This window comes from Streptomyces sp. NPDC056296, assembly GCF_042268605.1.
In the GTDB taxonomy this organism is placed as follows: domain Bacteria; phylum Actinomycetota; class Actinomycetes; order Streptomycetales; family Streptomycetaceae; genus Streptomyces.
This window is the reverse complement of the sequence record NZ_JBHJRX010000010.1, coordinates 56,595-112,703: the sequence shown is the minus strand read 5'-3', so window position 1 is coordinate 112,703 and position 56,109 is coordinate 56,595. Positions and strand designations below refer to the sequence as shown.

The window sequence follows — 56,109 nt, the reverse complement described above, 5'->3', positions numbered from 1 at the left end:
GGCAGATTGCAGATGACGCCTTCGCCGGCCTTGATCAGGACACCGCCGATCTCGGTGTCCTCCAGGCAGACACGTCGCGGCTCGGTCTGCACCATGCTCCAGTAGCGCATCATCTCCTCCGTTGCGGTGCCGGCGTACTTCCCCGGATCCGAGAGCAGGATGTCGCGCTGCTCCGGTTCACGCAGGAGAGCGAGGATGCCGAGGCCGATCATGTTGGCGGTCGTCTCGTGCCCCGCGCCGATGACAAGGGTGCCGAGGCCGACGGCTTCCTCGAAGGAGAGGACCCCCTTGTCGTCGACCCAGGTGTTGACCAGCCGAGAGAGCAGTCCGTCGTCGGGCTCGGTACGCTTCTTGGCCATGTGGCGGCTGAGGTTCCCGTGCAGCGCCTGGTGCGCGGCGACCTTCTCCTCCTTCGGGTGGCTCAACTGCACCATGATCTTTGACGATTCGTGCACGGCGTGGCGTTCCTCGTAGGGGACGCCGAGAATTTCGCAGATGACGACGGTGGGCAGCGCGAGGGCGTATTCCTCGACGAGGTCGAGCGGCTTGCCCTTGGCGGGCAGCTCGTCCAGAAGCCTCTCGGTCAGCTCGGCGACGCGCGGGCGCAGCGCCTCGGAACGCTTGGCCGTGAAGTCGGGGTTGAGGATGCGGCGGATCGGGAGGTGCTCGTCGCCGTCCTTGCGGAAGAAGACGTTGCCTTCGACGGCGGGCTGGGCGCTGGAGGTGTTGGGGAAACCGGGGTCGGTGACGTCGGCACCGAACCGGCCGCTGGGGCCCAGGACTTGTTGCACCTGGTCGTGCCGGGTGATCAGCCACGGACGGCTGCCGTCCCAGATCGTCACCCGGCGGGGTACCCCGGCCTCCCGGAAGGCGGTGGCGGTCTCCGGCGGGGAAAAGGGGCAGCCGCGTGTCAGGGGGACGGGGGGCGCTTCGGTAGTGCTGTCGGGGGACATGGAACCTCCTGGAAGCTGTCGGACGGTGAGGGGGAGGCTCTAGTGAGCCTGGTCCGCAGGGGTGCGGCTCCCCGGATGTGCGGGGTCGCGTGGGGCGCCAGGGGACCGCGACGGCGCAGCGGGCGGTTCATGCCGGCGCCCGGCGCGGCGGGGACACGTCGTGGAGGACGTACCGGGAGGTGAACTTCCGCTACCGCCCCGTCGCACCGTGGCGCAGTCTCTCGACCGCAGCCGTACCTCCCGGGGAGCCACGGACACGGTGATGGCACTGGGCACGGTCACCCGTGGATGCGGATGGCGGCGGCCGGACAGACGGCCGCGGCCTCGCGAGCAGCATCGTGCTGCTCGGACGGCGGCTCGGTATCCAGCAGGACCACGACGCCATCCTCGTCCCGCTGATCGAAGACCTCCGGGGCGACCAGCGTGCACTGGCCGGCGCCGCAGCATTTGTCCTCGTCGATCGCGATGCGCATGCAATTCCCATCGTGGGCAGGGGGTGAGCACCTCGGCAGGGCTCGCCACAATGAATAAACGTATGTATATTTACACTCGTTTATTCGACTGGTCAAGGGCCCAGACCCGGTCGGCGGGCGCCGCCCAGCACGTTGGACGAGGCGCTGTGCAAGGCTTGAGTCATGCCAGACGACGCCCGAACCCCCACGTCACCCGAGGGCTCAGCCGCCGGGCGCAGACCCCGCAACGCCCGAGGCGAGGGAGACAAGCTTCGCGAGGAGATCCTGCAGGCGACGCTGCGGCTCATCGCCGACGAAACCCGCATGAGCATCGTGCCGCTGTCCCTGCGGGAGGTGGCCCGCGAAGCCGGAGTCACGGCACCGGCCATCTACCGGCACTTCGCGGACAAGGAAGAGCTCTCGTGCACAGCGGTACGGGTGCTCTTCGGCCAGCTGCTGGATGAGATGGACCGGGCGGATCGGACCTCTGACGGCTTGCCCCCCGCCCGGCGACTGGCCGAACTCGCCCACGCGTACTGCCGGTTCGCCGAGAGAAACCCGGCCAGCTTTCACGTGATGTTCGCCGACCGCGACCGGCACCGCAACGAGACGGCGCGCCTGGCGGAGCGTTGGCGCGGCGCCGTGGCACGACTGGCGGAAACGGGCATGCGCACGATCCAGACCCCGGAAGCGGGTGCCGTGGCGGTGTGGTCAGCCGTCCACGGACGCCTCCTCCTGGACGGCGGCGCCGGGCAGATGTGGAGCCTCGGCGGCATCCACGACTTCGTCGAGGAACTCACCCGGTCCCTCGCCACGGTGGATGGCGCGCGTTGAGCCCCGTCCGCGTCGATGCGCTGCGGGCGTTCACCCCCGGCTTCGACCTGTCGCAGCCGACGATCTCCCACCGGACGTCTGCACAGCCGCGACGGTGAGCTTACGGACGCGATCGCCGGAGTCGCAGAGTCGGCAAGCTGCGCGTGCGGCAGCTCAACCCCCGGCCCGGCTCTGCGCTGCCTCGATGAGCCGGCCGTGATACGGAGGACCCGAACGCCTTCAGGCCGGGGCCGTGGCATGTTCGATGGCTCGGTGTGCCTTCGCGGCCTGTCCAGGTGCCGTGGCGAAGGCAGACGTAGGTATGGTGCGGCAGGACACGGTCCGTCCGGCCGCCGGGGTGCCGGGCATCGCAGGGGTGGCAGCCGGTTTGCGGCTGGTGCCGGGACTTCGACCGGTCGGGCGCCGGGTCGCGGAGTTCCGCCGCGCGGACGGTGGGTCGCGCAGCGCGGCGAGCCATACGGGGACTACGACGCGGCGAGCGGCACCGGGCGGTTTCGGCGCGGTGCCCTGCGGCCACACGCCGTTGGTGTCAGGCCGTGGAGGGTGGCCAGGCGGCTGATGCAGGTCGGGGAGATGTCCTGCCGGGCGGGCGGGGCCGGATCAGGGAGCGTGCGCGGGAGCATCAGGTCGCACGCCTGCGGCGTCCGGGCGCCTTGGCGGGGGCGGTGAGCTGTTCGGACTGCTCGGCGGCGAAGTCGATGGGCCCTAGTGGGCAACGGACCGAAGACAACCAAGACGTGCGCGCCCCACGCCATAGCCGCCTCAAAGCGCCGGGAGCGGCGCTGACCGCTCCTGGTCGGCGTACCGTGCGAGGCGGTCAGCGGGTGACCATGAGCTTGCGGACGCCGTAGTTGGTGCCGGTGAAGTCCATGGGGACTTCCTCCAACGGCGTGGCGAGCCGGAGGTTGGGGAAGCGCTGGAAGAGCTTGGGCAGGACGGTTTTGAGTTCGGCGCGAGCGACGTTCTGGCCGAGGCAGGCGTGGACGCCGTAGCCGAAGCCCATGTGGCGGGCCATCTTGCGGTCGATGTCGAGGGTGTCGGGGTCGGTGAAGGCGCGGGGGTCGCGGTTGGCGGCGTTCATCGCGACGACGACCAGGTCGCCCTGCTTGATCTGGGCCCCGGCGATATCGAGGTCTTCCTTGGCGACACGGCCCAGGCCGAACTGGACGATGGTGAGGTAGCGCATCAGCTCCTCGACCGTGGTGCCGATCTTCTCGGGGTGGGCCAGCAGTTGGTCGCGCTGCTCGTGATGGGTGAGCAGGGTGAGGGCGGACAGGCCCATCATCGCTGCTGTGGTGTCGTGTCCGGCGAAGAGCAGTAGCACGCCGAGACCGATGAGCTGCTTCTCGGTCAGGGCTGAGTCCTCGCCGTCGGCCGTGTTGATGAGTTCGGCGAGGATTCCGTCGGTGGCGTCGGTGCGGCGCTTGTCCGCGACGAGCTTGGTGATGTGGTCGATGAGCCAGTGGGCGCCCTTGTCGCGTTCCTCGCGGCTCTTGGCCATGTCCATCAGGTCGACGGTGGCCTCGTGGAAGCCATCGCGGTCCTCGTAGGGGACGCCGAGCAGTTCGCAGATCACCAGACACGGGATGGGCAGGGCCATGGCCTGGACGAAGTCGAAGGTCTCGGGACCCACGGCGATGGCATCCAAGTGCTCATCGACGATGCGGTCGAGGTAGGGCTGGAGCTTGTTCTGTACGGCCTTGGGGGTGAAGCGGGCGGTGAGCAGGCGGCGATGGGCACCGTGCTCGGGCTCGTCCATCATCACGAAGCCGGCGTCGAAGGGGGCATCCTCGCCGGCCTCGGAGATCTCACCCTCGGGGGTGTCGTGGCGTGGGCGCCTGGCGCTGAGCCGCGGGTCGGTGAAGACCTGACTGCCTTCCTCGAAGCGGGTGACGAGCCAGCCGGCGGAGCCGTTGGGGAAGCGGACCTTGACGATGGGCTGGTCCTCGCGGAGCCGGCTGTACTCGGCCGGAGGATCGAGAGGGGCGTCCGCCTCGCGGGCGACGGGCTGGTTCATGAGGGGCTCGGTCATTTCTGCTCCTGCGCGGTGGGGGGCTGGGCGGCGGTGTGCGCGTCGATCGCGGCGGTGACGCCGGTGTGGATGGCGGCGGCCTTGCACCAGCCGGTGTAGACGGCCAGGTGCAGGACGGCCTCACGGAGCTGATCGGCACTCAGGTCGTTGTTGACCAGTGCGCCGTTCGCGATGATCTGGACGATGTCGGGCTGGCCGACGGTGGCGGCGACGCCGAGGGTGAGCAGCCGGCGGTCGCGGACGGACAGGCCCTCGCGGCCCCAGACCCGGGCGAAGAGGTAGTCGACGGTATCGGCACTGTAGGGGTCACTGCTGTCCTGGACCACAGCGCTGAAGCCGGGGCCGTAAGCCCGGTCCATCATGTGCAGGCCGTAGGCGTGCACATCGTCCTTCGCCGGAGCCGGAGCCGGAGCCGGAGCCGGGGCCGGGGCCGGTTCGGCGTCCAGCTGGAGGGTGCGGCGAGCCTGAGTACGTACCGCCTCGACGAGGGGGGCCTGGACGCCGAGGGCGGCGGCGAGGTCCCGAGCGGCATCGAGGTCCTTGGTCATCAGCGGCTCGATCCGCCCGCCGACGGCCTCGGGCAGCACGCCGTCGGCGTCCTGCATGCGCAGCAGTTGCAGCAGGGTACGGCCATCAGGGTCGGCTGCGTCGATGACCTCGGCGAGCCGGGCGCTGTCCACGCCGGCCGTGCGCGCCATTGCGGCGGCCTCGGCGACCGTGCGCCAACTGCCGTAAGTGACGACATTGCGTGCGATCTTGGTGGCCATACCGGCGCCGGACGGGCCGCAGTGCACCACCTTCTTCGCCCAGTCTTCAAGGACGGGCAGAGCCATGTCCACGGTCTGCTGCTCTCCGCCGAGGATGGCTATCATGCCGTTCTCGGCGGCCTTGTCGCCCGGGGTCACTCCGCAGTCGAGGAAGCCCACGCCGTGCTCGGCGCACAGCGCGGCCAGCTCGTTCACGACCGGCAGGGCGACGGTGGCGAGCAGCACGACGGTCAGGCCCGGCCGGGCTGCCCGCAGCAGGCCGTCCTCGCCGCCGATGACGTCGCGTGCCTGGTCGGCGTTGACCACCGCGACCATCACGACGTCGCAGACCCCGGCCACCTCAGCGGGCGACCCGAGCGGGTCGGGCACACCGGTCAGGTCCGCGGCAGCGCCAGGGCGGACGTCGTAGACCATGGGAACCCGTCCACTGCGGGCCAGGCTGACGGCCACACCGCCGCCGATCATTCCCAGGCCGATCACACCGGCCCGGAGGGTGTCGCTCATGCCGCACTCCCGGTGAGAAGGGGGGCCGCCGCGGCGACCTGTGCCCGGTAGCCGCGCAGGGCCCGGACCATGTTGATGCCGACCGCCGCACAGGTCCGGCCGTCTTTGCCGTACAGGGCGACCAGCCTGCGTTCGGCCGTGCTGCCCTCGACGACGCGTATCTCGTCGGCGCCCCGAGTCCGGCCGTAGATCTGGATTTTCAGGTCGTACTGGTCGGACCACACGTAGGGCACCGAGTCGAAAGGCGTGGCACGCTCCGGCCCGGCCAGGATGTTGCGGGCAACGGCCAGGCCCTGCTCGGCTGCGTTCGTACGGTGCTCGATACGCCAGAGCTCACCGGTGCGGGCATGCATCCAGCAGGCGACATCGCCCGCCGCCCACACTCCGGAGCCGGCGTACAGCGTGGCGTTGCATTCCACCCCGTTGCCCAGCGGAACGCCGCTGCCGGTGAGCCACTCGGTGTTGGGCTGCGCGCCGATACCGACCAGGACGGCGTCCGCGGCCAGGGTGCGGCCGTCAGGAAGGCCCACCCCGCTCGCCCGCCCACCGTCGGTGAGGATTCGGTCGACGAGAACCCCGGTCTCGATCCGCACGCCGTGCTCGTGATGGACGGTGCGCAGCAGGGCGCCCAGCTCGTCGCCGAGAGCGTCGCCCATGGGCTGAGCGGTGTCGGTGACGAGGGTGACCTGGCAGCCCAGGCCGCTTGCCACGGCGGCGGCCTCGGCGCCGACGAAGCCGCCGCCGACCACGACCAGACGCGGGCTGGCGGCGAGGTCCTCGCGCAGCGCGATCGCGTCCTCCAGGGTTCGCAGTACGTGCACCCCGCGCACCGATTCGGTGCCCGGCAGCCGCCGGGCCCGGGTACCGGTGGATACCACCAGGGCGTCGTAACCGACGAGGCTTCCGTCGGCCAGGACGACCTCCCTGTTCCGGATGTCCAGTGCGACGGCCGACGTGCCCAGTCGTAGGTCCAGGCCGAGCGCCGCGATGTCGTCCACGCCGCGCAGGTGGAGTCGCTCGGTGCCCCACTCGCCGGACAGCAGCTGCTTCGACAGCGGCGGCCGGTCGTAGGGAAGGTGCTTCTCCTCGCCGATCAGCGTGAGCGATCCGGTGTAGCCCTCGCGCCGCAGTCCTTCCACGACGCTCAGTCCGGCCGCGGAAGCGCCGACCACGGTGATCCGCGATGGAGCGGCACTCATACCCGCACCCGAATCACGCCGGCCGGGCACACCGCCGCAGCCTGGATCACGTTCTCGGCCTGCTCGGCCGGCGGCCTGTCGTCGAGCAGGACCACGACGCCGTCCTCGTCCCGCTGGTCGAAGACCTCCGGCGCCGCCAGCACGCACTGGCCGGCACCGCAGCATTTGTCGAAGTCGATGGAGATGTCCATGGGGGGATCCACTTCCGTCCTGCCCTCAGAAAAGGGGCGACGCGGGCCAGGTGCCATATCGTTGCCCTGAGCACCTAACTTAGTTCAGCGGCGACTGTACTCCTGGGCATACCGGGCGGCAACCGGCTTCCTGGGAGGGGGTATTGGGGGCGTGAACGACATGCGGGAGCGAAGCGCCCGTCCGCTGCTCGGCACGCTTCCCCCGCCGCGGGGTGACTGTTCCGGCTACGGCTGCAGGCCGTCGGGCTCCCTGCGGCTCCTGATTTCCCGGATCCTGCGCGACGCATCGGTCTCGGCTGTGCTTCCGGTGAGGAAGGGGACACCGGGAGCGCCGGCGACGAGCGAGTCGACCAGTCCGTCGGCGAGCTGCAGGACCAGCTCTTCCGAGGACTCGTCCCGGTAGAGACTGTGGTGCAGCGAGACCATGCCGTGCAGTCCGGCCCACAGAGTCTGCGCGGCCTGCTCCACCGGCAGGGACAGGCCGAGCCCGCTCTCCGCGCAGCTGTGCAGGCCGGCGCGCAGGCCCGCGGAGATGAGGCGGGCGGGGTGACCGCTGATCCTGCTCGGGTCCGCCGCCGGCTGGTGCATCTCGAACATGAGCCGGTACTGGCCAGGACTGCTCATGGCGAACCGGCAGTACGCGTGCGCCTGCGCCCGGACCCGGCCTCGCGGATCCACGTCGTCACCGGCCTGGGCGGCGGCGGCCATCTGGGCGGCCAGCTCGCCGTAGCGTTCCTCCAGCGCCGCCCACACCAGCTCGGTCTTGTCGTTGAAATGGAGGTAGATGCTCGGGGCCGAGATACCCACCTCCTTGGCGACCGCGCGCATGGTCAGCCGGTCGGAACTGCCCCATTCGCCGAGCAGTCGCTGGACCGCGGTCACGATCTCCCGGCGCCGCTGCGAGCCCGGCCCTTCCTGCTGACCGCCGGCGGCCGGCCATGTCTCCATCGTGTGCACCGCCCTTCCGGCTACAGGTTAAGCAGTGCCCGGGAGCCGGCCGCGATACGGCTTCCGTACCCAGCAGAGTGCCGATCACCGACCGGCAGAACATCAAGAACGCTGTACGGTCGGCCGTAAGGGAAGCTGTTCCATTCGGACTCCGGTGCGGAGCAAGGCGCCGTCCGCCTCACTGTTTGCGTACCCCAGTCGATGTCAGCCGGTCACGACGCGAGTACGAGTGTCGTCCACATTCGCAACGCCGCCGAGGGTGACACCATCGAACTGCTCAGCTGCTTCGCCATCGACCCCGGTGGACCGCCCCGAATCCAATGCCGAGTCTGCCGGTTGCATCGAGATCGGGCCGCACCGGGCGCCTGGCCGGCTCAACCGTCAGCCACCGCCCACGAAAGGATCAAGAACCGACCAGCAGGCCCGCCATGACGAAGCCGAGCAGACCGTCCAGTTCCGAGTCCATCAGTGGCCGTCCTTCGAGGGCGGCGACGAGTAGTGGATCCATCAACGCGGACGAAGCGGCCATCAGGTCGACATCTGGGCGCGCTGTGCCCTGCTGTACCGCGTTGTTGAGGCGTCCGATCACAGCCTGCCGCGCAGGACCCTGGAACCGCTCGGCCAGAAGTGTCCCGGTCGCACCGTCGGCCATCGACGCCGCCACGAGACCTCGAATCATCGCGGTCTCGCGTCGCATGTAGGCACCCAGGGAGTACATCCACGACCGAAGGTCCGCCGACAGGTCTTCGGTGTTCGGCACCAGTAGGACCTCGTCGAGATCGGAACTGCCGAGCATGGCGTCCGCGACGATCGCAGCCTTCGAGGGCCACCGACGGTAAATGGCCGGCTTGCTCACGCCCGACAGCTCGGCGATCCCATCAACGCTGGTGCGCTCATACCCGGCGGTTTGAAGCAAGTGCCGCACCGACTCCAGCACGGCCTGATCGAGTGAAGCGCTTCTGGGACGCCCTCGCCCTCGCTGCGGCATTGCCCGAGCGTACCAGCGGGGGTAGGTTTTATACGGAACGGCTCGTAACGAAAAACATCGATGGAGATGTGATGAGCGACATCCCGATTCCTGAGTTCCTCAGTGAGCAGGCGCGTGCCGTCCTGGCCACACCCAGGCCGCCGTCCGTGACCCCACCCGTCGAGGACACCGAGGCGTGGTCACGGCATGTTCAGGTCCACGACGCGGCCATCGCGAAGATGTACGCGCCCCTGGAGAGCCTGCCGGTCGAGAGCGAGCTTCGACGCCCGGCGGGCGTCGACACCCACGTACTGACGCCACCGGACGCGGACGAGCGCGGGGACTCGCCTCTGCTGCTCGATGTCCACGGCGGCGCGCTCACACAGTGCGCAGGCGACATCGGGCGTCTGATGTCCCTTCCGAACGCCATGCGAACCGGGCTGGTGCACTGGGTACCTGACTATCGGATGCCGCCGGCCCACCCGTTCCCGGCAGCGCTGGACGACGTACTCGCCGTGTACCGAGCCATGCTGGAAGTGCGAGCACCCGAGCGGATCATGGTCTGCGGGACATCGGCGGGCGGCAACATCGCTGCCGCACTGATGCTCCGCCTCAAGGACGAAGGCATTCCGCTACCCGAGTCGCTCATGCTTCTCTCGCCGGAGATCGACCTCACGGAGTCGGGCGACAGCTTCGGCACGCTCGCGGAAGCCAGCAACATGCTCGGCAGCCTCATGCCCAACAACCTGCTCTACGCCAACGGGCGCGACCTGACCGACCCCTACATCTCGCCCCTCTTCGGCGACGTCGCCGGGTGGCCTCCGACCCTTCTCCAAGCTGGTGGGCGCGACCTCTTCCTGTCGAACACCATTCGCATGCACCGGAAGCTCCGGGCCGCGGGTGTGCAAGCGGAACTGCACGTCTTCGAGGCAATGCCCCACACCGGGTTCTGGGGGGCGCCGGAAGATCTCGAGCTCGACGCCGAGATTCGTCGCTTCGTGAACGCACGGTTCGGCAGGACAGCTGCCGGGCAGATGCCCTGAGCTCGACTCTCTCGGTGATCTCGGCCGGCAAGGGCTGGCGACGCTTGTAGCGGCTGTTGTCGGCCCGGCCAGAGGCGTCCTCGGACGTCCTTCTGAGCGAGGACGAGACGGCTGGTGTGCTCCAGAGCCGCCGACAGGTGGATCGTGGATCTTGCGTCCGCCGACCTTGGTCGGGCTGCGCGGGGCCCTTACCGCCCACCGCGAGTCCGCGCACTTCGCCAGTCGTGATCATGCGGCGGTCGGCAAACCGGCGTCCCTAGGTTGCGCCCACCCCGTCACCGCACCCGGAACAGTGCACCTTCACCTGTCCGCGGCGGCGCAGATCAGGGAGCCTTGTTGACGGCCGCACCACGACCTGACCCCGGTACGCGCCCACGTAATCGTCCAGGCCTGCCTGACCGTGCACATCCTCGTCCTCGCGGACCGCGCCCACGAGGGCGCCGGTGCCACCTTCCGCACCCCGTACCACCACCACAGCGAACGCCCCGAGCACTACGTTGCGGTGTGAGTAGGTCATGCGGGGTGGGCCTAGACGCAATGCTACTGACTTTGTGGGCTTTCCGGGCGAGCCGCTCGGAGCATCGTCGCAGTTCAGCGACTTGCGAACCTCGTTAAGTCAGTGGCATTGGGGCTAGACGAGGTCCTTCTTTTCCCAGTATTCGTCACGGACGAGCCGCTTCAGCAGCTTCCCGGTTGTCCCGCGCGGCAATTCGTCGACGAAGTCGATACGTTTGGGAACTTCGAACTTGGCGAGGCGATCCCGGGCGAGGGTGACCAGTTCAGCGCGCAGCGCATCGTGATCGGTGACGTCGGCAGCGGGGACTACGACCGCACAGACGGCCTCTCCCCACCGTTCATCCGGGATACCGAAGACGCAGAGTTCGTGCACGGATCTGTGATCCGCCAGTACGTTCTCGACGACGATTGGGTACACGTTGTACGAGCCCGTGATGATCATGAAGTTCTTGCGGTCCACGATGCGCAGGTAGCCGTCGCTGTCGAGAATGCCGAGGTCACCGGTCATCAGCCAGCCATCACGTAGAACGGCGGCGGTCTCCTCGGGACGGTTGTGGTATCCGGCCATCAGCGTGGCGCTGCGGACACAGATATTGCCGGCCTGCCCTGGTTCCACCGGTTGCAGGTCGTCGTCGAGGATCCGCACCTCGCAGTGCAGGGTGGGGCGCCCGCTGGAGGACAGGATCTCCGGCTTCCCGTTCAGGGCCTCGCGATGATCTTCCCAGCTCAGGATCGCGTAACAGCCGAGTGTTCCTTCGGTGGAGCCGTACCACTGCTGCATCTGGCAACCCAGCGCCTGGCTGGCCTGGCGCACGAGGGCGGGAGTAGCCGGCGCCGTGCCATAAACCACCAGCCGCAGACTGGAAATGTCGCGTGGCCTGGCGGCCAACTCGCTCAGGATGTCGAGCATCATCGTGGGCACCCACCCCACCGAAGTGACCCTCTCTGCCTCGATGAGCTCCAACGCGCCCGCGGCGGAGAACTTGCGCTGGATGACGACCCGGGAACCGTTGACCACATTGTGCGTCAGCCAGCACACGGGCACACCGGCTGCAGGAAGGCAATGCAGGTACACGTCGTCGGGCTGAACTCCGGTCTGCATCCAGCTCTTGACCAACGACTCGATCACCCCGCCCTGTCGCCACAACGCACCCTTGGGCAACCCGGTGGTCCCCGTCGTGTAGGACAGGGCCAGGATGTCGTCGACGCCGAGTTCGGGAAGGACCGGATCGCCGATGGCCGAAGCCAAGACCTGTTCGTAGTCGTAGGTGCGTTGGTGCCGGCCAAAACCGATCACGGTCAGGTCGTCCGGACCGGCCTTGACCCGGTCGAAGGTCTGCTCACAGTCGCCACCTTCCACCAGCAGCACCCGTGCATTGCTGTCGGTGAGCAGGTGCTCCACCTCCGCTGGTGCGTATCGAGGGTTGATCCCCGCCCGGATGGCGCCGATCAGCGAGCAGGCGTACCAGAGCTCAACGACCTCGTGGGAGTCATACGACATGGACGCGACCACGTCACCCTTGCCGATGCCCAGGCCCTGCAGTGCAGCCGCGAGGCGGGAACTCCGGTCGGCCACCTCGCCCCAGCCAAGCCGAGCCGTCTCCGAGATGTAGGCGATGCGTTCAGGCCATATCTCCCTGTTCCGCATCAAGTAGTCACGCACCAGCATTCGCCGTCTCCTTTGCTTGCGCGCCGTTCATGACACGTGGTCGGTCAGCCGAACCGACCCGGCCTCGGTGAAGGTGGAATGGCCGGGTGGGCTTTGCCTCCTACGTAGACACCCGCTCCTACGCCTTGGTGAGCTCCGAGGGGTCGTCCGGGGTGAGCAGCGGTGGCTCCAGGGCGGTGGAGAGGCGACGCAACCGGTCTTCGTACTCCGCCACGTTCCGCAGCTTGACGTCTTCGTAGCCACGCACCACGTCCGGGCTCGCGAGCAGTTCTTCCAGAGCTGCCAGTTCCTCCGGGGTGGACGGTCCTCGCAGACGCTCTGCGACCGCCGTCACGAGACGTTCGTAGTCGGCTCCGATGCGACGCTCGACCCGCCGCACGGCAAACCTGCCGAAGGGGTCGAACGCGGTGCCCCGCAGGCCCCGGAGTGCTCTGAGCGCCCCGAAGACGGCAGGTGCGGTGTATTTGAGCTTGAGCTTGTTCCGCAGCAGCTTCGTGTCCTTGAGGATGGGGGGAGCCAGATGGTACGTGGGGCGCTTCCAGCGCCCTTCGGGCAGCCCCGCGCCCGGCCGGTCCTTCCCGGCTGCCATCAGGTGTAGGCGGGCGACCTCGTATTCGTCCTTGTAGGTCATGAGTTTGTGCAGGTACTTGCCGGCCGTGCGGGTCAGAGCGGCCGACGGGTCGTGCGAGCGCTCGGCCTGCCACAGAGCCGTGATCGCGGTCTGGTAGCGGGCAGCGTAAGCCCGGGACTGGTAGTCACTGAGATCGGTCATACGCATGGCGAGATCGTCCGCCACCCCTGCGGGAAGATCGAGTGCCGCGATGGCCTCGGTCGCCCACACGGCGACAGGCGGCTTTTCATCGGTGACGGAGGGCAGCTTCTCCGGCGCCGCGACGACTGCTCGGCCCCAGCCGAACGCAGCCAGGTTGAGGTCGACCGAAGCGCCGTTGAGCCGGATGGCGTCGCACAGGGCGTCCGCGGAGAGGGGGAGCAGGCCCGCCTGCGACGCGGCGCCGAGAGCCATGATGTTCGCCGGCATGTGGTCGCCGAAGAGCCGCTGGCTCAGCGCGATGAAGTCGGCGTAGACGCTCCCCTCGGGGCGGGTGACGGCGTCGATCTGGCGGCGCACTTCGTCGTCGGCCGGGTGGGCGGCACGACCCGCCAGCATCTGGCCGGTGTCGGTGCGGCCGAGGTTGACCACGGCCCGGGTGCGTTCCCGGGAGGCGCCGACGAGATGTGCGGCCGTCATGGCCACCAAGGGGTCGAGAGCCAGGTAGAGGTCGACACCGCCGGGTGAGGCCTTGCCGGTCCCATCGGGGTCGGCGGAGATGGTCACATCGCTCACCACTTGTCCGCCCTTCTGGGCGGCGCCCGTCTGGTCGAGGGAGGCGACGTGATAGCCCGACGCGATGGCCGCAGCCGCGAGCACCTGACTCGCGGTGACCACACCGGTCCCACCTACTCCTGGCATGCGCACGGTGTAGGGGCCGCCCATGGGGAGCTGTTGTGGAGAGGGAACCGCGGGCGCGGCGGGCGGCTGCCGCTTCTTCGGCGTGACCGAGGTGTCAAGGCTCACGGTCACGAACGACGGACAGTCACCGAGGAGACAGCTGTAGTCGGCATTGCAGGAAGCCTGGTGGACACGGGTCTTCTGACCGAACGGTGTGTCGATGGTCTGGAGCGAGAGACAGTTGCTCTTGCTCGCACAGTCCCCGCAGCCCTCACACACCCGCTCGTCAATGACGACACGTGTGGTGATGCCCGCGTGAGGCTCCTTCTTGCGTCGGCGCCGGCGCTCCGCCGCACACTCCTGATCGTGGATGAGGACGCTGACTCCCGGGGTGTCGAACAGCTCGCGCTGCACCTCGTCGAGCTTGTCACGGTGGTGCACGCGCACCTGCCTGGGCAGCCGGGCTCGCCGGTAACGCTTCGGATCCTCCGTCGTGATGGCCACCTTCGACGCGCCTTCGGCCAGGAGCTGGTCGACCAGCGCGTCGATGGGAGTAGCACCGGCGACCGGCTGGCCGCCGGTCATACCCACCGCGCTGTTGTACAGCAGTTTGAACGTGATGTTGGAGCCCGCACTGATCGCGGCGCGCAAGGCAAGATAGCCGGAGTGGAAGAACGTCCCGTCGCCGACGTTCTGTACCGGGTGAGGCAGGTCGGCGAACGGCTCCATGCCGATGAACTGGGCACCCTCGCCGCCCATTTGAGTGATTCCGGTGACTTCCCCGAACCGCTCGTCCATACCGACGGTGAACAGATGGCACCCCACGCCGGCCGACACGAGGGTTCCCTCGGGTACCTGTGTGGACCGGTTGTGCGGACAGCCCGAGCAGAAGTAGGCGGTGCGCGTGGGAACCAGGGTCAGCATCTCGCGGCGCCGTGCGCTCTGGTAGGCGTCGATCCTGTCGGTCGCACTCGTTGGCAGTACGACCTTCGTCTTCGCCTGGGAGGCGACCGCCAGGGCGATGTCGGGGACTTCGAGGGACAGCGCAGCTGAGAGCAGCGGCTTGCCCGAGTCGTCCGTCTTGCCCAGCACCACCGGGGCACCGGCGGTTCCGTACAGCGCCTCCTTGACCCTTGATTCGATGAAGGCACGCTTGTCCTCGACCACGAGGACGCGTTCCAGGCCCGCGGCGAACTCGCGTATCTGCTCCGTGGGAATGGGCCACACGGCTCCGAGGCGCCAGACCCTGATGCCCAGCGCCGACACCGCCGCGTCGTCCAACCCCATTTCGGCGAAGGCGCTCATGACGTCGGTGTGGTTGCGGCCGGACGCGACGATCCCGAGCCAGGCGTCGCGGGTGGGCACCGTGAGGGAGTTGACATCCGTGGAGAGCAGGTAGCGCTCGGCCGCGGGGAGCCGGCGGCGGAGGATGTCCTCCTCCATGGCGCTGCTGTACGGCGCCATGAGCCGGGCGTCCGGGGTGTGCCTGACCCAGTAGTCCGACTCGGCGGCACGCACCCGTGACGGATCGAGACTCACCGATCCCGCCGCATCGGCGACCGTGGTGACCATCCGCAGCGCTGTCCATAGGCCACTGGCTCGGGAGAGGTAGCTGGCATGCCGTATGAGGTCGAGTGCCTCTTGCGGGCTGCCCGGACTGAGTACGGGCACGTAGGCGTCGGACGCCTGGCCATGACTCGCACTCGGCAGCGCACTGGACTTGTTCGCCGGATCGTCACCGACGACGGCCACTGCGGAGCTGGCGGGACCGACCCCGATGTAGTTGGCGTGGCGCAGTGCGTCGGCGGCCCGGTCGAGCCCGGGCGATTTGCCGTACCAGACGCCGACGACGCCGTCGACGCGCGATCCGGGCATGGTGTGCACCATCTGTGAGCCGAAGACGGAGGTGAGTGCGAGCTCTTCGTTGACGGCTGGGCGGTGCTCGATGTCGAGGGCTGTCAGGCGCTTGACGTTGCGGTCCATCTCACGGTCGAAGCCGGCCAGCGGCGAGCCCGGGTAGCCGGAGACGAATCCGCCGGTGCGCCTGCCTTCACGGCCGTCGGTCCGGACCTGATCGATGATTCCGCGGATCGCCGCCTGGACCCCGGTGAGCAGTACGGTCCCGTGGTCCTCGTCGTAGCGCTGTTCATTGATGGGCCGGGCTTCCCGCGTCGTGGTCACTGCTCGCTCCCAATCCCGAGCCGGGCACCGACTCGCGTCCTGGCCAGCCGTTCGGCGGCCTCCACGGTGGTGACGGCCAAAGCGTGGGAGGCGCCGAATACATCCTGCAAGGTCTCGCGGATGGCCAGCGTTCTCGTCATGGCTTCGGCTTCGTCGTATCCGTCCAGCTCTCCCGCGACGCTGATCATGCCGCCGGCGTTGGCGATGAAATCCGGCACGTACAGAATGCCGCGGCGTCGCAGCAGCGCGGCAATCGTGGGATCGGCGAGCTGGTTGTTGGCCGAACCGGCGATGACGCGACACCGGAGGCCGGCGACGTTGTACCGGTTTACGACACCGCCGAGCGCGCACGGCGACAGGACATCGGTCTCGGCACCCAGCAGGTCCTCCGGGCCCAGCCAGGTCGCTCCGATCTCGTCGGCGATGGCCTTCTTCTGGAGGTCGACGTCGCTCACATACAGCTGAGCGCCCTCCTCGGCAGCGGTCCGCGCGACGTCGGCACCGACCTTTCCCAGGCCGAGGACTGCTATCCGACGTCCAGCGAGGCCGTCGCTGTCGAAGACCCGCTCGCATGCGGCGCGAATGGCGACGATCACGCCGGTGGCGGTCAGCGCGCTGGGGTCGCCCCAGCCCTTTTCGAGGTCGGGAATGCCGACGATGTGGCGGCTGCGCTCGCGCAGTACCCGTGCGTCGTCGGTGTCGGTCCCCGCGTCGGCGCCCGTCGCGAAACGGCCGTCGAACTCCTCGACCATGTCTCCAACCTCCAGCAGCGTGTCCCGGCGCACAGCGCCGGTGAGCGAGGGGGTCGGGGCAGCGATGACACACTTGCCGCCGCCGTGCTGGAGACCTGCCGCGGCAGCCTTGAACGTCATACCGCGAGACAGCCGGATGGCATCCTTCAACGCGTCGTCGGCGTTGCTCGAGGTGAGAAGCCGGCAGCCACCGAGGGCGACGCCGCTTCCTCCCCGACTGTGGATGGCGAACACGACGGGAAGACCGGTACGCGTTGTACGGACGTGCACCTCCTCGTGGTCCCAGGAACCGTCGCTGAGCAGTGACGTCATGTGCTTCTCCTTGCTCCCGGCATCCAACCGGCTTGTTGGGCCCGCCCCCTTTAGTGAGAAATTTTTCCCACTTATGAGAGGATGCGGTTCACTGATGGATACGTCAAGAGGGTTCTGGAGTGTCTCCGGGCCGAGCCGGACGGTCTGGCCCTCCCGGCTTGGCCTCACTGGCACATCGGCCCGGAAACGGGACATGATCAGCCCATGCCCAAGTCCGAGTCATCCCCGAAGCCCCGACGTCGGGACGCGCTGACCAACAGGCGCCTGCTGATCCGCACAGCTCTCGATCTGTTGATCGAATGCAAGGGCCCGCAGTTCACGCTGGTGGAACTCGGGCAGCGGGCCGGCCTCGGCACCGCAACCGTGTACCGGCACTTCAGCGACATGGACGAACTGCTCGCCGGGTTGAACGAGTTCGTACTGGGCGACCTGATTGAAGCGATCTCCGGCGGCATGCCGGACGGCACGGCGACGGAGCGGCTGCACCACGCCTGCGTCGCGTGGGTCGACCGCATCAATACCTGGGGCCGGGCATCCGCTCATGTGCGGGAATCCGAAGGAATTCTCAGCCGCCTGCATGCCGACGACCCATTCGCGGTGCGTCTTGCGAACGCGCTGCGGCCAGTAATCGAGGATCTGGCCGCAGCATCACTCATTCCCCGCCAGGACTTCGACATCGCGTTCCTGCTGTGGGTCACGACCTTCGACGAACGTGTCGTCAATGACCTACGGGACTGCTGCCATCTGCCGACGCACGAGGTGGCCGCGCTGCTCGAAGGCACGGTGCTGGCCTCGTGGCGCTCGGTAGGTGCCTCCGGCTGACCCTGCGACGGCCGGCGAGGTCGACGCTGTCCGGCGCGGACGCCACGACCGGCTACTTGCGGGCGACGAAAAGAGTGAAATCGCCGGTGAAAACTTCCTTGTCGTGCTGGTTCTTGGCGGTCATCTCGATGGTCACAGCTCCGTTGGTTTCACGCGGCCGGGTATTGCCGATACGGCCGAGCGGAGTCAGTGTGTCGCCGAAGTAGACGGGAGCGAAGAACCGGAAATTGTTCATCCCCACCACTGCCTCGACCTGTACGTCAAGGTGGGTAAGCCGCTGGGCCAACTGTCCGATGGTGAGGGCGAAGGTGAGCGGACCGTGCGCAACACGCTTGCCGAAGGGGCTCTTGGCCGCCGCCTCGGCGTCCATGTGCAGCTTGTAGAAGTCACCGACGAGACCGGCGTACGCGACGACGTGCGATTCAGTCACGGTGATCGATGACCCCTCCAGTTCGTAGCCGATGCTGAGGTCGTCGAAGTAGAGTGGGGTTGCGCCAATCATTGATCTTCTCCTGATGTTGTCGATGGCTGTTGTCGGCTTCAGTGGGTCTTGAAGTGATCGAAGGGCTCCTGGCAGCCGGCGCACACGTACTGCGCCTGGCAGGCTGTCGAGCCGAAGAACGAGCGCTCGAGAGTGTTCACCGAGCCGCACTGTGGACAGCGAACGCCCAGTTCCAGCAGGTCACTGTCGCGCGGCTGAGGTGGGGCAATGCCGTAGGCACGAAGCCGCTCGCGGGCATCCGCGCTCATCCAGTCGGTGGACCAGGGCGGGGAGAGCACGGTACGTACTTCCACGCTGGGAGGGTTGAGCACCCGCAACGCGTCCTGAATATCGGACTCGATGACCGACATGGCCGGGCAGCCCGAATATGTCGGCGTGATGGTGACGATGATGGCGCCGTCGGTGACCTGCACACCGCGGAGAATGCCGAGGTCGTCAATGGTCAGCACAGGGATTTCCGGGTCCTGAACTGCTGAGACCAGCTCTCGAGCCCGTGCTTCGGTCACCATGACGCCCCCGGGTGTGCCCGGTAAAGGCTCTGCATGTCGGCGAGCAGGTCCACCAGCGCCGGAGTGTGTCGCCCCTCGCGGCCCCCCGTCGGGCAGGGCTGCACATCCCCTGGGATCTTGAGAGTGGCGTCGTGCAGTACCTGTTCGACGTACGCCAGCCAGTTGTCCCGCAACGTGGCCGGGTCCACACCCACCGCCCGGTCGATCTCGTCACCGAGGAACATCTCGTGCGTGAAGGGCCAGAGGCTGGCCAACGCCTCAGCTGTCCGCTGGTGGCTCTCGGCAGTCCCGTCACCGAGTCGCAGGACCCACTGCGCGGCGTGATGGCGGTGGTAAGCGACCTCCTTGACCGCCTTGACCGCAACACCCGCGATCGTTTCGTCGCATTCTACGAGCGCCTGGTAGCGCGCGAGTTGGAAGGTGGAGAACAGCAGTTGCCGGACCATCGTGTGGGCGAAGTCTCGGTTGGGCTGCTCCACGAGCACCAGATTGCGAAAGCCGGTCGCATCACGCAGATAGGCGAGTTCGTCTTCGTCGCCGGCCCGGCGCAGCAGTGCGCGGGCCTGGCCCAGCAGGTCGAGCGCGATGTTGGTGAGTGCGAGTTCCTCCTCCAGCTCCGGCGCCCGCGTGATCCACAGGCCGAGCTGCTGGCTGAGGACGAGTGCGTCGTCGGCCAGCCTGAGGGCGTAGGTCTTCACAGCTGATTCGTCGGCGGTCCTCACAGTTGTCTCACCTCCTAGCCGGTTCGTCGGGTGAACGGGTCGCGCGGGAGAGTCCCAGGGTCGTCTGCGTGCCACGTGCATCAGGCAGCCTCCGTCCCGGCTCGCTTGACCGCGAAGGCCAGCGCCGCCTCACGGACCCAGGCACCCTCCTCATGCGCGGCGCGCCGATGGTCCATACGCCGACCGCCGCAGAGTCCGCCGTCGGTCATGACCGAGCGGAAGTCGTCCCAGTCGATCTCACCGAAGCGGTAGTGGCCGGTGCTCTCGTCCCAGACCAGCTCGGGGTCGGGCACTGTGAGACCGAAGTACTCCACCTGCGGAACCGCACGGTCGACGAAACGCTGTCGGAGTTCGTCGTTGCTGAAGCGCTTGATCTTCCACGCCATCGACTGCTTGCTGCGAGGGGACTTGTCGTCGGGCGGCCCGAACAGCATGAGGGAGGGCCACCACCACCGGTCCACAGCCCCCTGCACCATTTCGCGCTGCTCATCGGTGCCGTCCATCATGGCCCGGATCAAGTCGAAGCCCTGTCGCTGATGGAAGCTCTCCTCCTTGCAGATGCGCGTCATCGCTCGTGCGTAGGGACCGTAGGAGCAGCGGCTCAGCGGTACCTGATTGACGATCGCCGCGCCGTCTCCGAGCCAGCCCATGACCCCGACATCCGCCCAGGTCACCATGGGGTAGTTGAAGATGGTGGAGTACTTCTGCTTACCGGCCAGAAGCAGGTCCACCAGTTCGGCGCGCGTCACGCCGAGGGTCTCGGCAGCCGCGTACAGATAGGCGCCGTGACCGGCTTCGTCCTGGACCTTTGCCATCAGGATCGCCTTGCGGTGCAGCGACGGGGCGCGTGAGATCCACTCGCCCTCGGGCTGCATCCCGATGATCTCCGAGTGCGCGTGCTGGCCGATCTGCCGGACCAGCGTCTCCCGGTATCCCTCGGGCATCCAGTCCCGGGGCTCCACCGCCTCGTCTCGGTCGATCAGGGTTTCAAAGCGCGACAACCCGTCTTCCAATGTCGTCTGCTGCGACGCCTGGGCCATGCCATGCTCCCCACTGAACGTTCGGTTAGTCCATGTGTAAAGCTGGCCGCGGTTCTTGTCAAGGTCCGATCTGAGGGGTATCAGCCACGCTGAAGGGCCGTTGCGCCGCGCGATCAGCCGAGGAGAGACGGTCTCGCGCGGCGCCCCTTCATCACTGGTCCGCCCGCACCTGAGGGTTGAGCCCTTCGAAGACCATGCTCAGCATGGACCTGGCAATCGTGTCGGCGTCGAGCCGACCGTCGCGCCGCAGCCAGTCCGTCATGGACGTCTCCACGCCGAGGAGCAGCCTCGCGATGAGGTGGGCGTCAAGGTCCGGGCGAATCCCGCCCTCTTCCATGGCTGCCTCCACGATGCCGGTCAGCCGCCTGGTGAGCTCGCGCCGCCGTTCCAGCGCGGCGAGTTCCACCTCACTGTTCCCGCGCACCCGCAGGAGCAGGGCAACTTCTGGCAGCAGATCGAACTCGACCTCGATCGCCCGGCGCAGCACGTACCGCAGCCGGCCGGCCGCGGGCCCCTCCAGTGCTCCGGGCTCCTCGAACACCCCGGTCAGTGCGTCCAGGCCTCGGTTCAGTCCCCGACGCAACAACTCCCGCTTCCCTCCCGGGAAGTGATGGTAGAAGTTGGACTTGTGCGTACCCGCCGCCCGGGCGAGGTCCTCCATCGAGGTCTCGCTGTACCCTCGGTCGAGAAACACACTGAGCGCCAGATCGGTCAATGAGTCCGGATCCCATGTCTTCCTGGCGCCGGGGCCCTGAGCTGGGTCCTTCTTGGCTGCGGTCATGCGATGAACGCTAAGGCACGGACGGCCGGACCAGTGACCCAAGGGCGATGCGACCTGGGCGTGCGCGGAACCTGCCATTGACATCAGCCCTGTACGCGTGGAATATCTCGTCCCCGCGGCTGTCACGTCGGGATGATCCGAAAACCCGGCGTCAGGCCCCCCGGGGGGCGAGGGTCGGCACCGAACCTCTGTGTTGAGATCGCTCGCCGGGGGAGGGCAACCCCACCCACCCCGCCCGGAGGCCACATCTGTGTGCCTTCGCCATTTCGTCGCAAAGTCACCGCAGCGCACCCGGCGCCCTGGACGCCGTCGGCCGTGCCCTGGGGTCACGGAAGCCGAGGAGCTGTTGCGCATGTCCGAAACGTTTGTCCTCATCCATGGCGCCTGGCACGGCGGGTGGGCATGGAACGCGGTGGCCCCCGGCCTGCGGGCGAAAGGCCACCGTGTTCTCACCCCCACGATGCCGGGGCTGGGAATCGACGACGATCCGCGTGGCGTCGGTCTGAGCGACGCGGTCCAGTACCTCATCGACTACGTGGAGCGGCGTGACCTCAACAACATCACGCTGATCGCGCACAGTTGGGGCGGCTTCGTCGCCAGCGGCGCCGCGACCGCCCTTGCCCACCGCATCCGCCGGATGGTGTTCTGGAGTGCGTTCGTGCCCCACGACGGAGAGTCGATGCTGGACGCGTGCCCGCCCGAGTACCGGCAGGGATTCGTCGCTCAGGCCGAGAGGGCCGCCGACCGCACCGTCGTGTTGTCCCTCGACGTGTGGCGTGCCGCCTTCATGCAGGACGCCCCTGCCGCGACCCAGGGAGCGGTCTACAACATGCTGCGCCCACAGCCATTCGCGACACTCGATGACCCAGCTCGGCAAAACCGATTCTTCGCTCTGGAAATCCCGACCTGCTACATCCTGTCGACCGACGACAAGGCGCTGCCTCAGAACGACCGCTGGGGCTGGCAGAGATTCGCCGAGCGGCTCGCCGACCCCTTGGTCATCTCCCTTCCGGGCAGTCATGAGTCGTGCTTCACCCGGCCCGAGGAGCTGACCCGCGCGTTCCTCACGGCGTGTGAACGCCGATGAGGCACCTTGCCGGCGGGGCGCGCCTTGCCGGCGGGGCGGCTTCGGCCGCGAGGTGGGGGCGTCTCCTCGATCTGCGGAACCTTGGGGTTTGCCGTTATTTTAGGCCGTAACGGAAACGATGGCTTGCGCTATGGAGGCTCCCAGACCTACGGTCGACGCATAACGGAAACGTTTGTTTCTCTTTGGGAGGGTCATGCCGCTTCCGCGGCATCGAAGCGGTGTAGGTCTCCGAGCCGCCCCGGGCGATCGACTGCGACCACACTCCACCCCTCCAGACCCGGCCGGCCTGACAGGCGCCGGCCATGAGTGAAACGGAGCGCCCCCGCAATGGCTACGAACCGCCTCATGGCGATGCTGGACGAAAACACGGTGCCGGTGGGCATGCAGTGCTTCACCGGCGACCACACCCTGATCGAGGTCCTCGGCCGCACAGGGTTCGACTATGTCTGGCTGGACAGCGAACACTGCGCCACCAACCCCCGGGCCCTCGAGGACACCATCCGTACCGCCGAGGCCGCGGGTCTGACCTCTCTGGTGCGCATCCCCGAGCCCGGCGACGTCACCGCGGGACGACGGGCGCTGGAGGCCGGAGCTCACGGACTGATCGTGCCGATGGCCAGGTCGGCAGCCCAGATCCGGGAACTTCTGGACTTCATGCTCTACCCCCCGAACGGTAAGCGCGGCATCTGTCCCGCGTACCGGGCCGCCGGCTACTCGATCCGTTCCTTCGGTGAGCATGCTGCGGACAATGACGCGAACCTCTTCGTCATCCCGCTCATCGAAACACTGGACGCGCTGGAGGACATCGACGCGATCTGCGCCATCGAGCAGGTTCGCGTCCTCTGCTTCGCAGCCGGTGAGCTGGCCTTCGCCATGGGGGAAGGCGCCAACATGCACAGCAGCACCAAGGTGCGTGACGCCTACGCCAGGGTGAAGGAGGCCGCTGCCCGCCACGGTGTGGTGCTCATGGGCGGGCCCATCCTCAATCCGACACACGACACCTGTGCCAAGGCCCTCGAGGACGGCATCCGGGTGTTCTGCCTCGGCATCGACATCATGGCGTTCCGCGGAGTGTGCGAGAGCACCATCGCGGCACTCGACTCGGCCGTGGTCGGAACCGCCTACTCCAGGCCGCCCGCCCCCGTGAGTGGATTCCCCGACCACTACTGACGGGTCGGCCCATCAGGGAGCGACCGCACAGATCCCACGAAGTTGGAGAGGTAATCATGGCTGACATCAAGAGGCTCGTTGTGGGCCCCGACAACGAGGGGCGGTCCGCCGTCCTCGAAACAGAGCCGACCAACATCCAGACCAAGGACGGCTTCTTCTGGCGTTCCACTCTGTGGGCGACTCGGGAGGTTCCGGTCGACAACACCATCGAAGGCGACCGGTCTCAGATGGAGGGCCTGGGGGCACAGCGCGAGCCGCACCCGGGCGGCATGCTGATCCGCGCCCTGGAGCTGTGGCCGGACATGGAGCCGGAGGAGCACCGCAAACAGTTCGCGGCCGCCAACAAGTTGGTGGGGCAGAAGCATGAGCCCACCGAGGCGGACTCAAAGCGCCACGCCACGATGCACCGCACGGACACCATGGATTGCATCACGGTCGTCCGTGGGGAGATCTACCTGGTCACAGACACGGAGGACGTGCTGATGCGGCCGGGCGACACGGTGATCATCCGAGGCGTCAACCACGGATGGAGCAATCGCTCCGACAGTCCGTGCCTGCTGGTCGGCACCATGATCGATGCCACGCCGGCGGGTCCCTCCGCCTCCTGACAGCAGCCCCGCTCGGGGAGCCGACCAACATTGTGCTGGGCCGATGAGACACGACGTCGGCCCAGCCGCGTCCGTTTGGGACGTGGCCGGCCCACGTGGCCGGTGCAACGCAGAGTCAATTCTCCAAAGCTGTTCCGAGAGCCTTGAGGCCGCGCAGGAGTTCCTCCGCCTGGACGCCGACCGCCACGTGATGGCAGATGATGAGGCCGTGCATCAGTGCGGCGACCACCGGGGCGACACTCCTGGGGTCGGCATCGGGGGCGAGCTGGCCCTCGGCCTGCCAGCGGGTGGCCAATTCGGTGAGGCGCCCGCCGGACTCGTTGTACAAGGCGCGGGTGCGCTCGCTGAGCGCCGGGCGGCGGAGGCTCTCCGCCCAGGTCTGAAGTGCCAGCTTGGACAGGTCGTAGTCCGGGTGCTGGGTACGTTTTCCGAGTTCCTCGACGATGAGGGTAAGAGTCTGGGCCGGGCCGGGCGAGGGCTCGATGGTCAGTATGTAGTCGAAAATGTCGCGCACGAGCCCGATGCCCACCTCGGCGGTGGCGTCGATGAGATCGTCCTTGCTGCGGAAATACCGGTAGACCGCGGCGGCGGACATTCCGGTGGCGGAGATGACGTCGTCCATCGAGGTGGCATGAAAGCCGTTACGTGAGAAGCAGCTCCAGGCGCTGGTCAGGACGTGCTGGCGGCGCTTGGCTCGTGTCGCTTCGCTGAGGCGGGGCATACCTACATCATACGATAACGATTGATTGCGCTAAGGGCTCAAGGTGCCATAAGCTCGAGATTGTATACGAGAACGTTCGTTATCTATTGGAGCGTCCATGGTGTCACCTCCCTCCCTTTCCGGGCTCCACCACGTCACTCTGCCCGTGACCGATCTGGATGCCAGCACCGCCTGGTACACGCGAGTCCTCGCGGGTGAACGTGTGCCCGCGCTGGACCATCACGACGCGGAGACCGGTCGCTACTCCGTAGTCCTGGCCCTGCCAGGTGTCGCCATTCCGGTGCAGTTGCGGCTGGCGCCCGAGGCCGCAGGTACGGCCGCCGCGTACGACCCCCTCACCCTGTCCGTCACCGACCGCGCCGAGCTTGACCGATGGGCTGCCCATCTGGACACGTGCCAGGTGCCTCACGGCTCCGTGGTCGAGGCCCGTATGGGTCATGCACTGAGCTTCCACGACCCCGACGGCACGATGCTCCGCCTCTACACCGAACCGGTAGGCGGATTCGATGCCATCCTCAAAGGAAGGTGAGGCAATGGTCGCCTACACGCAGGCCCGCACCATCGTGGAGCACGCTCTCGCCCACGCCAGGGACCATGACTTCCCGCCCATGACGGTCGCCGTGCTGGATGCCGGCGGCTACCTGATCGCTTTCGCCCGCGAGGACCACTCTTCTCTCCTGCGTGAGCGGATCGCCGTGGGCAAGGCGCGAGGAGCGCTCAACATGGGGGTGGGCAGCCGGAGTCTCGCGGTACGGGCCGAGGCGCACCCTCACTTCATCAGCGCCCTGATGGAACTGGCGGGCGGCGACCTCGTACCCGTGCCGGGTGGCGTGCTCATTCGTGACGCCGGCGAGATCGTCGGTGCCGTCGGTGTCAGCGGTCACCTCCCCGACAAGGACGAGGAATGCGCGATCAAGGGGATCCAGGCCACTGGACACACGGCTGATCCCGGTAGCGACTGATCCGGACATCACAAAGGCCTCCGGGTTGACGGAGCGGTTCCTCGACGGATCCGCTCCCCAACCGGAGGCCCTTGTTCTTTGGCGGAGTACGGGAACTAGGAACGGAGGCGATGAATGATGCCGGTCAGTTCCTTGCCGACGAAGGGTGCGGCCTGGAGGGTGTCGCCGATGATCGTCATGCCCGAGGCGTCGGCTCCGTAGCGCGGCCAGACGGATCCGTCGGGCAGGGACGGCTTCCCGGTACGTGCGAAGGAGACCCACGCGCTCTGCACGTCCCGGGAGAGCGCGGCGTCTGTGGCGTCGTATTCCTCGTCGGGGCTCAGGTTGCCGAAGAGGTAGCGAATTTCCGCGGTGTGCTTGGCCAGGTGCCCAGACTTCAGGAACCCGGGTGATACCCGGCCGAAGTGGTAGTAGTACACGACCCTGTTGAGCGCCGCGAAGCGCTTCAGCGTCGCGAGAGCCGGCTCGGTGAAGACGGCTGTGGTGAACAGTTGGTCCAGCGCTTCGTACGTGGAGGCCCCAGAGGCGGCGAAGAGATCGAGAACTTCTTCGGCGTACCGGCCGGCCAGAGCCTTGGCCATGTTCTCCAGCACTTCTGGTGCGACAGGTGCCTTCGGCGGGAGGAAATACCTCGCCTCGTTGTCCACCACGCCCAGCATGACGGGCACCTCGGCCGGCCAGCCGACGAAGTTGTCTCCTTCGGCCACTTCACGGTCATCGGAGATCGGTGTCCATACCAGGTTGGCCGGCGTGTGAACCTGGCCCGCAGGGGGGCGGATGCCGGCGAGGGCCTCGGAGAGGGCCAGCACCTCGTCGGTGGATGCGTTGCGCGCGGCTTCGACGTCTCCGCCGAGTTTGGCGAACAGCTCCCTGGTGGCTGCCAGCGTGCGCTCGGGGCCGGGAGGCTTCGGCTGACTGGCCGCCGGTTCGAATCCGGCGCTCTGCAGGATCGCCCGGTGGAAGAGGCCCTTGGCACGGTAGGCCGACAGAAGGGCGCGAACCGAAGCCGCCCCGGCGGACTGACCGAACACCGTGACGTTGTCCGGGTCGCCACCGAAGGCTTCGATGTTCTCTGCCACCCACTTCAGGGCCGCGATCTGGTCGAGCACGGCGAAATTCGCGCCGATGTCCGGGTGGGCGGCGTAACCGAACGCGCCGAGCCGGTAGTTGAGGGTGACGACGGTGACGCCCTGTCCAGACAGCGACGTACCGTCGAGGCCGTCCTCGGATCCCGCTCCTCCGACGAATCCACCGCCGTGTATCCACACCATGACGGGCTGGCGCGCACCGCGGTCGAGGGTGCGGGTCCAGATGTTGAGGTGCAGGCAGTCCTCGCTCTGCTCGGACACCCGCAGGTCGAAGATGGCTCCACGAGTCTGCGGGCAGGCCGGGCCGAAGTAGCTCGCGTCGTAGACGCCTTCCCAGCTCTGCGGTGGCGACGGCGGCCGCCACCGAAGGTCACCGACCGGTGGCGCGGCGTAGGGCAGCCGCAGAAAGCGATGGGCCCCCTGGTCGTGGGTTCCCTCGACGACGCCTTGTGTGAGGCTGACCCGTGGACGCACAGCGCTCCACCTCTTCTCTCATGTTCAGTGCCGGTTCACCTGTACGACGATGCCGTTACGTCGCGATGCTCGGAGGCGCTGGCACGTCACGGAGAACGCGGTCGCCGTCTTGCCGGCTCGCGGGGTGAAGGATTCTTTCGAGAAAGCGAGCCCCGAGCGGGGTTCGTCGTTATGGACCTAGCCATGACGCTAGCCCGATCAGCCATATAGCGCAACTGATCGTTCTCGTTTTGGCCAGGGGGCGCGGCGCAGTCAGGCGATTACCCCTTGTTCAGCAAGGGTCGGTGGTGGCTCGGGTCTTGGGTGGTGCGGCCGGGGTTTCTGTTGTGGCCGTTCCGGCGACGACAAGGATGGCCGCGGCGGCCAGTCCCGCCAGGCAGGGGATGAGTAAACGGTGGGGCACGTGTCTCCCAGGGCGCTTGTGGGCGACGTCGGGTGATCGGGCGAGGCGCCGACCGGAAGTGAACATAAACGAGAACGATCCCTTGCGCTACCTACCGACCGGTCGTACGGTCGGCGCACAGGCGGGGCAGTGGAGGCTTCATCGGCCCTCCGGCGACGTACGGCCGGCTGCCTGCAGTCCGCGTGCGCACCCTCGTGTGGTCGGCGCTGATGCGGAAGCCCTCGCCGACAGGTCCCCTCCACCGAATCGAGTCGGGTCATGCCCTCACGTGAGAAACGAACCTTCGACGACCTGCTGGACGCGCAACCGCTGGGCCGGCTGCAGATCGGCGTCATTGTCATGTGCGCACTCGTCGCCGTGGTCGACGGCCTGGACACCCAGGCGATCGCGCTCGCCGCTCCGGACATCGCCTCCGACTGGGGTACCGGCAGTGCCGACTTCGGCCTTGTCTTCGGCATCGGGCTGTTCGGTGGTCTGGTCGGAGCCATCGTCTTCGGTCGTACCAGTGACCGGTTCGGTCGCCGCCCCAACCTCCTGATCGCCGTCGCGGTCTTCGCCTTGTTCTCCCTGGCGACCCCGCTGGTGGATTCCCTCACCGGGCTGGCGGTGCTCCGTTTCCTCACCGGGATCGGTCTCGGCGGGGCGCTCCCGGGCGTCATTTCGCTGACCTCGGAGTACACGCCCCGCCGGATGCGGGCGACCGTGGTGGGCCTGATGTTCTGTGGATTCCCGCTCGGTGCCGTGATCGGTGGCGCCGTCTCGGCGGCCATGATTCCCGCCCTCGGCTGGCAGAGCGTCTTCGTCCTCGGCGGCGTGGTGCCTCTGCTGTTCCTGCCGGTCTTCTGGGTGCTGCTGCCGGAGTCCGCGCGCTTCCTCACTCTGACAGGCGATCACCAGCGACTCGGCAAGATCCTTCGGCGTATGCGGTCTTCGGTGACGGCGGAGCAGATCATCCCCGAGCCGTCACCCACCCGCTCTCCGGTGGTCAGGCTGTTCACCGACGGCAGGGCCGCCGGGACACTGTTGCTCTGGGCGACGCTGTTCATGAGCCTGCTGCTGACGTACCTGCTGATCAACTGGATTCCGCTGGTCGCTCGTGACACCGGCATCGGGTCGTCCGGTGCCGCCCTGGCCGTCGCCGCGCTGAACCTCGGGGCCATCGTGGGGCAACTGGTGATCGGCCGTCTCGCGGACCGGAGCTCGCCCACCCGCGTCACCGGAACCGCTTTCGCGCTGGGTGCCGTTGCCATCGCGGCCATCGGTCTGTCCGGCCAGTCCGGCGCCGCACTTCTGGTGACGGCGTTCGTGGCGGGATTCCTCAGCATCGGAGCGCAGATGTGCACCGTGGCCCTGTGCGCGATCTTCTACGAGACGTCCTTGCGGGCCACCGGAGTCGGGTGGGCCATGGGCATCGGCCGCATCGGTGGCATCGTGGGCCCGGTCCTCGGGGGAGTCGCCGTCGCCGCCGGTGCGAGCGTGCCCACCCTGTTCCTGCTGACCGGCGCGGCGTCTCTGTGCGCCGGCGCGGCGGCCTTCGCGATGGCGCGGGCGACGTCCAGCGGGGAACGCGTACCGTCCAAGGCGGTTGTGGAGATGGCGCCGGCGGAGTGACGGCAACCCTCTGAACGTGTGTGGCACCCACTTGATCGAGGGTGCCACACGGGTTTGTGTGCCTGAGGGCTCACAGAGGCCGGCGCCGGCGCCGGAGCGGGTCTCGGCTCGTGGAGTCCGTTGTCCGCGCTGGGCGATGTCACTGCTGGCGCAGGTCCTTCACACGCTGGATCTTGCCGAGCGAGCGCCCCAGGGTCTCAGGTTCGACGATGAGCACTTCGATGTTCACGCCCACTCCGTCCTTGACGGCCGTGGCGATGCTTCGGGCGGCGGCCTCACGCGCTTCCCCGCCGGTCGTGGGGCGAGCCTCCACATGCAGCGTCATGTGGTCCATCCGGCCGCGCCGGGTCAACTCCACCTGGAAATGCGGGGCGACACCGGGGGTGCCGAGGACGATCTCCTCGATCTGGCTGGGGAACACGTTGACGCCGCGGAGAATGATCATGTCGTCGCAGCGGCCGGTCACCTTCTCCATCCGGCGGAAGGCCGGCCGGGCGGTTCCGGGCAGCAGCCTGGTGAGATCGCGGGTGCGGTAGCGGATGATCGGCAGCGCCTCCTTGGTCAGAGAGGTGAACACCAGCTCACCGTGTTCGCCGTTGGGCAGGACGTCGTCGGACAGCGGGTCGACGATCTCCGGGTAGAAGTGGTCTTCCCACACGTGCAGACCGTCCTTGGTCTCCACGCACTCCTGGGCTACACCGGGCCCCATGACCTCGGAGAGGCCGTAGATGTCCACGGCGTGGATGGCCAGACGGTCCTGGATCTCGCTGCGCATCGCTTCGGTCCACGGCTCCGCACCGAAGATGCCGATCCTGAGCGAGGATGTGCGCGGATCGATGCCCTGGCGCTCGAACTCGTCGAGGAGGGTGAGCATGTAGGAGGGCGTGACCATGATGATCTCGGGCCGGAAGTCCTGGATGATCTGCACCTGACGCGCGGTCATGCCGCCGGAGGCCGGGATCACCGTGCAGCCGGCGCGTTCGGCGCCGTAGTGCGCCCCGAGACCGCCGGTGAACAGGCCGTAGCCGTAGGAGATGTGCACCTTGTGGCCCGGCCGTCCACCTGCCGCACGGATCGAACGGGCCACGACGTCGGCCCAGACGGACAGGTCGTGCTCGGTGTACCCCACGACGGTGGGCCTCCCGGTGGTGCCGCTGGAGGCATGCACGCGCCGTACCTGGTCCATGGGCACGGCGAACATGCCGAACGGGTAGGTGTCACGCAGATCGGCCTTGGTGGTGAAGGGGAACCGGGCCAGGTCCGCCAGAGTGCGGCAGTCCTCCGGCTTCACTCCGGCGGCGTCGAACTTGCGCCGGTACAGCTCCACGTTGTCGTAGGCGTGCCGCAGGGTCGCCTGCAGCCGCTCGAGCTGTGTCTCGCGCAGTTGGGCGCGCGAGAGCCGCTCGCCCGTGTCGAGCAGCTCCGCCGGTAGCGCGTCGCCCAGCGGGGCGCTCGGCGGTGTCTGGGTGATGGGTTGCCGGGTCATGGGGACTCCTCGGTTCTCGTGCTTCGGATGCTGCGGCTCCGCCCCGGCTCGGTGGTGACCTCGTCTCCGCGACGTGGCTGTGCGCAGGGGCGGGCGAACACGGTGTCGGCGAACGCGAACGTTGGTCCATGGCCGGGAGGGCACCCGCTCCGGTCGAATCCCCGGCGTGCTGCGGCTCACGTCTGCGACCATCTTGTCTACCGACCGAACATTCGGTTAGCGTGCATTACGGTCAAGTAATCAAGCGACGCGGGTGCCTGTCAAGAGGTGGAACACATGCCCACATCCACACCGTCAGACTTCTTCACCGACCATCACGACCTGCTACAACGGGCCGCCGAGGCCACCATGCGCCGTGACTTCTGGTCGCCGTTTCCGGAGTCCCCGAGCACGTCGGTGTACGGATCCCAGGCGCCCGAGCTGGGCGAGGCGGCCTTCCGGGCACACATCGGCAAGCCCTTCGACCTCGTAGGGCACCCCGGGGACGGTCTCGTCGACGTAGGCGAGGTGTCGCCGTACGGGCTCGGACTCGGTGTTTCCTATCCCAAAGTGAGCGTCGAGCAGGCGCTGGTCGCCACGAAGGCCGGAGCCCCGGCCTGGCGCGCCGCCGACCCCGACATCCGGGCCGGAGTGGCCGCGGAGATTCTGGTGCGGCTGAACGCGGCGAGTTTCGAGATCGCCCACGCCGTGCACCACACCACCGGCCAGCCCTTCGTCATGGCCTTCCAGGCGGGAGGCCCGCACGCCCAGGAACGCGGCCTGGAGGCCGTCGCCCATGCGTGGACGGAGCAGAAGCGCCACCCGGTCTCGGCGCGCTGGGCGAAGCCGCAGCGCAAGGGCGGCGAGACGGTGATCGAGAGCCGCTTCACCCCGGTGGGACGCGGCACCGCGCTGCTGGTCGCCTGCAACACGTTCCCGACCTGGAACGGCTATCCCGGTCTCTTCGCCTCCCTGGTGACCGGCAATCCGGTGGTCGTCAAGCCCCATCCCCGGGCCGTGCTGCCGCTGGCGATCACCGTGCGGATCGCGCGGGAGGTGCTGGCCGAGACCGGCTTCGACCCGAACGTGGTGGTGCTGGCCGCGGAGGCCCCGGGCGGGCGGTCGGCGGCCGAGTTCGCAGTCGACCCTCGCGTGCGGATCGTGGACTTCACCGGCTCGACGCGGTTCGGTGACTGGCTGGAGGCCAACGCCCGTCAGGCGAGCGTCTACACCGAGAAGTCGGGGCTCAACACCGTCGTCATCGACTCCACCGACAACTACCAGGGCCTGCTGCGCAACCTCGCGTTCTCGCTCTCCCTCTACAGCGGCCAGATGTGTACGACGCCGCAAAATATCCTCGTCCCGCGTGCCGGGTTCCAGTCCGAGGACGGGGTGAAGTCCGCCGATCAGTTCGCGAGCGACCTGGCCGCGGCACTGGACAAGCTTCTCGCCGACCCGGCGCGGGCCGCCGGCACCCTCGGAGCCCTCACGGGCCCGGAGACGGTCGAGCGGTTGGGCATCGCCGCCGAACTGGGCATCAACGTCCGCCCGTCGGCCGAAATCGCCCACCCGGATTACGAGGACGCGGTGCTGCACACTCCCTTGATCGCGCGACTGGAAGCGGGCGACCGCGGCACCTACACCCACGAGTGGTTCGGGCCGGTCTCCTTCGTCATCGGCGTCGACGACACCGGGCACGCCCTCGACATCTTTCGCGAAACGGTGGGCGCACACGGCGCGCTCACCGCAGCCGTCCACTCCACCAGCCAGGACGTGCTGGCCGAGACGGAACGCGCGGCGCTCAGTGTCGGCGTGCAGTTGTCGGAGAACCTGACCGGCGCGGTCTTCGTGAACCAGACGGCGGCCTTCGCCGACTTCCACGGGTCCGCCGCCAACCCCGCCGCCGGCGCGACCCTCACCGATCCGGCCTTCGTCACCGGCCGATTCGACATCCTGCAGTCCCGCCGCCCCGCCACAGCCCTAGGAGACAGCCGTGACTGACGACATCTTCATCGTCGACGGGGCCCGTACCCCACAGGGACGCTACGGCGGTGCTCTGGCCGCCGTCCGTCCCGACGATCTCGCCGCCCTGGTGGTCGGCGAAGCCGTACGCCGTGCGGGCATCCCCGCCGACCAGGTGGACGAGGTAATCCTGGGAGCGGCCAACCAGGCCGGCGAGGACAACCGCGACGTGGCCCGCATGGCCGTCCTGCTCGCGGGCCTCCCGCACACCGTGCCCGGCTACACCGTCAACCGGCTGTGCGCCTCGGGGCTGACCGCGGTGGCCTCCGCAGCCCACACCATCCGCTCCGGCGAGGCCGACCTGGTGGTGGCGGGCGGCGTCGAGTCCATGACCCGCGCCCCCTGGGTCATGGCCAAGCCCGGAACACCGTGGGCCAAGCCGGGCGAGGTCTCGGACACCGCGCTCGGATGGCGGTTCACCAACCCGCGGTTCGAGGCCCGCGACACCCTCGCCATGGGAGAGACGGCCGAGGAGGTCGCGGCTCTGGACGGCATCAGCCGCGCCGACGCGGACGCTTTCGCGCTGCGCAGCCACCAGCGGGCTCTCGCCGCTCAGAAGGCGGGACACTTCACGCGCGAGATCGTCCCGGTGCAGGTGACCGGCCGTAAGGGTCAGGTCACTACCGTCGACACCGACGAGGGCCCCCGTCCCTCCACCAGTACCGAGCAACTGGGCGCGCTGCGTACGGTTTTCCGTGCGGACGGCATTGTGACGGCCGGCAACTCCTCGCCGCTTTCGGACGGTGCCGCCGCCCTCGTGATCGCGAGCGCGCAGGCCGTCGAACGCCACGGACTCACCCCGCGCGCGCGGATCGTCACCTCCGCCTCGGCGGGTGTTGAGCCGCACCTGATGGGCCTGGGACCCGTCCCGGCCACCGAGAAGGCGCTCGCCCGGGCCGGCCTGCGGGCCGGTGACCTGGACGCGGTGGAGCTGAACGAGGCGTTCGCCGCGCAGGCACTCGCGGTGATGCGCCGTCTGAAGCTGGACGAGGACAAGGTCAACACTGATGGCGGGGCGATCGCACTGGGCCATCCGTTGGGCTGCTCGGGCGCCCGCATCCTGCTCACCCTGCTGGGTCGGCTGGAGCGAGAGGACGCACGGCACGGCCTCGCGACCCTGTGCGTAGGCGTCGGCCAGGGCGTCGCGATGCTCGTGGAACGGGTGTGAACGCCATGAATTCCCAGGACACCCTGCACCCGACGGACACCGTGTCGGAAGGCGCAACGCTGATCGTCGACGAGCGCGCGGACCGAGTGGTGGTCACCCTGCGGCGTCCCGAGGCCCGCAACGCCATCAACGCAGCCATGATCGCCGAACTCCACCAGGTGTGCGATCTGCTGGAGCGCAGCCCGCGACTGCTGCTACTCACCGGGCACGGCGGAGTCTTCGCCGGTGGCGCGGACATCGCCGAACTGCGCGAACGCGGCCGCGACGAGGCACTTCAGGGCATCAACAGCCGGCTTTTCCAGCGGGTGCGCCGCCTGCCGATGCCGACCCTGGCCGCAGTCGACGGCTGGGCGCTGGGTGGCGGTGCGGAGCTGTCGTACGCCTGCGACCTGCGGATCGCCGGACCCGACGCGATGTTCGGCAACCCCGAGCCCGGTCTGGGCATCCTGGCCGCCGCCGGAGCGTGCTGGCGGCTTCCCGAGCTGGTCGGCGAGTCAGTGGCCAAACAGGTGCTGCTGGCCGGACGCCGACTGGACGCACAGGCCGCCCTCGCCTGCGGGCTGGTCATGGACGTGGTCCCGGCCGACCGGCTGCTGGAGGCAGGGCACGCCGTGCTGGACACGATGGCGCGTTCCTCTGCGGCTGCGCTGCGGCTGACCAAGCTCGTCACGGATCATCCCGGCGCTCATCCGGTCGCCGACGACCTGGCGCAGGCGGTGCTGTTCGAGGGACCCGACAAGCAGGACCGGATGACCCGGTTCCTGAACAGGAGCACACGAGGGAGTACCACATGACCAGCGCACGCCCAGCGCAGCCTGCTCCGCCCGCGCACGTCGCCGTCATCGGCGGGGGGCGGATGGGCGGAGGTATCGCCCAGTCCTTCGCAACGGCCGGATCGACCGTCACCCTGGTGGACGACGGAGCCCGGGCCGCGGGTCTCGCCGTCGCCCGCGTCACCGAATCCCTCGAGCGCGCCGGCGACCGAGGGCTGCTGCCCGCACCCGCCGGGACCATCGCGGCCCGGATCCTTCCGGCCGCCTCGGCCTCGGAGCTGCCCGCGGACACGACACTGGTCGTGGAGGCGGTCTTCGAGGACGCGGGACTGAAGGCGGCAGTCCTCACGGACGCCGAGAAGGCGGTGGGACCGGACACGATCCTTGCCAGCAACACCAGCTCGCTGTCGGTCACCGAACTGGCCGCGGCTCTCAAGGAACCCGGACGATTCCTGGGCCTGCACTTCTTCAACCCGGTGCCTGCCTCCACCCTGGTCGAACTGGTCACCGCGCCCGCGACCGCGCCCGCCACCCTCGACAGAGCGCTGGACTTCGTGCACGCCCTGGGCAAGCGGGACGTCGTCGTCAAGGACTCCCCGGGATTCGCCTCCAGCCGCCTCGGCGTGACCCTCGGCCTGGAAGCGATCCGGATGGTCGAAGAGGGCGTCGCCACCCCCGAGGCCATCGACGATGCCATGATGCTCGGCTACAAGCACCCCATGGGCCCGCTGCGCCTGACGGACGTGGTCGGTCTGGACGTGCGCCTGGCCATCGCCGAATACCTGCACGCGACCCTCGGCGAACGATTCGCCCCCCCACCACTGCTGCGGGAGAAGGTTGCCCGCGGGGAGCTGGGCCGCAAGACCGGCAAGGGGTTCTACACATGGAACTGACCGGACCCGGCGCATCCTTCCGTCGGCAAGGCGATGTCGCTGTCGTCGAACTGCCGCGCCCTGTACTCGACACACAGGTGAAGCAGGCGCTGCTGGACTGCGTCCGGCAGGCCGGCCAGGGCGGCACTGCACGCTCGGTACTGATCACGGGCAGTACGAAGGCGTTCTGCGTGGGCCAGGATCTGGCCGAACACGCGACCGCGTTGGCCGACGGAGCCGACGCCGCGTTCGCGACCGTACGCCAGCACTACAACCCGCTGATCGAGGCCGTCCGGGCCCTGCGAGTGCCGGTGGTGGCGGCCGTCGAGGGCGCCTGTGTGGGAGCGGGCCTCGGTATCGCGCTCGCCGCGGACCTGCGGGTGGCGGGCGAGGGAGCGACCTTCGCCACCGCCTTCACGGGCATCGGCCTGGCTGCCGACAGCGGCCTCAGCGGAACGCTGACCCGACTGGCCGGGCCTTCGCGTGCGGCCGGCCTGATGCTGCTCGGCAACCGTTTCACGGCGACCGAGGCCGCGCGCTGGGGACTGGTCCACGAGGTGGTTCCCGACGGCACGGCCACCGAAGCGGGCCTGGCCATGGCGACGCGGCTCGCCCAGGGGCCGACAGAGGCGTACCGGGAGGTGAAGACGCTCCTGCGCGACGCGGCGACGGCGGACCCGGCCCACGTGCTGGAGCAGGAGGCCGACGCCCAACTGCGCCTCGGCGGCACCCGTGACCACCGGGCGGCAGTGGACGCCTTCCTCGCCAAGCAACGGCCTCACTTCGAGGGCCGCTGACCGACGCGTCGCGCGGACAAGGGCTGTTAACCCGGACCGCGCGACGCCACATCCGGTTCACACAACACACCACGAAGCCGGGTCCCCGACCTGGCGGAGAGGTCGGCCGACATGACCACACCCCACACGTCCCCGCCGGACGCCGACAAGCGGATGCAGGAGGACTTCGAGGCGACCATCGCCCACGACCAGCGCATCGAGCCCAGGGACTGGATGCCCGAGGGATACCGCAAGACTCTGATCCGGCAGATCGCGCAGCACGCCCACTCCGAGATCATCGGCATGCAGCCCGAGGGTGAATGGATCACCCGGGCGCCGACCCTGCGCCGTAAGGCCATCCTGTTCGCCAAGGTCCAGGACGAGGCCGGCCACGGCCTGTACCTCTACTCCGCGGCCGAGACTCTCGGCGCCGACCGGGCAGATCTCACCGAGCGGCTCATCACGGGCCGTCAGAAGTACTCCTCGATCTTCAACTACCCCACTCCCACCTTCGCCGACGTCGGCGTCATCGGCTGGTTCGTCGACGGGGCGGCCATCTGCAACCAGGTCCCGCTGTGCCGCAGCTCCTACGGTCCCTACGCGCGCGCCATGGTGCGCGTGTGCAAGGAGGAATCCTTCCACCAGCGGCAGGGCTACGAGCTGCTCATGACGATGATGCGCGGCACCGACGCCCAGCGGGAGATGGTGCAGGACGCGGTGGACCGCTGGTGGTGGCCGTCCCTGATGATGTTCGGGCCGCCCGACGACGATTCGCCCAACTCCGCGCAGTCGATGGCATGGAAGATCAAGCGGCACAGCAACGACGAGCTGCGCCGGCGCTTCGTCGACATGACCGTCCCCCAGGCGGAGAAACTCGGCGTCACCCTGCCCGACCCCGAACTGCGCTGGAACGAGGAGAGCGGCCGGCACGACTTCGGCACCCCCGACTGGAGCGAGCTCCAGCGCGTCATCGCCGGTGACGGCCCCTGCAACACCGAACGCGTGGCCCAGCGCCGGAGCGCGCACGAGGAGGGCACCTGGGTACGTCGCGCCGCGACCGCCCACGCCGCCAAGCGTGCCGCACGCGTCGACGAGACCACGCACACCCGTCCGACGGAAGGAACCGCTCCATGACCACCACGGAAGACACCGCACCCGGGCGGGAAGCCTGGCCACTGTACGAGGTGTTCGTCCGCGGCAAGCGCGGCCTGAACCACGTCCACGTCGGCTCCCTGCACGCGGCTGACGACGCCATGGCTCTCACCCACGCCCGCGACCTGTACACCCGGCGGAACGAGGGCGTGTCGATCTGGGCCGTGCGCTCGGAACACCTCGCCGCCTCCACCCGCGACGAGAAGGACCCCTTCTTCTCGCCCAACGTGGACAAGGTCTACCGGCACCCCACCTTCTACGACATCCCCGCCGACGTTCCGCACATCTAGGAGCACCACGGCATGAACGCCACCACAGACGACCACGTCCACCTCTCCCTTTCCGAAGCTCACGACAGCGATGCCCGCTGGGCGTTCGGCACCGGCTTCGAAGACCCGCTGCACGGCGTCGACACAGCCGTGCCCACCGGCGTGGACACCACGGAACTCGCCGGCGTCTGCGTGGCCCTCGGCGACGACGCCCTTGTCTCGGCGCAGCGTCTGGCCCAGTGGGTGACGTATGCGCCCGAGCTGGAGGAGGAGGTGGCCTTCGCCAACATCGGCATCGACCTGCTCGGCCAGGCCCGCCTCCTCTACAGCAGGGCGGGGCAGGTGGACGGCAACGGCTGGGGCGAGGACTCCTACGCCTACTTCCGGGACGCGGCCGACTTCCGCAATGTGACGGCGGCGGAACTGCCCAACGGAGACTTCGCGTTCTCCGTCGTCCGGCTGCTGATCCTGTCCAGCTGGCGGCTGTCCCTCTTCCAGCGCCTGGCCACCTCAGCACCCGACCCGGTACTGGCCGCGATCGCGGCCAAGGGGGTCAACGAGCTGACCTACCACCGCCAGTTCGCCGCCGACTGGACGGTGCGGCTCGGCGACGGCACGAGCGAGTCCCACCGCCGGACACGCGGCGCACTGGAGGACCTGGCCTCTGACCTGCCCGAGCTGTTCGCCTGGAGCCCCGGCTTCGGCATATCCGCCGCCGACATCGAACGCGAGGTCACCGACGTGCTGAGCCAGGTCCTGCGCTCCGCGACCCTTCCCGTGCCCGAGGTCGAAGCGCCCCCGGCTCGATGTGGCCGGGACGGCGCGCACACCGTCCATCTGGGTCCCCTCCTGGCCGAGCTGCAGAGCGTCGCCCGGGAACACCCGGAGGGGGTGTGGTGACCATGGGCGAGCTCGCCACGCGACGGGCCCGGCAGACGGCCGAGCTGGTGCCCGACCCGGAACTGCCCATGCTGACCCTCGCCGACCTCGGCGTCCTGCGCGACGTCGACATCACCTCGGACGGGACAGTCGTGGCCGACCTGACACCAACCTACTCGGGCTGCCCCGCCATGGCGGAGATGCGGGCGGACCTCACCGCCCGACTGCGGGAGGCCGGGTTCGAGAGGGTCGAGATCCGCACCGTCCTGTCCCCGCCGTGGACCACGGACTGGATCACCTCCGAGGGGCGGCGCAAACTCGCCGAGGCCGGCCTGGCGCCGCCCCGCTCCGCCCCCGTGCCCATCGGCGGACCCGTGCCGCTTCAGCTCCTGGCCACCCGCTCGGCCGTGCCCTGCCCGCAGTGCGGCTCCACGGACACCCGTGAGACCTCACGCTTCTCCGCCACCTCCTGCAAGGCGCTGTGGCGCTGCGGCGCCTGCCTGGAGCCGTTCGAGTACGTCAAGGAGATCTAATGCCTCCATCCGTCACCCACGCACCGAAGTCCGTTGCGGGCGCCGCCCCCCGTTCGCGACGCCGCCCCGCCTTCCACCGACTGCGAGTCACGGAGGTGACGCGGCTGTGCCAGGACGCGGCCGCCGTCTGCTTCGAGGTACCCGAGGAACTCGCGGACGAGTACGCGCACCGGGCGGGGCAGACGCTCACCGTGCGCCGCCTCGTCGACGGCCGCGACGAGCGCCGCTCGTACTCTCTGTGCTCGCCGACGGGTTCCGCACCCCGCATTGGCGTACGCGTGGTGCCCAGCGGACTGTTCTCCTCCTGGCTGGTCGACGAGGTCCGACCCGGTGACTTCGTGGAGGTGATGACGCCGACCGGAGCCTTCACTCCCGACCTGGACGAACCAGGCCACCACGTGCTGATCGCGGCAGGTTCGGGGATCACCCCGATGCTGTCCATCGCCGAGTCGGTCCTGGCCGCCGACCCCAGCTCGCGAGTCACCTTGTTCTACGGCAACCGCCGCACCGACACCGTGATGTTCGCCGACGAACTCGCCGACCTCAAGGACCTGTATCCGAACCGGTTCCGGCTCTCCCACGTCCTCTCGCGCGAGCCCCGCGAGGCGGACCTGCTGACCGGGCGTCTCGACAGTGAGCGACTGGCCGCCCTCATAGACGGTCTCCTCGACATCGACGGCGCCGACCACTGGTGGCTGTGCGGTCCGCACGGGATGGTCCAGGACGCTCAGCGGCTGCTGGCCGACCTCGGGGTGCCCGCGGACCGCGTCCACCGCGAACTGTTCTTCGCCGACGACGCCGAGCCGATCACTGTACGCCGTGCGGAACCGGCTGCCGACGGGCCGGTCAGCGCGGTCACCGTCGTCCTCGACGGCCGCAGCACCACCGCACCCCTGGCGCGCACCGCGACCATTCTGGACGCCGCCTCACGGATCCGTCCCGACCTGCCTTTCGCCTGCAAGGGCGGGGTGTGCGGTACCTGCCGTGCCCGGGTCACCGAAGGCGAGGCGGACATGCGCCGCAACTACGCCCTCGAGCCCGCCGAGGTCGACGACGGGTATGTGCTCACCTGCCAGACCTATCCCGTCACCGAGACGCTCACCGTCGACTTCGACTCCTGAAAGGCCCGTCATGACTCCCCGTCTAGAGGTCGCCGGCGGCGTCGCCACGCTGCGCCTGGACCGGCCGCCGCTCAACGCACTGGACACCGCGGTCCAGGACCGCATCAAGGCCCTGGCTCTGGAAGCCTCCTCGCGGGACGACGTACGGGCGGTGATTCTGTACGGCGGTGAGAAGGTGTTCGCCGCCGGGGCCGACATCAAGGAGATGCAGGCCATCGACCACGCCACGATGACAGCTCGTGCCCGCGAGCTGCAGGAGTGCTTCACCGCGGTCGCCCGCATCCCCAAACCGGTGATCGCGGCACTCACCGGCTTCGCGCTCGGCGGCGGCTGCGAACTGGCCCTGTGCGCGGACTACCGCATCGCCGCCGAGAACTCCCGGCTCGGCCAGCCCGAGATACTGCTGGGCCTGATCCCGGGCGCCGGTGGCACCCAGCGCCTGGCCCGTCTCATCGGTCCTTCCAGGGCCAAGGATCTGATCTTCACCGGACGCCATGTCGCCGCGGACGAAGCACTGGCGCTCGGCCTGGTCGACCGTGTGGTCCCGGCGGGCGAGGTGTACGAGCACGCCCACGCCTGGGCCGCGCGTCTCGCCCGCGGTCCAGCCATCGCTCTGCGCGCCGCCAAGGAGGCCGTCGACACCGGCATGGACCAAGGCATGGACGCGGGACTGACGATCGAACGGACCTGGTTCGCCACCTTGTTCGCCACGGAGGACCGTGCGGCCGGCATGAGCAGTTTCCTCCGGGAGGGTCCCGGCAAGGCCGTTTTCGCGGGCCGCCCAGCAGACGACGTTCCGGCGCGCAACGCGTCGCAATAGCGTCCGTCTCCGTAGTGCTGAATCAAGAGAAGGGGGGCGTCGCCTCAGGACCCCGGGCCACTGCCCGCGTGCAACAATGGCGAGTCGCCGTGTGACCTGGTGAACTCGTCCACCGCACCAGCACGGTACGCGCCGGAGCGGAGGTTGCAGCGAGTGGAGAACGGCCTGGTCAAGGGCTCCTTTCGCCGGGACAGGACCCGTGCCGCCGAGCAAGTGCTGGACGATCTTCGCGGGCAGATCCTCGCCGGTCGTTTGGCGCGCGGTACACGACTGCCCTCGGAACGGGATCTTGCCACTCACTACGACGTCAGCCAGCCCACGGTCCGGGAAGCACTGCGGGCGCTGAGTGCCATGAGCCTGGTGGAGATCAGGCACGGCTCGGGGACGTACGTCGTCGCCGAGAGCTCGAAGCTGCTCTCCGCGGCGATGACGGCCGTCGTGCAGCTCGAACACGTCAATCTCCTCGCTCTCCTCGAAGTGTCCGAGGCGCTGTATGTGAAATCGGTGCGACTGGCCGTCGGCAACACCACCGAAGAAGACCTCGCCACGCTGAGCGACGCCGCCGACCGTTGCGGACCGGGCGCCGACGAGGCCGGCCTCGTCGACGGGCTTGCCGGGTTCCTGAAGGCCCTGGCCGCCATTTCCCGCAACCCCCTGCTGATCAGTCTCTGCGGCTTCCTCATCGACACGCAGATCGCACTGGCCAAGGAAGCGGTCCAGCGATCGCCGTCGGTGGCGCGTCGCATCGTCCTCCAGCTGAGTGCCGAGCGTGCGGCCATCATCGACGCCCTCCGCAAGGCGGACAGTCCTTCGGCCGAAGCGGCCGTGCTGACCTATACAGCCCGCGCGATGACTCTGGTGAGGGAGCACGTCAGCGAGTAGCCGCACCTCAACACAGGTGTCGCGTCAGCCGGCGGCCAAGTGGGCCGCGCACGGCTTCGGTTGCTGGAACCCGCACCGGGTGTCCGTCGTGCCACGGATGCTCAGGAATATCGGAAATCGATGCCGTTCGGCATCTTGACGCCGATGGGACACCTCGCCATCCTCAAGTCACCAGGTGACTTGGTGTCTTCCGGCCACCTCCATGTAGGTCATTCCGACCTCATCAGGGCTCCGATTTCCCGGCGCCCTGCAATCGCTCCGTAGACCCGCTCGCTCTGCCCTCCGCAGCCTCTCGGTTGCGGTCGGTCGTGTTGTCGAGCGACGGTCCTCTGCACGACAGCTAGGAGAAACACCCATGAGCAGTCGTCCACGGGTCGCTGCCGTTGTGCTGACCAGCGTTCTCGTTCTGGCCGGATGCAGTGCCAACACCTCCGAACCGGGTGGGGGCGGCCAAGACTCGGCGGCCGGTACAGAGATCAACGTCGGGGTGGGGACTGGAGTCTTCACGGCTCCACTCACCACCGACGCCTTCGCCGAGGAAGGCCTGAAAGTAACCCGCAAAGCCGTGAACTCGGGCGCCGCAGCCGTCCCACTCCTTCTCAACGGCCAGCTGCAGTTCTCCGTCAGTGACGCGACGGGCGCGCTCACGGCGATCTCAAAGGGCATCCCGCTGGTCATCGTCGCGACGGCCACCGTCAGTGGCCAGACAGCGCTGGACGATCCCACGGCAGTGCTCGTCAAGAAGAACGCCACGATCCGATCGGCGTCCGACCTTGAGGGCAAGAAGGTGGCCGTGAACGGTCTTGGGAACATCTCGCAGTTGTCCGCGGCGGCGGCGATCGACAGACTCGGCGGCGACTCCAGCAAGGTCGACTTCGTCGAGATGCCACCCCACACCATGACCGGCGCGGTGACCAATGGTGCGGTGGACGCGGCGGTGACCAGCGAGCCCGGCGTCGTACTGGCTCACAGCGCCGGACTGCGGACCTTGTTTTCCCCTATGTCCGAGGCGCTTCCGGGGGTTCCGATCTTCGTGTACGTGACCAGCAAGGCCTACCTCGCCAAGCACCGGGACGTGGTCGACAAATTCGCCCGCGCCAATGTCGCGGCGAACAAGTACACGATCCTGCGCCCCGACTTCGTCCGTTCCTACGCGAAGAAGTCGTCCAACCTGAGCGACGCTCAGGCCTCCGACATGGTCCTCCCCGAATTCGCCGTGGACGGGACCGACAAGCTCGCGTTGCAGCGGATCCTGGACACGATGGTCAAGTACAAGACGATCAACTCGCCGATCGACATGGACGAGGCGGTCCTGACGCCATGACGCCCACCGCCTCCCCCTCCACGGCCTCACCCGGGACGGATCTACCTCCTGCGACGCAGGGCGATCCGTCGGGCCGCAGCATGCAGGCGATCCTGTGGGGACGTCGTGCGCGCCTGCTGGCCGCACGTCTGCTCTGTGTCCTGGCACTGGCCGGCGTCTGGCAGTACTTGGTTGTCTCCGACGCGCTGACACCTGATGCGGTGGCCACCCCGACGCAGATAGGACAAGCGCTCGGGTCGTTGATGACGACCGCCGAGTTCTGGACGCCCCTCGGCGACACCGTGCGTACCTGGGCGATCGGTCTGGCGCTGTCTGTGCTCATAGCGCTTCCCGTCGGTGTGCTGTTCGGCGCCAGCGAGACGGCGTACCGTTTGTCGCGGGTGACCGTCGATTTCCTGCGCACCATCCCCCCAGTAGCGCTGCTTCCTCTGGCGCTCCTCCTCTACGGGGCGTCGGCAAGGATGGCGCTCGTCCTGGTCGTCTTCGGCTCCGTGTGGCCGCTCCTGCTGCAGACTATGTACGGCGTGCACCAGATCGACCCGGTGACCGCCGAGGTGGCACGCGCCTACCGACTGACGCGGGGCCAGCGCCTCAAGGTGGTCCTCATGCCCAGCGCGGCGCCCTTCATCGCGACCGGCATCCGGATCGCCGCGACCATCAGTCTCCTGCTGGCCATCGGTGCCGAACTGCTCGGCGGCACTGCCGGGCTCGGCAACGCCATCTCGCAGGCTCAGCAGGCACAGGACATGCCGACGATGTACGCCTTCGTCGTCGCCAGCGCCTTCCTGGGTGTCGCGCTCAACCTCATGATGGCCCGAGCTGAGAGGAGGGTCCTTTCATGGCACCCCGCACACCGAGACCACTGAGCGGTTTGGCTCACCGACTCCGGCACTTCGGCATGGAGATCGTGCCGCCCTTCGCTCTTCTCACGCTGTGGTGGTTTGTCAGCTCGGCAAGCACTTCGTTGTACTTCCCGCCTCTGCAGACCATCGTGACCGCGCTCCACCAGGACTGGTTCTCCGCCAGGTTCGCCTCGGACGTGCTGCCCAGTCTCGGGCACTTGGCGGCTGGGTTCGCGCTGGCCACGGCCGCGGGGGTCCTCGTTGGCCTGGTACTCGGCCGCATTCCCTTCCTCGCCGACACCGTCACTCCGCTTCTGGAGTTCGCCCGTGCGACACCGAGTGTGGCGCTGGTGCCGGCCGCGGTGCTGCTGCTGGGGGTCGGCACCGAGGTACAGGTGGTGGTGATCGCCTCAGCGACCATCTGGCCGATCCTGCTGAACACCATCGACGGTGTACGCGGTCTCGACCCGATGATCGCCGATGTCGCCCGCAGCTACCGCATCCGCCGCCTGGATCGGACTGTGATGGCACTCCGCGCTGCCAGCCCACAGGTTGTGGCGGGCATGCGCACCGCCCTGGCCCTCGGCATCATCATGATCGTCTTCAGCGAGATGGTCGGCTCGACCCACGGCATCGGCTTCCAACTTCTGCAGGCCCAGAGGAGTTTCGACATCCCAGGCATGTGGGCCGGCATGGTCCTCCTCGGCGTCCTGGGCTACCTCCTCAACATCGCGTTCCACGGCTTCGAACGGGCCGTACTCGGCTGGCACCGCGGCATGCGCCGCACTCACAAGTAGCGGATCAACGACGGGAACGACTCCGATGTCCGAAGCACCTACCGCCCCACTCTCACCGAGCAGACCGATCCTCTCGGTCCGCGGACTCTCCAAGAACTACCGCACAGGTAACGGGAACCGACTCGTCCTCGACGACGTGAACCTTGACGTCGAGCGCGGCGCCCTCATGTGCATCGTGGGTCCCTCCGGTGCCGGTAAGACCACCCTGCTGCGCTGCATGGCCGGCCTGCAGACCCCCACCGCAGGCGGCGTCTACCTGAATGGCGAACGCGTCGAGCAGCCTCCGGCCCGGCTGGCCCTTGTCTTCCAGGACTACAGCCGCTCCCTCATGCCGTGGCTGTCGGTCCAGCACAACGTCATGCTTCCCCTGCGGTCACAGGCCATGAGCAAGCCCGAACGCGTCGAACGCGCCCGCTCCGCGCTGGAGGCCGTGGGCCTGAGCGGCGGCAGCCACGCGCAATACCCGTGGCAGCTGTCAGGGGGCATGCAGCAACGCGTCGCCATCGCACGTGCCCTGGCCTACCGGCCCGACGCTCTGCTCATGGATGAGCCGTTCGCGTCGGTCGACGCTCAGACCCGCGCGGGACTGGAAGACCTCGTACTCAGCGTGCGCCGCGAGTTCGGAGTCACGGTCATCCTGGTGACGCACGACATCGACGAGGCGGTGTACCTCAGCGACGAAGTAGCCGTGTTGTCGGGATCACCGACCCGTGTGCGCGAGCGCATACCGGTTGATCTCGGCGAACATCGCGACCAGCAATCCACCAAGTCACTGCCCGAATTCGCTGCGCTGCGCAGCCGTGTGCTGCAACTGATTCACTCGGACGAGACTCTCGCTTCCAAGCGCAAAGATGCGGAAGCCCGGCAGCCCTGAGTGGTCTGATGCACCTGCGTCCGGTGCGCGAGCGCACGGACGATCTGCAGGCCGCGCCCGTGCTCATCGGGATCGGTGTTCGTCACACAATGGTGTACGGCAGCGCCAGAATCGGTGACGGCGATGCGGAGAGTAACGTGGTCGCATGCGATGAACAGCGACATGTCGGATCGACCGTGCTGGACGGCATTGGTAGCGAACTCGCTAACGATCAAAATCGCTGAGTCGCACGTTTCCGGCGGTATATCCCAGCGACGCAATAGGTCAGTGACCCACCTGCGGGCCGTACTGATACAGAAGGAGTGCGCCGACACGGCGAGGACTCCCTGCTGTGAAGGGCTGAGCCGCTCAGCAGCTGCAGTCGGCGAATCCGCGAAGTCCAAGGCACGGGCGAGCATGGCGTTCTCCGAAGGGAGACGAGACTTTGAAGGGCGAGGCGGGAGCGGGAGGTGATCACCCGCTCTCCCTCGTCGGGAGACTCACGTGGTGAGTAATGCCCCGAAAGGGGAGTAATCGTTCTCTTATGGGAGACGGTACGCCACCGCCAGCCTCAAGCGCAACCATGCGTTCTCGTATGACTTGATCGAATGAGCGTCCGTAGGAGCATCAGGTCAGCAGCGAGTCAGGGTAAGGCCAGGTAGCGGCAGGGACAGCGCTTGCAGTGGAGGCCGAGTCGGTGGTAGCCGGACAGTCGCGGCATCGGTCCCGTCGACCCGGCGGTGTAGGTGAACTCGATCTCTGAGCACGCGACGCGGACTCCGGTCGGGTCGTGGCTCGTCTGATGAGTGATCTTGAGACCGGCTCAGGTCCTGGGCCGGCTGACCCGGTTGATCACGGGGACGCTCGATCCGCACATGGCCCGCTGTCCGGACGATGAATGGGCTCTCAGCTGGCATCCGCCCAGCTCACCGGCGCCGGCGCGACGTTGGCTCAGCTCACGAATTAGCCCCCAGACCAACCGAACCCGAGACTCTCCCATGCCTCTGAAGTCCCGGCGGCGCCGCTATCCGTCGGACACCACGGTCGCGAAATGGGCGTCACCCTGGGTTTGTGGCCAGGCGGCTGAGCAGTTCGACGGTGTCCGCCTCGTGGGATGCGAAGGCGCCGTGGTCGCTGTCCCAGGTGACTGTGTGGGTCGCCCTTTTGCTCAGGCGGCGTTGCAAGTCTGGGTGTACGACACGATCGTCGGTACAGACAACGAAGGTGCTGGGTCGTGTGTGCCAAGCGGCGCTGGTGATGGGTTCATAGCCGGCTGCCATCGACTGAGCTACGAGGGCTGCAGCGTGGACGGTGCGTTGCTCGTCGTGAAGGTGGGAATGGAACAGTTCTCCCGCTGCGGCGGGGTCAATCGTGGTGATGCCTTCGAGGTCGCCGACCACGTGGGCGAACAGATCGGTTGGTGGCGCACCGGAGAGCAACGCGAGGCTGGACTCGCCGACGTCAGGCATGGGGGCTGCGAGGTATACGAGGTGGGTGATCTTCTCAGGGGGCAGACCGGTGATGACCGTGCCTCCGTAGGAATGGCCGCACGCTACGACGGGGCCGGCTCCGTCTATCCTGTTGAGTGCGGTCTCGGCTGCGGCAATGTCGGCGGCCAGTGAGCCGCGATGCAGTTCGGCGACAGCGACGGGGACACCGAGCTTGCGCAGTGCTTCGGCTACACCGTCCCAGGCACTGCCGGTATGCCATGCACCGTGTACCAACAGCACGCCTCGAGGGCCGGGTCGCGATGACGAATATCCCACAACTGGTCCTATCAGGAAGTAGATGGGCTTGTAGACCGCCGCAGGGCGGATGTGTCTCGTGTAGGTCGGTCAAGCCTTGCTGCTTGCGCGGGTCCGGCGTCGGATCGAGGCAGTTTGTGCAGCGGGCGGCGGTTGCGCCTGCTCCGCCGGCGTCGGCGCGCGCCGCGATGCCACCCGGCAGCGACCACCCGCGCACGACCGTTTGAGGCGCCCAAGCGAAATCGTCTGTGCCAGCCCGATCGCCCAGCAGAGGGGACAGCCACGTAGTGCCGCAACGCCCAGCGGCGCCAGTAGCAGGCTGAACGGGCCGACCGCGGGAATCGACGCTGCCGATCCGACCAGCAGTCCGAATCCGATAGCTCCCCGTGCCAAGTGCACAGGCACCGAACTACTGGCGAACGTGCTCTCCCCTGGGCCGATTGATGCCTTCATTCCGGCGCGCCCACGTTGTGGATCTTGAGATCGGCACGCAGGGCGGCTCGGGCACGGTGTAGCCGGGACTTCATCGCGGCGGTGCTGAGTCCGAGGAGCTTGGCGACGGTGCGTCCCGGCATGCCCTGCACGTCGCGCATGATCAGCACACGGCGTTGGTCCGCGGGCAACGACGCAATGGCTGCGGCCACGCGCTCGATCTCCAGCCTGGCCAGGACGTCGTCCTCGGTCGATGGGGTGACCGCCTCGGTGATGGGTTCCTGCTGAATCGAGATGGCCCGTGCTCGCCGCAGGCATTCGTGCCGCACGATCTGGAACATCCACGAGGCAAGAGCGCCGGCTGCCCTTAGCGTTCCGATCTTCCGGAACAGAACGATCATGGCTTCCTGGGCAGCGTCTTCAGCGTCCTGACTGCTCGCACAGAGCGCGAACGCGAAGCGCTGAACATGCGGGTGCGCACCTGAGACCAAGGCAGCGATCGACGGTTCGTCCCCGCTCTGGGCCGCGGCAATGAGCTGCTTCCCCGGCCATGAGGACCTCGTGACACTAGCCACGCGACCCCGCCCTCTTACGCAGGAACAGCACCCAACTACACAGCACCAGTGCGCCGACGACCACGGCGACTATGACTTCGATCATGAGAACCTCCCTCGACGCGATGACCTCATCAGGGTCCGTACATCTATAAGAGCAACAGCCCAGGAAAAGGATTTGCTGCCCACGGCGACCTGCACCTGCCGGAGGGATGATGCTGTGCGCCTTCGGGCTGCACTCCGCGAACGGCGGCCCCCACCACGTCCCGGTGGGTGTGACCGGGCCACAGTCCGCCGTCGACTCGCTCAAGGCCCAGCTTCTCGACGGAGAATGGGACGTCACGGCGTACCCGGACTCAGGCACTCACTCGCGCTGTCGAGGACGGTGACGCCCTCGGCGGCTTCGCCATGAAGGCCGACGGCGTCACCGTCTACACGGCAATCGCCGGGGGCCAGCAGGCCACCGGCGCCCTCACCGCGTTGGGCGACTCCCTGGCAGAACGACAGAGCGTTCCGGTCACGGTGCGAGAGGTGGTCCCCTTCCCGGACGACGAACCCAAGGGGACGGGACTCGCCTCGGCGGCGGTGACCGCTGTCCTCCAGTTCGGCATCGGCACCCTGGATGGCAACTTCTGGCTCACGAGCCTCGGTACGGGACTAGGGATGGCGGCGCTCGCGGTCCCGTTCCTCGGCCTCGAGAGTCTTTGTTCGGCTGGGCCGGGTTCGGCGCCGGCTCCGTGGTGATGATGTTCTTCGGCAATCAGCTCTCCGGCCTGGCCACCGGTCCGTACTGGCTGCCCGACGGCTGGTCCACGCTCGGCCAGTCCTTCCACCCGGGGCCTCGGGAAGCCTGCTGCGTGCCAACGTTTTCTTCGACGGAATGGGTGCGGGCGGACCGCTTCTCGTCCTAGCGCTGTGGGCGCTTGCCGGACTGGCACTCATGGTGGTCGCCGACCGGCGGCAAAGTGAACGGGCGGCCGCGTAGCCGGAGACTGCCAGCAGCTCCGTGGGCGAGGTCCGAAGCCGAACCGTCGACTTGCGCGCCGACATGAGAGGTCCACGGCTGCCCAGGCCCACCGGTATACGCTCGCCCACGTGGCCAACGGGCGGCGAGGTGATCATGCAGATGATGTCACCGCCAGCAGGCTCTCCATCTGTCTCCGTCTGCGGCGGGCGCAGGATGATCGCCGTCACCGAGGGTGACAAACAGCGCTAACGGTGTTGGCGGTGGTGAGTCGGGTGGGCGTTCAGCGCCCAGCAAGGAAGGGGTCTCCTTCCGTACCGGCCGAGGTGAGTCGTGGACCGCGTGGGGGATCAGCTAATCGGTTCTGCGTCGCAGCGGCTGTGGTGCAGCGAACGCTGCACCGCATCCGCTGGAGCCGGATCGAGCGGGGTGCAGCCGGATGGAAACAGGGTGATATGCCCGCCTTCCCAAGAAAACCGCAGGTGAGACGCGTCACCGGTTTGGGTTCGAGTCCCACCCGCCCCACTCCAGCCTCTTGGCGCAGGAACGTTTTCACCTGCGCGTCCGACGGAAACCTGGTCGGGCAGTGCGTCCGCTCGCCGTGTGACCGGCAGCGGCGGCCTCATTCCGTTGCCGGAGCGTCCGCGGGGCCCCCGGTGCTCGGGTGACGGCTCTTGGCGCTGGGTCTCCAACTGCTCAATGCGTTTCCGAATGGCCTCCGAGTACGGGTTCTTGCCCCTGGCGTGCTCACTCAACACCAGGAGCGCGCCCCAACCGTCGGCGAAGAGCCAGCCGGTCATACGGGCCCAGTGGACCCACATGCCTGAAGCCATCCACGTCATCTTCCACGAGCGCTTCGGCCATGCGCTTGGCCCTGTCCCGCCGGTATCGCTCATGCCCGGCGACTTCAACAGCTGCCACCAAAAGCACCACGGGTCCCACCGCTGCAACCGTCGCGGCGAACGCCTCAGTCATTTCCGCTGCCATCCCACAGACATTCCGCAGGAACGAGGAGACCATGCGCGGCATCTCTCCCCGCGGGAGAGGAGATCTCGGCGGGGCTACCGGTCGTCGTCCGTGGCGTCCTCGTCGTCGCGCTCACCCTCCGCCTGGGAGGGAGTGGTGTGCGGCGGGTCGGGGGCGTCGTTCCGCTCGTCGTCGCGTTCGCCCTCCGCCTGGGACGGGGTCTGATCACTCATCGTGGTGCCTCCTCCTGCCGGACGGGGTCCCGGGCCGGGTACCCATCCGTGGGCGGCGGCACCACTCAGCGCCCGAGCCGGCCCAGTGCCGTCCGCAGGGCCGTGCGCACCTCGGCCGGTGGGGGAGGGCCGTCGCTCTCGGCGCTGGCGGTGACCGCCGCGGCGACCGTGCGCAGCTTGGTGTTCGACAGCTGGGAGGCCTCCCGCAGGATGTGCCACGCCTCTTCCGACGTACAGGCGTGCAGCGCCATGAGCACACCTCGCGCCTGGTCGATGACCGGGCGGGAGGCGATCGCCTGGCGCAGCTGGTCCACCTCCTCCTGGAGGACGTGCAGCCGCTCGGAGCGCTCCGCCGCCACCGACGAGGGGGTTGCGGCGGTCGCGGGCAGCGGCTCGGGCTCCGGCCGGTGGGCCGTGGCGCGCAGCGGGTCGGTGGTGTCCAGGCCGGTCAGTTCCAGGATCCGCAGCGGCTGGCCGTGCCAGTTCGTCGCCGTCGCCGGCACCGCCTGCCGGTGGCTGTAGCCGCCCAGCAGGTCCAGGAACTGCAGCCCGGCCGTATCCATGAACACCACGTCGCCCATGTCCAGGTCGACCCGGTCGACGTCGGCCGGCAGCGCGGCCAGCGCCTCGGCCAGGATGTCCGCGCACCCGTGGACGAGCTCTCCACGCGGGACGAGCAGCGCCCGGCCGGCGTCCACCTGGCCGTCGATGACCAGGGCGGCCGGCCTCCCCGCCAGACGTGGTGGTGCCGATGGGGTCATGTCACCGCCTTGTCCGTCCTCGCTTCGTCCCTGACAGACGTTCGCCAACGTCACACAGCCCCCGTCGGCCGTCGGACCGACTGCGGACCGGGTCCCGGCCCGCGGCTGTCCGGCGCCGCTGTCGGTGCACCTGCCCATCCGGCCGCGGACTACACCCGGGGTCGGGGAATGACCGGCCCATGGCTGGGTAAAGGCGCTGCCCCGCCGACTCCGGCCCGGCTCCTTTTCCCGCGCCCTTACAGCGGCGCCCGCCACGTGACCGTCGTCCCCCCGCCGTCGCCTCCGCCGGTCTCGCCGTCGTCGCTTACCGTCAGCCGTACTCCGTGCCCGTCGCCCGGCGAAGCGGCGGTCGCGTCGACGGCGACCTCGACACGGGAGACGCCCGGCCGTCCGGCCGCGTCGGTAAGGGCGTGGCGCAGGGCGGTGAGCAGGCGGTCCGCGACCCGGTCCGGCACGCGGGTGTCGAGGGCGCCCGTGAAGTGCGTGGACGGCGGGAAGCCGAGCAGGGTGGCGGCGGACGCGGTCTCGCGCAGCACCCGGCCGCGCAGTCCGGCCGGCGGGTCGGCCGGGGGCTGCTGCAGCGCGAAGATCGTCGTACGGACCTCCTGGACCGTGGACCGCAGTTCGTCCACCGCCCGGCCGAGGATGTCGCGGACGTCCTCGGCGCCGGGGCGGCGCCGCGTGGACTCCAGCATCATGCCGGTGGCGAACAGCCGCTGGACCACCAGGTCGTGCAGGTCCCGGGCGATGCGGTCGCGGTCCTCGTAGACCGCGAGGCGCTCCCGGCCGCGCCGGGCGTCGGCGAGGACGAGGGCGAGCGCGGCCTGCGAGGCGAACTGCGTGGCGAGCAGCCGTTCGACGGCCGTGTACGGGCTCTCGCCGCGGCGGCGGGGGAGGGCGAGGGTGCCGATCAGCCGGCCGCTCGCCTGCAGGGGCAGCATCATGCTCGGCCCGAACCGGTGCCGCACATGCGTCGTCATGCGCGGATCGGTCGCCGAGTCCGCGACGAACACCGGTTTACCGCCCAGGAGCTGCTCCAGGACGGGGCTGCCCGGCGCGATGGCCGCGCCGACGATGCCGTCCGGGTCGTCGGGCGTCGAGGCGGTCACGATCTCCATGCCGCCCTCGGCGGTCGGCTGGAGGATCACGCCCGCACTGGCGCCGGCCAGGAGCCGGGCCCGTTCGGCGACCGTCGCCAGCGCGTCGTCGGCGCTGTCCTCGGTGAGCAGCGCGGTGGTGACGGCCGCCGCGCCCTCCAGCCAGCGTTCGCGCTGCCGGGCCGTCCCGTACAGCCGGGCGTTGCCGATCGCGATGCCGGCCTGCGTGGCGAGGACCCGCAGCAGTTGCTCGTCCTCGGCGGTGAACGGGTCGCCGCCGGGACGCGGGACGAGGCACAGCTCGCCGAACTCCTCCTCGCGCTCACCGTCGCGCACGTGGATCGGCACCCGCAGCCGGGGCGCCGACTCCGGTACGCCGTCCCGGTCCGGGGTGCGGATCTCGGCGAAGCCGTCCCGGCCGGGGTCGGCGGTGGTCAGGGCCGCCGAGGCGGCACCGGTCAGTTCGGCGGCGCCGTCCACGATGTGCCGCAGGGTGCCGCGGAGGTCGAGGTCGGTGCCGACGCCCAGGACGGCTTCGAGGAGGCGGGTCAGTCGGGGCGCGGGCTGCGCGGTCATTCCGTCCGGCTTCCTCGGGTTCTTCGGTCTCCGCGGGTGCCCGGCTGCCCGGTCTCCGTGGCTGTCCGGCTGCCGGGCTTCGCGGTCTCCGCGGGTTCTCGGCTGCCGGGCTTCGCGGTCTCTGCGGGTTCTCGGCTGCCGGGCTTCCCGGTCTCCGCGGGTCCCCGGCTTCCCGGCTTCTCAGCCGCCCCGGTCCGCTCGCCGGTGGGTCAGTCGGACGGGGTCAGTCGGGCGGTCAGTCGGACGAGGCCGGGTTCAGGGACAGTGGCTCGACCCGGCCCTCCAGCATGGTGCCGAGGCCCTGGACCGCGCACACGTCCGGCCGCTCCGCGATGTGCACCGGCATGCCCGTGGCCTGACGCAGCATCTGGTCGAAGCCGGGCAGCAGCGCGCTCCCGCCGACCATCATGATCCCGCGGTCGGCGAGGTCCGCGACCAGGTCCGGCGGGCAGTCCCGCAGCACCTTGCCGATCCCGTCGAGCACGGCCGTCAGCGGCGTCTGGATGGCGTTGCGCACGGTGGCGGTGTCGACGCGCACACTGCGCGCGAGCCCCGTCGCCACGTCCCGTCCGTGGATCTCGGTGGTCGTCGGCCCCTGCGGGGTGAGCCCGTTGCCGGACAGGGCGAGTTGCAGCGGTCGTACGGACTGGCTGGGCAGCACCAGTTCGTGCTGGTGGCGCAGGAGCTGCACGATCGCGTGGTCCACGGCCTCACCGCCGACCGGGATGCGTTCGGCGGTCACGATCGAGCCGAGGGAGAGCACCGCCACCTGAGTGGCGTGCGCCCCGCACACCATGATCATGGTCGCCTCGGGCTGCTCCACGGGCAGTCCGCAGCCGACCGCCGCGGCGATCAGCGTGTCGACGAGTTCCACACGGCGCGCGCCGAGCCCGACCAGCGTCTCGATCGCCGCCCGCTGGGCCAGCGGATCGGCGTCGTGCGGGGTGCAGGCGGCGGCACGCAGCCGGGGCTTGCGGCGCAGGGCGCGGCGGATCTTGTCGCCGAGCAGATGCCGCAGCATGCGCTGGGCCATCTCGATGTCGACGACCGTGCCGCCGGACACGGGCCGCACGACGCGGATGTAGGCGGGGGTGCGGCCGGTCATCTTCTCCGCGAACTCACCGACCGCGATGAGCGCACCCGTGCGGGTGTTGACCGCGGCGGCGGACGGCTGGTCGACGACGAGCCCGGCACCCTTGACGTACACGCGGGTCCGCGCCGCGCCCAGATCGACGGCGAAGTGGCAGCGGCGCAGCTGCTCCAGACTGGCGGTACTGGCGGTCATGGCAGATCCTCCCGAGAGCGCGGACCGTGCGGGGGCCGCCCGGTGGCCGGCCTCCTAGGCATCGTGACCGGGGGCCGGGGCGGGCGCCTTCTGGGGAGGGCCGGGCGGGGGGCCGCTGAATGGGGGGTGTGCGATCAGCGGCCAAGGGCCCCGTCGGCCGTGCGGTACCAGCCCCTGTCGCCACCCAGCGGCCGGAACGCGTCCGGAGCGAAGGCGGGGCCGCCGTCGCCCTCCTCGTCCTCGTACATCTCGTCCTCGTACACCGCGTCGTAGTACAGGGAGTCCGAGAGGGCGATGATCGCCTGTGCGCCGGAAGCCTCCAGGGCCGCGTCGACCGACCCGGCGTCCGCGCGGAAGACCTGCTCCGCACCGCCGTCCGTGCGGAACTCCACCTGCCAGAACTCGACCCGCACCCGCAGGCCGCCCATGCGTGCCAGGTGACCGGGCAGACCCTCCACGGTCGCCCGGAGGAGGCGGGAGGCCGCCACCCGCGGCGCCAGCAGCACGAGGAGGCCCCCGTCCTGATCGTCCAGGAGTTCGTACGCCCCACCGTGGAGCCCGCTGTCCGTCAGCAGGTCCGTGACCACGCCGTGCAGGGTCGAACGGGCCTCGCCTCCCAAGGGACCGTCGGCGAACGTGTAGCGGGCGCAGTCGCGGAAGTCGGTGTCGAAGTCGGCGTCGTCCTCCGCCGTTTCCGCCGCCGCCGCTACGTGCGTCGTGAGCGCCAGTCTCTCCGGAACCGCCTCGTAGTCCGGGTCCGGGTCCGGGTCCGGGTCCGGGTCGTCGTCGTCCGGACGGCCTCCCCACGCGGCGCTCCCGACGAGCGTGCGGGGCTCCTCCTCCTCGGCCGGTACCTCCGGTTCCTCCAGCAGAGGTGTCCAGAGGTCGTCCTCGGTGGGGAAGGGGCCCTCCGGTAGCTCGTCCGGCGCGGACACGGCGCCGTTCGGTCCGCCCGGGTGCGGCGGGTCCTCGTACGCCTGCCACGGGGCGTCGTCCGCCGGCTCGTCGTGCTCCTCGCGCAGTTCCCGGCCCAGCGCCGCCAGGGCCGGGCTCCGCCCGCCGGACAGTTCGTACTCCTCGTACACCGCCAGGGCCTCCTCGCCCCGGCCCTGGCGGCGCAACGCGATCAGGTACAGGCGGCGGAAGTCCTCCCGGTGCGGATGGGCGTGCAGCAGGCCGGCCAGGTCGGTGGACGCCCGGTCGTACTCGCCGAGGGCCAGGTCGAGTTCGGCGCGCTTGGTGTGCAGGGCGAGGCGGAGCCGGACGAGGCGGGTGCGGGCGGTGCGGGCGGCGGGGCCGGGCACGTCCGCCAGCGGCTCGGCGCCGTGCCAGAGCGCCAGCGCCTCGGTGACGTGGTCGCGCGCCTCGGCGTGCGCGCCGTCCAGCCGCGCCGCGTCGGCGCGCCGTACCAGCTCGTCGCAGTGCACCACGTCCACGTGGTCGGCGCTGGTGTGCAGGGCGTAGCCGTGGGCGGGTGTCGCCAGTACGCCGGGACCCAGGACGTCCGCCAGCCGCGTCGCCAGCCGGGTCACCTCGGCCCGCGGGTTGCGCGGCTCGTCGCCCGGGTCCCACAGCCCCCACCGCAGTTCCTCGTGCGTCACCGTGCGCCCGTGCTTGAGCAGCAGCATGGCGAGCAGGGCGCGGGTGTCCGGCGGCAGGGCGGGGGAGCCGTCCGGGA

53 protein-coding genes and 1 pseudogene (2 of these 54 running past the window's edge) are annotated in these 56,109 nt (G+C 68.7%); 27 read left to right on the top strand and 27 right to left on the bottom strand.

Annotated features, from left to right (window positions below; genetic code table 11):
• Together ACFCZF_RS09725 and ACFCZF_RS09720 are read right to left on the bottom strand one after the other, a co-directional pair.
• Positions 1–953, bottom strand: the 5' portion of a protein-coding gene (locus ACFCZF_RS09725) for a cytochrome P450 (RefSeq protein WP_376671200.1). Its footprint begins 259 nt before the window's first position; only the first 953 of its 1,212 coding nucleotides appear in the window; its start codon is at positions 951–953; the stop codon falls past the left edge of the window.
• Positions 954–1,231: 278 nt separating this feature from the next.
• The gene (locus tag ACFCZF_RS09720; protein ID WP_375907338.1) at positions 1,232–1,426 is read right to left on the bottom strand and encodes a ferredoxin; all 195 of its coding nucleotides are present in this window, start codon (positions 1,424–1,426) and stop codon (positions 1,232–1,234) included.
• Positions 1,427–1,588: 162 nt separating this feature from the next.
• Between ACFCZF_RS09720 and ACFCZF_RS09715 the strand changes: the two genes are divergently transcribed.
• Positions 1,589–2,239: a TetR/AcrR family transcriptional regulator gene (locus ACFCZF_RS09715; RefSeq protein WP_375907341.1), complete on the top strand. Its 651-nt coding sequence runs from the start codon at positions 1,589–1,591 to the stop codon at positions 2,237–2,239.
• A gap of 817 nt (positions 2,240–3,056) precedes the next feature.
• Here ACFCZF_RS09715 and ACFCZF_RS09710 read toward each other — a convergent pair.
• The 6 genes from ACFCZF_RS09710 to ACFCZF_RS09685 form a co-directional block, all read right to left on the bottom strand.
• The gene (locus ACFCZF_RS09710) at positions 3,057–4,271 is read right to left on the bottom strand and encodes a cytochrome P450 (protein ID WP_376671199.1); all 1,215 of its coding nucleotides are present in this window, start codon (positions 4,269–4,271) and stop codon (positions 3,057–3,059) included.
• Positions 4,268–5,542 carry an NAD(P)-binding domain-containing protein gene (locus ACFCZF_RS09705; protein WP_376671198.1) on the bottom strand — a complete coding sequence of 425 codons (1,275 nt, stop codon included), beginning with the start codon at positions 5,540–5,542 and terminating at the stop codon, positions 4,268–4,270. Before ACFCZF_RS09705 ends, ACFCZF_RS09710 begins: the two co-directional genes overlap by 4 nt.
• Complete coding sequence (locus ACFCZF_RS09700) at positions 5,539–6,741, bottom strand: NAD(P)/FAD-dependent oxidoreductase (protein ID WP_375907350.1); 1,203 nt, start codon at positions 6,739–6,741, stop codon at positions 5,539–5,541. Before ACFCZF_RS09700 ends, ACFCZF_RS09705 begins: the two co-directional genes overlap by 4 nt.
• Complete coding sequence (locus ACFCZF_RS09695) at positions 6,738–6,932, bottom strand: ferredoxin (RefSeq protein ID WP_375907353.1); 195 nt, start codon at positions 6,930–6,932, stop codon at positions 6,738–6,740. Before ACFCZF_RS09695 ends, ACFCZF_RS09700 begins: the two co-directional genes overlap by 4 nt.
• 225 nt (positions 6,933–7,157) lie before the next feature.
• Positions 7,158–7,880, bottom strand: coding sequence for a TetR/AcrR family transcriptional regulator (locus ACFCZF_RS09690; protein WP_376671197.1), 723 nt, complete (start codon positions 7,878–7,880; stop codon positions 7,158–7,160).
• Positions 7,881–8,283: 403 nt separating this feature from the next.
• Positions 8,284–8,817, bottom strand: coding sequence for a TetR/AcrR family transcriptional regulator (locus ACFCZF_RS09685; protein ID WP_375907359.1), 534 nt, complete (start codon positions 8,815–8,817; stop codon positions 8,284–8,286).
• Positions 8,818–8,939: 122 nt separating this feature from the next.
• Between ACFCZF_RS09685 and ACFCZF_RS09680 the strand changes: the two genes are divergently transcribed.
• Entirely contained in the window at positions 8,940–9,890 is a 951-nt protein-coding gene (locus tag ACFCZF_RS09680; protein WP_375907361.1) for an alpha/beta hydrolase, read from the top strand.
• A gap of 349 nt (positions 9,891–10,239) precedes the next feature.
• Positions 10,240–10,386 (top strand): annotated as a pseudogene (locus tag ACFCZF_RS09675) (IS5/IS1182 family transposase); the annotation flags it as partial.
• A 135-nt stretch (positions 10,387–10,521) separates the two neighbouring features.
• On the opposite strand, the gene ACFCZF_RS09670 reads toward ACFCZF_RS09675, so the two are convergent.
• From ACFCZF_RS09670 to ACFCZF_RS09660, 3 genes are all read right to left on the bottom strand, one after another.
• A complete protein-coding gene (locus tag ACFCZF_RS09670; protein ID WP_376671196.1) occupies positions 10,522–12,075 on the bottom strand; it encodes a class I adenylate-forming enzyme family protein in 1,554 nt (517 codons plus the stop codon).
• 118 nt (positions 12,076–12,193) lie between these two features.
• Entirely contained in the window at positions 12,194–15,706 is a 3,513-nt protein-coding gene (locus tag ACFCZF_RS09665; protein ID WP_376671195.1) for an indolepyruvate ferredoxin oxidoreductase family protein, read from the bottom strand.
• Complete coding sequence (locus ACFCZF_RS09660) at positions 15,703–16,770, bottom strand: Glu/Leu/Phe/Val dehydrogenase dimerization domain-containing protein (RefSeq protein WP_376671194.1); 1,068 nt, start codon at positions 16,768–16,770, stop codon at positions 15,703–15,705. The genes ACFCZF_RS09665 and ACFCZF_RS09660 overlap by 4 nt, the downstream gene beginning before the upstream one ends.
• Before the next feature lie 204 nt (positions 16,771–16,974).
• Between ACFCZF_RS09660 and ACFCZF_RS09655 the strand changes: the two genes are divergently transcribed.
• Complete coding sequence (locus ACFCZF_RS09655; protein WP_375907373.1) at positions 16,975–17,592, top strand: TetR/AcrR family transcriptional regulator; 618 nt, start codon at positions 16,975–16,977, stop codon at positions 17,590–17,592.
• A gap of 52 nt (positions 17,593–17,644) precedes the next feature.
• Here ACFCZF_RS09655 and ACFCZF_RS09650 read toward each other — a convergent pair whose 3' ends face one another.
• The 5 genes from ACFCZF_RS09650 to ACFCZF_RS09630 form a co-directional block, all read right to left on the bottom strand.
• The gene (locus ACFCZF_RS09650; RefSeq protein WP_375907376.1) at positions 17,645–18,094 is read right to left on the bottom strand and encodes a MaoC family dehydratase; all 450 of its coding nucleotides are present in this window, start codon (positions 18,092–18,094) and stop codon (positions 17,645–17,647) included.
• Positions 18,095–18,132: 38 nt separating this feature from the next.
• Entirely contained in the window at positions 18,133–18,603 is a 471-nt protein-coding gene (gene paaD / locus ACFCZF_RS09645) for a 1,2-phenylacetyl-CoA epoxidase subunit PaaD (RefSeq protein WP_375907379.1), read from the bottom strand.
• A complete protein-coding gene (gene paaC / locus ACFCZF_RS09640) occupies positions 18,597–19,301 on the bottom strand; it encodes a 1,2-phenylacetyl-CoA epoxidase subunit PaaC (RefSeq protein ID WP_375907381.1) in 705 nt (234 codons plus the stop codon). Before paaC (ACFCZF_RS09640) ends, paaD (ACFCZF_RS09645) begins: the two co-directional genes overlap by 7 nt.
• Before the next feature lie 104 nt (positions 19,302–19,405).
• Positions 19,406–20,365, bottom strand: a complete 960-nt coding sequence (paaA, locus tag ACFCZF_RS09635) for a 1,2-phenylacetyl-CoA epoxidase subunit PaaA (protein ID WP_375907384.1) — start codon at positions 20,363–20,365, stop codon at positions 19,406–19,408.
• A 151-nt stretch (positions 20,366–20,516) separates the two neighbouring features.
• Positions 20,517–21,146, bottom strand: a complete 630-nt coding sequence (locus ACFCZF_RS09630) for a TetR/AcrR family transcriptional regulator (protein ID WP_375907387.1) — start codon at positions 21,144–21,146, stop codon at positions 20,517–20,519.
• A 352-nt stretch (positions 21,147–21,498) separates the two neighbouring features.
• On the opposite strand from ACFCZF_RS09630, the gene ACFCZF_RS09625 reads away from it, so the two are divergent.
• The 3 genes from ACFCZF_RS09625 to ACFCZF_RS09615 all read left to right on the top strand — a co-directional run bounded on the left by ACFCZF_RS09625 (position 21,499) and on the right by ACFCZF_RS09615 (position 24,011).
• Entirely contained in the window at positions 21,499–22,233 is a 735-nt protein-coding gene (locus ACFCZF_RS09625) for an alpha/beta fold hydrolase (RefSeq protein WP_375907390.1), read from the top strand.
• Between the two features lie 327 nt (positions 22,234–22,560).
• Positions 22,561–23,403 carry an HpcH/HpaI aldolase/citrate lyase family protein gene (locus ACFCZF_RS09620; protein ID WP_376671193.1) on the top strand — a complete coding sequence of 281 codons (843 nt, stop codon included), beginning with the start codon at positions 22,561–22,563 and terminating at the stop codon, positions 23,401–23,403.
• Positions 23,404–23,459: 56 nt separating this feature from the next.
• The gene (locus ACFCZF_RS09615) at positions 23,460–24,011 is read left to right on the top strand and encodes a cupin domain-containing protein (protein ID WP_375907395.1); all 552 of its coding nucleotides are present in this window, start codon (positions 23,460–23,462) and stop codon (positions 24,009–24,011) included.
• A gap of 115 nt (positions 24,012–24,126) precedes the next feature.
• Here the strand turns inward: ACFCZF_RS09615 and ACFCZF_RS09610 are convergent, their stop codons facing one another.
• Positions 24,127–24,732 carry a TetR/AcrR family transcriptional regulator gene (locus ACFCZF_RS09610; protein ID WP_376671192.1) on the bottom strand — a complete coding sequence of 202 codons (606 nt, stop codon included), beginning with the start codon at positions 24,730–24,732 and terminating at the stop codon, positions 24,127–24,129.
• A 97-nt stretch (positions 24,733–24,829) separates the two neighbouring features.
• On the opposite strand from ACFCZF_RS09610, the gene ACFCZF_RS09605 reads away from it, so the two are divergent.
• The gene (locus ACFCZF_RS09605; protein ID WP_376671191.1) at positions 24,830–25,261 is read left to right on the top strand and encodes a VOC family protein; all 432 of its coding nucleotides are present in this window, start codon (positions 24,830–24,832) and stop codon (positions 25,259–25,261) included.
• A 4-nt stretch (positions 25,262–25,265) separates the two neighbouring features.
• On the top strand, positions 25,266–25,694 hold the full coding sequence (locus ACFCZF_RS09600) for a heme-binding protein (RefSeq protein ID WP_375907405.1): 429 nt from the start codon (positions 25,266–25,268) through the stop codon (positions 25,692–25,694).
• A gap of 95 nt (positions 25,695–25,789) precedes the next feature.
• Here the strand turns inward: ACFCZF_RS09600 and ACFCZF_RS09595 are convergent, their stop codons facing one another.
• Entirely contained in the window at positions 25,790–27,256 is a 1,467-nt protein-coding gene (locus tag ACFCZF_RS09595; RefSeq protein WP_376671190.1) for a carboxylesterase/lipase family protein, read from the bottom strand.
• A gap of 661 nt (positions 27,257–27,917) precedes the next feature.
• On the opposite strand from ACFCZF_RS09595, the gene ACFCZF_RS09590 reads away from it, so the two are divergent.
• A complete protein-coding gene (locus tag ACFCZF_RS09590) occupies positions 27,918–29,270 on the top strand; it encodes an MFS transporter (protein ID WP_375907411.1) in 1,353 nt (450 codons plus the stop codon).
• A 139-nt stretch (positions 29,271–29,409) separates the two neighbouring features.
• On the opposite strand, the gene paaK is transcribed toward ACFCZF_RS09590, so the two are convergent.
• Entirely contained in the window at positions 29,410–30,756 is a 1,347-nt protein-coding gene (paaK, locus tag ACFCZF_RS09585; protein WP_376671189.1) for a phenylacetate--CoA ligase PaaK, read from the bottom strand.
• 276 nt (positions 30,757–31,032) lie between these two features.
• Here paaK and paaN point away from each other — a divergent pair, with 276 nt between their 5' ends.
• From paaN to ACFCZF_RS09505, 16 genes are all read left to right on the top strand, one after another.
• Positions 31,033–32,736, top strand: a complete 1,704-nt coding sequence (gene paaN / locus ACFCZF_RS09580; protein ID WP_376671188.1) for a phenylacetic acid degradation protein PaaN — start codon at positions 31,033–31,035, stop codon at positions 32,734–32,736.
• Positions 32,729–33,925, top strand: a complete 1,197-nt coding sequence (locus ACFCZF_RS09575; protein ID WP_376671187.1) for a thiolase family protein — start codon at positions 32,729–32,731, stop codon at positions 33,923–33,925. Before paaN ends, ACFCZF_RS09575 begins: the two co-directional genes overlap by 8 nt.
• A 5-nt stretch (positions 33,926–33,930) precedes the next feature.
• On the top strand, positions 33,931–34,719 hold the full coding sequence (locus ACFCZF_RS09570) for an enoyl-CoA hydratase/isomerase family protein (protein WP_376671186.1): 789 nt from the start codon (positions 33,931–33,933) through the stop codon (positions 34,717–34,719).
• Entirely contained in the window at positions 34,716–35,591 is an 876-nt protein-coding gene (locus tag ACFCZF_RS09565; protein ID WP_376671185.1) for a 3-hydroxyacyl-CoA dehydrogenase family protein, read from the top strand. Before ACFCZF_RS09570 ends, ACFCZF_RS09565 begins: the two co-directional genes overlap by 4 nt.
• A complete protein-coding gene (locus ACFCZF_RS09560; RefSeq protein WP_376671184.1) occupies positions 35,582–36,367 on the top strand; it encodes an enoyl-CoA hydratase/isomerase family protein in 786 nt (261 codons plus the stop codon). The genes ACFCZF_RS09565 and ACFCZF_RS09560 overlap by 10 nt, the downstream gene beginning before the upstream one ends.
• 111 nt (positions 36,368–36,478) lie before the next feature.
• Positions 36,479–37,480 (top strand): 1,2-phenylacetyl-CoA epoxidase subunit PaaA, encoded by a 1,002-nt coding sequence (gene paaA, locus ACFCZF_RS09555; RefSeq protein ID WP_375907432.1) that lies wholly within the window; start codon positions 36,479–36,481, stop codon positions 37,478–37,480.
• Positions 37,477–37,788: a 1,2-phenylacetyl-CoA epoxidase subunit PaaB gene (paaB, locus tag ACFCZF_RS09550; protein ID WP_375907435.1), complete on the top strand. Its 312-nt coding sequence runs from the start codon at positions 37,477–37,479 to the stop codon at positions 37,786–37,788. The genes paaA (ACFCZF_RS09555) and paaB overlap by 4 nt, the downstream gene beginning before the upstream one ends.
• Before the next feature lie 12 nt (positions 37,789–37,800).
• The gene (gene paaC / locus ACFCZF_RS09545; RefSeq protein WP_376671183.1) at positions 37,801–38,667 is read left to right on the top strand and encodes a 1,2-phenylacetyl-CoA epoxidase subunit PaaC; all 867 of its coding nucleotides are present in this window, start codon (positions 37,801–37,803) and stop codon (positions 38,665–38,667) included.
• A 2-nt stretch (positions 38,668–38,669) separates the two neighbouring features.
• Positions 38,670–39,179 carry a 1,2-phenylacetyl-CoA epoxidase subunit PaaD gene (gene paaD / locus ACFCZF_RS09540; protein WP_376671182.1) on the top strand — a complete coding sequence of 170 codons (510 nt, stop codon included), beginning with the start codon at positions 38,670–38,672 and terminating at the stop codon, positions 39,177–39,179.
• The gene (gene paaE / locus ACFCZF_RS09535; protein WP_376671181.1) at positions 39,179–40,300 is read left to right on the top strand and encodes a 1,2-phenylacetyl-CoA epoxidase subunit PaaE; all 1,122 of its coding nucleotides are present in this window, start codon (positions 39,179–39,181) and stop codon (positions 40,298–40,300) included. Before paaD (ACFCZF_RS09540) ends, paaE begins: the two co-directional genes overlap by 1 nt.
• 10 nt (positions 40,301–40,310) lie before the next feature.
• Positions 40,311–41,120, top strand: coding sequence for an enoyl-CoA hydratase/isomerase family protein (locus ACFCZF_RS09530; protein WP_375907446.1), 810 nt, complete (start codon positions 40,311–40,313; stop codon positions 41,118–41,120).
• A 153-nt stretch (positions 41,121–41,273) separates the two neighbouring features.
• The gene (locus tag ACFCZF_RS09525) at positions 41,274–42,002 is read left to right on the top strand and encodes a FadR/GntR family transcriptional regulator (RefSeq protein WP_375907449.1); all 729 of its coding nucleotides are present in this window, start codon (positions 41,274–41,276) and stop codon (positions 42,000–42,002) included.
• A 355-nt stretch (positions 42,003–42,357) separates the two neighbouring features.
• A complete protein-coding gene (locus tag ACFCZF_RS09520; protein ID WP_376671180.1) occupies positions 42,358–43,326 on the top strand; it encodes an ABC transporter substrate-binding protein in 969 nt (322 codons plus the stop codon).
• Positions 43,323–44,192, top strand: a complete 870-nt coding sequence (locus tag ACFCZF_RS09515; protein WP_375907454.1) for an ABC transporter permease — start codon at positions 43,323–43,325, stop codon at positions 44,190–44,192. Before ACFCZF_RS09520 ends, ACFCZF_RS09515 begins: the two co-directional genes overlap by 4 nt.
• Before the next feature lie 32 nt (positions 44,193–44,224).
• Positions 44,225–44,965 (top strand): ABC transporter permease, encoded by a 741-nt coding sequence (locus ACFCZF_RS09510; protein WP_376671179.1) that lies wholly within the window; start codon positions 44,225–44,227, stop codon positions 44,963–44,965.
• Between the two features lie 136 nt (positions 44,966–45,101).
• Positions 45,102–45,839, top strand: coding sequence for an ABC transporter ATP-binding protein (locus tag ACFCZF_RS09505; protein WP_376671178.1), 738 nt, complete (start codon positions 45,102–45,104; stop codon positions 45,837–45,839).
• Here the strand turns inward: ACFCZF_RS09505 and ACFCZF_RS09500 are convergent.
• From ACFCZF_RS09500 to ACFCZF_RS09490, 3 genes are all read right to left on the bottom strand, one after another.
• The gene (locus ACFCZF_RS09500) at positions 45,782–46,237 is read right to left on the bottom strand and encodes an ATP-binding protein (protein WP_376671177.1); all 456 of its coding nucleotides are present in this window, start codon (positions 46,235–46,237) and stop codon (positions 45,782–45,784) included. The genes ACFCZF_RS09505 and ACFCZF_RS09500 overlap by 58 nt on opposite strands.
• A gap of 639 nt (positions 46,238–46,876) precedes the next feature.
• Positions 46,877–47,548 carry an alpha/beta hydrolase gene (locus ACFCZF_RS09495; RefSeq protein WP_376671176.1) on the bottom strand — a complete coding sequence of 224 codons (672 nt, stop codon included), beginning with the start codon at positions 47,546–47,548 and terminating at the stop codon, positions 46,877–46,879.
• A 464-nt stretch (positions 47,549–48,012) separates the two neighbouring features.
• Positions 48,013–48,570 (bottom strand): RNA polymerase sigma factor, encoded by a 558-nt coding sequence (locus ACFCZF_RS09490; RefSeq protein ID WP_376671175.1) that lies wholly within the window; start codon positions 48,568–48,570, stop codon positions 48,013–48,015.
• A gap of 387 nt (positions 48,571–48,957) precedes the next feature.
• On the opposite strand from ACFCZF_RS09490, the gene ACFCZF_RS09485 reads away from it, so the two are divergent.
• Complete coding sequence (locus ACFCZF_RS09485) at positions 48,958–49,293, top strand: hypothetical protein (RefSeq protein ID WP_376671174.1); 336 nt, start codon at positions 48,958–48,960, stop codon at positions 49,291–49,293.
• Between the two features lie 1,281 nt (positions 49,294–50,574).
• Here the strand turns inward: ACFCZF_RS09485 and ACFCZF_RS09480 are convergent.
• The 5 genes from ACFCZF_RS09480 to ACFCZF_RS09460 form a co-directional block, all read right to left on the bottom strand.
• Positions 50,575–50,712 (bottom strand): hypothetical protein, encoded by a 138-nt coding sequence (locus ACFCZF_RS09480; RefSeq protein WP_376671173.1) that lies wholly within the window; start codon positions 50,710–50,712, stop codon positions 50,575–50,577.
• Between the two features lie 65 nt (positions 50,713–50,777).
• A complete protein-coding gene (locus tag ACFCZF_RS09475; protein WP_376671172.1) occupies positions 50,778–51,473 on the bottom strand; it encodes an ANTAR domain-containing protein in 696 nt (231 codons plus the stop codon).
• A 236-nt stretch (positions 51,474–51,709) separates the two neighbouring features.
• Entirely contained in the window at positions 51,710–53,146 is a 1,437-nt protein-coding gene (locus ACFCZF_RS09470) for a GAF domain-containing sensor histidine kinase (protein ID WP_376671171.1), read from the bottom strand.
• Between the two features lie 235 nt (positions 53,147–53,381).
• The gene (locus ACFCZF_RS09465) at positions 53,382–54,431 is read right to left on the bottom strand and encodes a rod shape-determining protein (protein WP_376671170.1); all 1,050 of its coding nucleotides are present in this window, start codon (positions 54,429–54,431) and stop codon (positions 53,382–53,384) included.
• 134 nt (positions 54,432–54,565) lie between these two features.
• Positions 54,566–56,109, bottom strand: the 3' portion of a protein-coding gene (locus ACFCZF_RS09460; RefSeq protein WP_376671169.1) for an SAV_2336 N-terminal domain-related protein. It continues 2,395 nt past the right edge of the window; 1,544 of the gene's 3,939 nt are visible here — the last part of the coding sequence; its start codon lies off the right edge, out of view — the gene reads right to left on this strand; it ends in the stop codon at positions 54,566–54,568.

Coding starts and splice junctions, on each gene's coding strand:
- ACFCZF_RS09720 (WP_375907338.1), bottom strand. CDS start 1,426: ATGCGCATCGCGATCGACGAGGACAAATGCTGCGGCGCCGGCCAGTGC.
- ACFCZF_RS09715 (WP_375907341.1), top strand. CDS start 1,589: ATGCCAGACGACGCCCGAACCCCCACGTCACCCGAGGGCTCAGCCGCC.
- ACFCZF_RS09710 (WP_376671199.1), bottom strand. CDS start 4,271: ATGACCGAGCCCCTCATGAACCAGCCCGTCGCCCGCGAGGCGGACGCC.
- ACFCZF_RS09705 (WP_376671198.1), bottom strand. CDS start 5,542: ATGAGCGACACCCTCCGGGCCGGTGTGATCGGCCTGGGAATGATCGGC.
- ACFCZF_RS09700 (WP_375907350.1), bottom strand. CDS start 6,741: ATGAGTGCCGCTCCATCGCGGATCACCGTGGTCGGCGCTTCCGCGGCC.
- ACFCZF_RS09695 (WP_375907353.1), bottom strand. CDS start 6,932: ATGGACATCTCCATCGACTTCGACAAATGCTGCGGTGCCGGCCAGTGC.
- ACFCZF_RS09690 (WP_376671197.1), bottom strand. CDS start 7,880: ATGGAGACATGGCCGGCCGCCGGCGGTCAGCAGGAAGGGCCGGGCTCG.
- ACFCZF_RS09680 (WP_375907361.1), top strand. CDS start 8,940: ATGAGCGACATCCCGATTCCTGAGTTCCTCAGTGAGCAGGCGCGTGCC.
- ACFCZF_RS09670 (WP_376671196.1), bottom strand. CDS start 12,075: ATGCTGGTGCGTGACTACTTGATGCGGAACAGGGAGATATGGCCTGAA.
- ACFCZF_RS09660 (WP_376671194.1), bottom strand. CDS start 16,770: ATGACGTCACTGCTCAGCGACGGTTCCTGGGACCACGAGGAGGTGCAC.
- ACFCZF_RS09655 (WP_375907373.1), top strand. CDS start 16,975: ATGCCCAAGTCCGAGTCATCCCCGAAGCCCCGACGTCGGGACGCGCTG.
- ACFCZF_RS09650 (WP_375907376.1), bottom strand. CDS start 18,094: ATGATTGGCGCAACCCCACTCTACTTCGACGACCTCAGCATCGGCTAC.
- paaD (WP_375907379.1), bottom strand. CDS start 18,603: ATGGTGACCGAAGCACGGGCTCGAGAGCTGGTCTCAGCAGTTCAGGAC.
- paaA (WP_375907384.1), bottom strand. CDS start 20,365: ATGGCCCAGGCGTCGCAGCAGACGACATTGGAAGACGGGTTGTCGCGC.
- ACFCZF_RS09630 (WP_375907387.1), bottom strand. CDS start 21,146: ATGACCGCAGCCAAGAAGGACCCAGCTCAGGGCCCCGGCGCCAGGAAG.
- ACFCZF_RS09625 (WP_375907390.1), top strand. CDS start 21,499: ATGTCCGAAACGTTTGTCCTCATCCATGGCGCCTGGCACGGCGGGTGG.
- ACFCZF_RS09620 (WP_376671193.1), top strand. CDS start 22,561: ATGGCTACGAACCGCCTCATGGCGATGCTGGACGAAAACACGGTGCCG.
- ACFCZF_RS09615 (WP_375907395.1), top strand. CDS start 23,460: ATGGCTGACATCAAGAGGCTCGTTGTGGGCCCCGACAACGAGGGGCGG.
- ACFCZF_RS09610 (WP_376671192.1), bottom strand. CDS start 24,732: ATGCCCCGCCTCAGCGAAGCGACACGAGCCAAGCGCCGCCAGCACGTC.
- ACFCZF_RS09605 (WP_376671191.1), top strand. CDS start 24,830: ATGGTGTCACCTCCCTCCCTTTCCGGGCTCCACCACGTCACTCTGCCC.
- ACFCZF_RS09600 (WP_375907405.1), top strand. CDS start 25,266: ATGGTCGCCTACACGCAGGCCCGCACCATCGTGGAGCACGCTCTCGCC.
- ACFCZF_RS09590 (WP_375907411.1), top strand. CDS start 27,918: ATGCCCTCACGTGAGAAACGAACCTTCGACGACCTGCTGGACGCGCAA.
- paaK (WP_376671189.1), bottom strand. CDS start 30,756: ATGACCCGGCAACCCATCACCCAGACACCGCCGAGCGCCCCGCTGGGC.
- paaN (WP_376671188.1), top strand. CDS start 31,033: ATGCCCACATCCACACCGTCAGACTTCTTCACCGACCATCACGACCTG.
- ACFCZF_RS09570 (WP_376671186.1), top strand. CDS start 33,931: ATGAATTCCCAGGACACCCTGCACCCGACGGACACCGTGTCGGAAGGC.
- ACFCZF_RS09565 (WP_376671185.1), top strand. CDS start 34,716: ATGACCAGCGCACGCCCAGCGCAGCCTGCTCCGCCCGCGCACGTCGCC.
- ACFCZF_RS09560 (WP_376671184.1), top strand. CDS start 35,582: ATGGAACTGACCGGACCCGGCGCATCCTTCCGTCGGCAAGGCGATGTC.
- paaA (WP_375907432.1), top strand. CDS start 36,479: ATGACCACACCCCACACGTCCCCGCCGGACGCCGACAAGCGGATGCAG.
- paaB (WP_375907435.1), top strand. CDS start 37,477: ATGACCACCACGGAAGACACCGCACCCGGGCGGGAAGCCTGGCCACTG.
- paaC (WP_376671183.1), top strand. CDS start 37,801: ATGAACGCCACCACAGACGACCACGTCCACCTCTCCCTTTCCGAAGCT.
- paaD (WP_376671182.1), top strand. CDS start 38,670: ATGGGCGAGCTCGCCACGCGACGGGCCCGGCAGACGGCCGAGCTGGTG.
- paaE (WP_376671181.1), top strand. CDS start 39,179: ATGCCTCCATCCGTCACCCACGCACCGAAGTCCGTTGCGGGCGCCGCC.
- ACFCZF_RS09530 (WP_375907446.1), top strand. CDS start 40,311: ATGACTCCCCGTCTAGAGGTCGCCGGCGGCGTCGCCACGCTGCGCCTG.
- ACFCZF_RS09520 (WP_376671180.1), top strand. CDS start 42,358: ATGAGCAGTCGTCCACGGGTCGCTGCCGTTGTGCTGACCAGCGTTCTC.
- ACFCZF_RS09515 (WP_375907454.1), top strand. CDS start 43,323: ATGACGCCCACCGCCTCCCCCTCCACGGCCTCACCCGGGACGGATCTA.
- ACFCZF_RS09510 (WP_376671179.1), top strand. CDS start 44,225: ATGGAGATCGTGCCGCCCTTCGCTCTTCTCACGCTGTGGTGGTTTGTC.
- ACFCZF_RS09500 (WP_376671177.1), bottom strand. CDS start 46,237: ATGCTCGCCCGTGCCTTGGACTTCGCGGATTCGCCGACTGCAGCTGCT.
- ACFCZF_RS09485 (WP_376671174.1), top strand. CDS start 48,958: ATGAAGGCCGACGGCGTCACCGTCTACACGGCAATCGCCGGGGGCCAG.
- ACFCZF_RS09480 (WP_376671173.1), bottom strand. CDS start 50,712: ATGAGTGATCAGACCCCGTCCCAGGCGGAGGGCGAACGCGACGACGAG.
- ACFCZF_RS09475 (WP_376671172.1), bottom strand. CDS start 51,473: ATGACCCCATCGGCACCACCACGTCTGGCGGGGAGGCCGGCCGCCCTG.
- ACFCZF_RS09470 (WP_376671171.1), bottom strand. CDS start 53,146: ATGACCGCGCAGCCCGCGCCCCGACTGACCCGCCTCCTCGAAGCCGTC.
- ACFCZF_RS09465 (WP_376671170.1), bottom strand. CDS start 54,431: ATGACCGCCAGTACCGCCAGTCTGGAGCAGCTGCGCCGCTGCCACTTC.